Annotated in this window: 51 protein-coding genes (1 of these 51 only partly in view); 26 read left to right on the top strand and 25 right to left on the bottom strand. The window is 72.8% G+C overall.

The features are described from left to right. Positions 1–26: 26 nt before the first annotated feature. Positions 27–482, bottom strand: coding sequence for a nuclear transport factor 2 family protein (locus E8D34_RS15910; protein ID WP_136595630.1), 456 nt, complete (start codon positions 480–482; stop codon positions 27–29). 116 nt (positions 483–598) lie between these two features. Between E8D34_RS15910 and E8D34_RS15905 the strand changes: the two genes are divergently transcribed. Continuing rightward, on the top strand, positions 599–1267 hold the full coding sequence (locus E8D34_RS15905) for a hypothetical protein (RefSeq protein ID WP_136595629.1): 669 nt from the start codon (positions 599–601) through the stop codon (positions 1265–1267). A 9-nt stretch (positions 1268–1276) separates the two neighbouring features. On the opposite strand, the gene E8D34_RS15900 is transcribed toward E8D34_RS15905, so the two are convergent. Beyond that, a complete protein-coding gene (locus E8D34_RS15900; RefSeq protein WP_136595628.1) occupies positions 1277–1735 on the bottom strand; it encodes an Rrf2 family transcriptional regulator in 459 nt (152 codons plus the stop codon). A gap of 176 nt (positions 1736–1911) precedes the next feature. Here E8D34_RS15900 and E8D34_RS15895 point away from each other — a divergent pair, with 176 nt between their 5' ends. From E8D34_RS15895 to E8D34_RS15880, 4 genes are all read left to right on the top strand, one after another. Next, complete coding sequence (locus tag E8D34_RS15895) at positions 1912–3771, top strand: acyl-CoA dehydrogenase (protein WP_136595627.1); 1860 nt, start codon at positions 1912–1914, stop codon at positions 3769–3771. A gap of 122 nt (positions 3772–3893) precedes the next feature. Further along, entirely contained in the window at positions 3894–4709 is an 816-nt protein-coding gene (locus tag E8D34_RS15890) for a maleylpyruvate isomerase family mycothiol-dependent enzyme (RefSeq protein WP_136595626.1), read from the top strand. Between the two features lie 96 nt (positions 4710–4805). Continuing rightward, a complete protein-coding gene (locus E8D34_RS15885; protein ID WP_136595625.1) occupies positions 4806–5747 on the top strand; it encodes an oxidoreductase in 942 nt (313 codons plus the stop codon). A 29-nt stretch (positions 5748–5776) separates the two neighbouring features. After that, entirely contained in the window at positions 5777–6100 is a 324-nt protein-coding gene (locus E8D34_RS15880; RefSeq protein WP_136595624.1) for a hypothetical protein, read from the top strand. Here E8D34_RS15880 and E8D34_RS15875 read toward each other — a convergent pair. From E8D34_RS15875 to E8D34_RS15860, 4 genes are all read right to left on the bottom strand, one after another. After that, on the bottom strand, positions 6060–6854 hold the full coding sequence (locus E8D34_RS15875) for a crotonase/enoyl-CoA hydratase family protein (protein ID WP_136595623.1): 795 nt from the start codon (positions 6852–6854) through the stop codon (positions 6060–6062). The genes E8D34_RS15880 and E8D34_RS15875 overlap by 41 nt on opposite strands. A gap of 156 nt (positions 6855–7010) precedes the next feature. After that, positions 7011–7409 (bottom strand): hypothetical protein, encoded by a 399-nt coding sequence (locus E8D34_RS15870; RefSeq protein ID WP_136595622.1) that lies wholly within the window; start codon positions 7407–7409, stop codon positions 7011–7013. A gap of 481 nt (positions 7410–7890) precedes the next feature. Further along, positions 7891–9132, bottom strand: a complete 1242-nt coding sequence (locus E8D34_RS15865) for an acyl-CoA desaturase (RefSeq protein WP_136595621.1) — start codon at positions 9130–9132, stop codon at positions 7891–7893. Between the two features lie 36 nt (positions 9133–9168). Further along, complete coding sequence (locus E8D34_RS15860) at positions 9169–10287, bottom strand: ferredoxin reductase (protein WP_136595620.1); 1119 nt, start codon at positions 10285–10287, stop codon at positions 9169–9171. 91 nt (positions 10288–10378) lie between these two features. Between E8D34_RS15860 and E8D34_RS15855 the strand changes: the two genes are divergently transcribed. Beyond that, on the top strand, positions 10379–11572 hold the full coding sequence (locus tag E8D34_RS15855; RefSeq protein WP_136595619.1) for a PucR family transcriptional regulator: 1194 nt from the start codon (positions 10379–10381) through the stop codon (positions 11570–11572). A gap of 61 nt (positions 11573–11633) precedes the next feature. Next, entirely contained in the window at positions 11634–12506 is an 873-nt protein-coding gene (locus tag E8D34_RS15850; protein WP_136595618.1) for an SGNH/GDSL hydrolase family protein, read from the top strand. Between the two features lie 54 nt (positions 12507–12560). Here E8D34_RS15850 and E8D34_RS15845 read toward each other — a convergent pair whose 3' ends face one another. The 6 genes from E8D34_RS15845 to E8D34_RS15820 all read right to left on the bottom strand — a co-directional run bounded on the left by E8D34_RS15845 (position 12561) and on the right by E8D34_RS15820 (position 19451). Then, the gene (locus E8D34_RS15845; RefSeq protein ID WP_136595617.1) at positions 12561–14027 is read right to left on the bottom strand and encodes an amidohydrolase family protein; all 1467 of its coding nucleotides are present in this window, start codon (positions 14025–14027) and stop codon (positions 12561–12563) included. Positions 14028–14160: 133 nt separating this feature from the next. Next, a complete protein-coding gene (locus E8D34_RS15840) occupies positions 14161–15042 on the bottom strand; it encodes a CoA ester lyase (RefSeq protein WP_136595616.1) in 882 nt (293 codons plus the stop codon). Further along, complete coding sequence (locus tag E8D34_RS15835; protein ID WP_136595615.1) at positions 15042–16127, bottom strand: CoA ester lyase; 1086 nt, start codon at positions 16125–16127, stop codon at positions 15042–15044. Before E8D34_RS15835 ends, E8D34_RS15840 begins: the two co-directional genes overlap by 1 nt. Before the next feature lie 48 nt (positions 16128–16175). Next, a complete protein-coding gene (locus E8D34_RS15830) occupies positions 16176–16706 on the bottom strand; it encodes a DUF1992 domain-containing protein (protein WP_136595614.1) in 531 nt (176 codons plus the stop codon). 196 nt (positions 16707–16902) lie between these two features. Beyond that, on the bottom strand, positions 16903–17703 hold the full coding sequence (phaZ, locus tag E8D34_RS15825; protein ID WP_206056756.1) for a poly(3-hydroxyalkanoate) depolymerase: 801 nt from the start codon (positions 17701–17703) through the stop codon (positions 16903–16905). Between the two features lie 56 nt (positions 17704–17759). After that, positions 17760–19451, bottom strand: a complete 1692-nt coding sequence (locus E8D34_RS15820) for an alpha/beta fold hydrolase (protein ID WP_136595612.1) — start codon at positions 19449–19451, stop codon at positions 17760–17762. Positions 19452–19609: 158 nt separating this feature from the next. Here E8D34_RS15820 and E8D34_RS15815 point away from each other — a divergent pair, with 158 nt between their 5' ends. Beyond that, positions 19610–20791 (top strand): PucR family transcriptional regulator, encoded by a 1182-nt coding sequence (locus E8D34_RS15815; RefSeq protein ID WP_136595611.1) that lies wholly within the window; start codon positions 19610–19612, stop codon positions 20789–20791. Between the two features lie 182 nt (positions 20792–20973). Here the strand turns inward: E8D34_RS15815 and E8D34_RS15810 are convergent, their stop codons facing one another. Both E8D34_RS15810 and E8D34_RS15805 read right to left on the bottom strand, forming a co-directional pair. Then, positions 20974–22986 carry an ABC transporter ATP-binding protein gene (locus E8D34_RS15810; protein WP_136595610.1) on the bottom strand — a complete coding sequence of 671 codons (2013 nt, stop codon included), beginning with the start codon at positions 22984–22986 and terminating at the stop codon, positions 20974–20976. After that, a complete protein-coding gene (locus E8D34_RS15805; protein WP_136595609.1) occupies positions 22986–23672 on the bottom strand; it encodes a nitroreductase family protein in 687 nt (228 codons plus the stop codon). The genes E8D34_RS15810 and E8D34_RS15805 overlap by 1 nt, the downstream gene beginning before the upstream one ends. A 158-nt stretch (positions 23673–23830) precedes the next feature. On the opposite strand from E8D34_RS15805, the gene E8D34_RS20840 reads away from it, so the two are divergent. From E8D34_RS20840 to E8D34_RS15795, 3 genes are all read left to right on the top strand, one after another. Continuing rightward, complete coding sequence (locus E8D34_RS20840) at positions 23831–23992, top strand: hypothetical protein (RefSeq protein ID WP_168929472.1); 162 nt, start codon at positions 23831–23833, stop codon at positions 23990–23992. Positions 23993–24193: 201 nt separating this feature from the next. Continuing rightward, positions 24194–27163 (top strand): helix-turn-helix transcriptional regulator, encoded by a 2970-nt coding sequence (locus E8D34_RS21585; RefSeq protein ID WP_168929471.1) that lies wholly within the window; start codon positions 24194–24196, stop codon positions 27161–27163. Between the two features lie 91 nt (positions 27164–27254). Next, positions 27255–28706, top strand: coding sequence for a cytochrome P450 (locus tag E8D34_RS15795; protein WP_240771397.1), 1452 nt, complete (start codon positions 27255–27257; stop codon positions 28704–28706). Here the strand turns inward: E8D34_RS15795 and E8D34_RS15790 are convergent. Next, positions 28690–29166, bottom strand: coding sequence for a hypothetical protein (locus tag E8D34_RS15790; protein ID WP_136595607.1), 477 nt, complete (start codon positions 29164–29166; stop codon positions 28690–28692). The genes E8D34_RS15795 and E8D34_RS15790 overlap by 17 nt on opposite strands. A 156-nt stretch (positions 29167–29322) precedes the next feature. On the opposite strand from E8D34_RS15790, the gene E8D34_RS15785 reads away from it, so the two are divergent. Continuing rightward, entirely contained in the window at positions 29323–29688 is a 366-nt protein-coding gene (locus E8D34_RS15785) for a VOC family protein (RefSeq protein ID WP_136595606.1), read from the top strand. 18 nt (positions 29689–29706) lie between these two features. On the opposite strand, the gene E8D34_RS15780 is transcribed toward E8D34_RS15785, so the two are convergent. Together E8D34_RS15780 and E8D34_RS15775 are read right to left on the bottom strand one after the other, a co-directional pair. Next, positions 29707–30864, bottom strand: a complete 1158-nt coding sequence (locus E8D34_RS15780; protein ID WP_136595605.1) for a sulfotransferase — start codon at positions 30862–30864, stop codon at positions 29707–29709. A 19-nt stretch (positions 30865–30883) separates the two neighbouring features. Next, positions 30884–31681 (bottom strand): SDR family oxidoreductase, encoded by a 798-nt coding sequence (locus E8D34_RS15775; RefSeq protein WP_136595604.1) that lies wholly within the window; start codon positions 31679–31681, stop codon positions 30884–30886. Positions 31682–31967: 286 nt separating this feature from the next. On the opposite strand from E8D34_RS15775, the gene E8D34_RS15770 reads away from it, so the two are divergent. Then, positions 31968–32354 carry a hypothetical protein gene (locus E8D34_RS15770; protein ID WP_136595603.1) on the top strand — a complete coding sequence of 129 codons (387 nt, stop codon included), beginning with the start codon at positions 31968–31970 and terminating at the stop codon, positions 32352–32354. A 34-nt stretch (positions 32355–32388) separates the two neighbouring features. On the opposite strand, the gene E8D34_RS15765 is transcribed toward E8D34_RS15770, so the two are convergent. The 3 genes from E8D34_RS15765 to E8D34_RS15755 form a co-directional block, all read right to left on the bottom strand. Further along, positions 32389–33270, bottom strand: coding sequence for an alpha/beta fold hydrolase (locus E8D34_RS15765; RefSeq protein ID WP_136595602.1), 882 nt, complete (start codon positions 33268–33270; stop codon positions 32389–32391). Positions 33271–33289: 19 nt separating this feature from the next. After that, positions 33290–34450 carry a hypothetical protein gene (locus E8D34_RS15760; protein ID WP_136595601.1) on the bottom strand — a complete coding sequence of 387 codons (1161 nt, stop codon included), beginning with the start codon at positions 34448–34450 and terminating at the stop codon, positions 33290–33292. A 391-nt stretch (positions 34451–34841) separates the two neighbouring features. After that, positions 34842–35720 (bottom strand): TIGR03619 family F420-dependent LLM class oxidoreductase, encoded by an 879-nt coding sequence (locus E8D34_RS15755; RefSeq protein ID WP_136595600.1) that lies wholly within the window; start codon positions 35718–35720, stop codon positions 34842–34844. A gap of 46 nt (positions 35721–35766) precedes the next feature. On the opposite strand from E8D34_RS15755, the gene E8D34_RS15750 reads away from it, so the two are divergent. Genes E8D34_RS15750 through E8D34_RS15740 form a run of 3 tightly spaced genes read left to right on the top strand, consistent with a single transcriptional unit; the run spans position 35767 to position 37358 of the window. Next, entirely contained in the window at positions 35767–36252 is a 486-nt protein-coding gene (locus E8D34_RS15750) for a nitroreductase family deazaflavin-dependent oxidoreductase (RefSeq protein ID WP_136595599.1), read from the top strand. 17 nt (positions 36253–36269) lie between these two features. Next, positions 36270–36701 (top strand): nuclear transport factor 2 family protein, encoded by a 432-nt coding sequence (locus E8D34_RS15745; RefSeq protein WP_136595598.1) that lies wholly within the window; start codon positions 36270–36272, stop codon positions 36699–36701. Positions 36702–36761: 60 nt separating this feature from the next. After that, a complete protein-coding gene (locus E8D34_RS15740) occupies positions 36762–37358 on the top strand; it encodes a hypothetical protein (protein ID WP_136595597.1) in 597 nt (198 codons plus the stop codon). 89 nt (positions 37359–37447) lie between these two features. Here E8D34_RS15740 and E8D34_RS15735 read toward each other — a convergent pair whose 3' ends face one another. After that, complete coding sequence (locus tag E8D34_RS15735; RefSeq protein WP_136595596.1) at positions 37448–38317, bottom strand: aldo/keto reductase; 870 nt, start codon at positions 38315–38317, stop codon at positions 37448–37450. A gap of 206 nt (positions 38318–38523) precedes the next feature. On the opposite strand from E8D34_RS15735, the gene dnaK reads away from it, so the two are divergent. The 6 genes from dnaK to E8D34_RS21105 all read left to right on the top strand — a co-directional run bounded on the left by dnaK (position 38524) and on the right by E8D34_RS21105 (position 45139). Continuing rightward, positions 38524–40383: a molecular chaperone DnaK gene (gene dnaK, locus E8D34_RS15730; RefSeq protein WP_136595595.1), complete on the top strand. Its 1860-nt coding sequence runs from the start codon at positions 38524–38526 to the stop codon at positions 40381–40383. After that, positions 40380–40979: a nucleotide exchange factor GrpE gene (gene grpE / locus E8D34_RS15725; RefSeq protein ID WP_240771396.1), complete on the top strand. Its 600-nt coding sequence runs from the start codon at positions 40380–40382 to the stop codon at positions 40977–40979. The genes dnaK and grpE overlap by 4 nt, the downstream gene beginning before the upstream one ends. A gap of 143 nt (positions 40980–41122) precedes the next feature. Next, complete coding sequence (locus tag E8D34_RS15720; RefSeq protein ID WP_136595594.1) at positions 41123–42325, top strand: DnaJ C-terminal domain-containing protein; 1203 nt, start codon at positions 41123–41125, stop codon at positions 42323–42325. Then, positions 42322–42765, top strand: coding sequence for a MerR family transcriptional regulator (locus tag E8D34_RS15715; RefSeq protein ID WP_136595593.1), 444 nt, complete (start codon positions 42322–42324; stop codon positions 42763–42765). Before E8D34_RS15720 ends, E8D34_RS15715 begins: the two co-directional genes overlap by 4 nt. A gap of 131 nt (positions 42766–42896) precedes the next feature. Then, entirely contained in the window at positions 42897–44216 is a 1320-nt protein-coding gene (locus E8D34_RS15710; protein ID WP_136595592.1) for a hypothetical protein, read from the top strand. Beyond that, positions 44213–45139, top strand: a complete 927-nt coding sequence (locus tag E8D34_RS21105) for an Abi-alpha family protein (protein WP_206056755.1) — start codon at positions 44213–44215, stop codon at positions 45137–45139. The genes E8D34_RS15710 and E8D34_RS21105 overlap by 4 nt, the downstream gene beginning before the upstream one ends. Before the next feature lie 570 nt (positions 45140–45709). Here E8D34_RS21105 and E8D34_RS15700 read toward each other — a convergent pair. Beyond that, positions 45710–47986 carry a SpoIIE family protein phosphatase gene (locus E8D34_RS15700; protein ID WP_136595591.1) on the bottom strand — a complete coding sequence of 759 codons (2277 nt, stop codon included), beginning with the start codon at positions 47984–47986 and terminating at the stop codon, positions 45710–45712. A 245-nt stretch (positions 47987–48231) separates the two neighbouring features. Between E8D34_RS15700 and clpB the strand changes: the two genes are divergently transcribed. After that, complete coding sequence (gene clpB / locus E8D34_RS15695) at positions 48232–50823, top strand: ATP-dependent chaperone ClpB (RefSeq protein ID WP_136595590.1); 2592 nt, start codon at positions 48232–48234, stop codon at positions 50821–50823. A 147-nt stretch (positions 50824–50970) separates the two neighbouring features. Beyond that, positions 50971–52038 carry a hypothetical protein gene (locus E8D34_RS21100; protein ID WP_206056754.1) on the top strand — a complete coding sequence of 356 codons (1068 nt, stop codon included), beginning with the start codon at positions 50971–50973 and terminating at the stop codon, positions 52036–52038. Positions 52039–52081: 43 nt separating this feature from the next. Here E8D34_RS21100 and E8D34_RS15685 read toward each other — a convergent pair whose 3' ends face one another. After that, entirely contained in the window at positions 52082–53302 is a 1221-nt protein-coding gene (locus E8D34_RS15685; RefSeq protein ID WP_276606604.1) for a pyridoxal phosphate-dependent aminotransferase, read from the bottom strand. Between the two features lie 38 nt (positions 53303–53340). Here E8D34_RS15685 and pyrE point away from each other — a divergent pair, with 38 nt between their 5' ends. Beyond that, positions 53341–53883 carry an orotate phosphoribosyltransferase gene (gene pyrE / locus E8D34_RS15680; RefSeq protein ID WP_206056753.1) on the top strand — a complete coding sequence of 181 codons (543 nt, stop codon included), beginning with the start codon at positions 53341–53343 and terminating at the stop codon, positions 53881–53883. A gap of 83 nt (positions 53884–53966) precedes the next feature. Here the strand turns inward: pyrE and E8D34_RS15675 are convergent, their stop codons facing one another. After that, positions 53967–54725 (bottom strand): VTT domain-containing protein, encoded by a 759-nt coding sequence (locus E8D34_RS15675; RefSeq protein WP_240771395.1) that lies wholly within the window; start codon positions 54723–54725, stop codon positions 53967–53969. Between the two features lie 158 nt (positions 54726–54883). Between E8D34_RS15675 and E8D34_RS15670 the strand changes: the two genes are divergently transcribed. Further along, entirely contained in the window at positions 54884–55555 is a 672-nt protein-coding gene (locus tag E8D34_RS15670; RefSeq protein WP_136595652.1) for a TrmH family RNA methyltransferase, read from the top strand. A 13-nt stretch (positions 55556–55568) separates the two neighbouring features. Here E8D34_RS15670 and E8D34_RS15665 read toward each other — a convergent pair whose 3' ends face one another. Beyond that, positions 55569–57070: the 3' portion of a CARDB domain-containing protein gene (locus tag E8D34_RS15665; protein ID WP_136595588.1), read on the bottom strand. 610 nt of this gene lie beyond the right edge of the window; 1502 of the gene's 2112 nt are visible here — the last part of the coding sequence; its start codon lies off the right edge, out of view — the gene reads right to left on this strand; the stop codon is at positions 55569–55571.

The raw sequence follows: 57070 nt of genomic DNA, 5'->3' as shown, positions 1-57070 counted from the left end.
CGGTGCTGGCTGGCCGGCCGAGCCGGTCAGCCAGCAGCGGTGAAGCTGGCCATCGTCCGCTCGGGCTCCCAGTACGCCTTCATCGACTTCACCCGGCCGTCGTCGTCGACGACGTAGACCATGATCAGGTCGGTGACGGTGAACGAGCCGTCGGGGAACGAGGTCTTGATCCGCCCGATGTTGGCGCAGGTGTTGCTGCCGGGGTTGGCGAAGGAGTCGATGATCTCGAACTCGAACCGCTCGATCGGCGCGATCGCCTTCTCCCAGAACGCCGAGATCCCGGCGTGCCCGTGGTGGCCGGTGCCCTCGGGGTCGAACATCGACGGACCGACCGGGTCCTCGAGCACGGCGTCCTCGGCGTACACCGTGAGCCACTCGGCCAGGTCGCCGCGGGCCACCGCGGAGTAGGAGCGCTGCGAGGCGGTCCGCGCCGGGTGCAGGTCGTTCGGCGCGTTCCAGACGATGGCATCGGAGGTGATCATGGCGCCATCGTAGGCCGAAAGTAGAACAGGTTCTAGATCTGAGGTCCCGCGGGTCGATGCCGACCGGCCACGGCGGATTCACGTCGCGGTCACCGGGCGATGCCACCGTGCCTGGCATGGGCAAGAAGCGGAAGGCCTGGATCCATGTCGGCGCTCCCGGCGCCGGCGACCCCGTCGAGGCGGCGCTGGCGCACCACCACCGCGCTCTCGTCGAGCTCGGCTACGCCGCGGTGGCGCGCACCTCGTCGGAGAGCTTCCTGGCGGCGGTCGAGCTGCTGCGCAGTCACCGTGAGTGGGGCTTGCGCCGCGCCGACGTCGAGGGCAGGTGGGTGGGCATGGTCCGGCGCGCGGAGCAGGCGAAGGTGGATCTGGTCTTCTCCCAGACCATGCTCGCCGACGCGGCTCCGGAGCAGGTGGACCTCCTGGTCGACGCCCTCCATGCCTTCCGGGTGCAGGTCGTGGTCAGCGCCGGGCCCGGGGAGGAGGCGCGCCGTGATGCACTCGTCGCGCGCTGGCAGCGCGCCGTGCGCAAGCCGGAGCGGCTGCACGTGCTCGACCTCCCGGACGAGGACCCGGCCACGGTGTGGCGGGAGTTCGGCCGGCTGGTCGGCTTCGGCACGGCGTCGCTCGGGCTCGGATCCGTGCCGCCGGCGGTGCCGCCCTGTGCCACCCTCGCCGACGCGCGCCGGGAGATGGAGCGCCTGGTGCGCCGTACCGCCTCGCTCGAGCTGAGGCTCGGCGAACTGGACCGACGGCGCCGGCGCTTCCGGCGTACGGCGGCCTGAGCCTGGGGCTCAGTGTGGCTGCCAGGCGTCCTCGTCAGCCGTGAGCGCGGTGACGGTGGCTGGCAGGCTCCCGTCGGCGAGCTGCTGGATCGAGACCTCCTCGAAGACCTCCCGCAGCGAGCGCCGTGCGGCGATCCACACGTGCTGCAGGACATCGGCGGTCTCGTTGTAGCTGACCGCCTCGGGCCGCAGCCCGTAGACCGAGACCAGGGGGCCGTCGACCGCGCGGATCACGTCGGCGACCGAGACGTCGGCCGGGGGGCGGGCCATCCGCCACCCGCCGGACTGGCCGCGCTGGGAGAGCACGATGCCGGCGCGGCGCAGGTCCGCGAGGATCGCCTGCAGGAACCCGTGGGGGATCTCCTGCAGTCGCCCGAGCTCCTCGGCGCTGACGGCCCGACCGTCCGCGCGTCCCGCCATCTCGATCAGCGCCCGCAGCGCGTAGTCGGATTTGGCGGAGACTCGCATGTCTCCATCCTGTCACATATCTCGATCGGATCACTCGACCATGGGCCTCGGCGGGCCGCCGGCGGCGCCCCGATCCGAACGGTCGCTCGGGTTGCCTTGCCCACCTGCCTACTCGCCAGTATCATCTTGTTACCGACGAGTAGCCAAGACTCTTTTCTGAAGGAATCGGTGGGACTGTGAGCCACTACAAGAGCAACCTGCGCGACATCGAGTTCAACCTCTTCGAGCTCCTGGGGCGCGACGAGGTCCTCGGCGCCGGGCCGTTCGAGGAGTACGACGCGGACACCGCCCGCGAGATCCTTGCCGAGGTGGAGCGGATCTGCCGCGAGGACCTCGCGGCCTCCTACGTGGACAGCGACCGCAACCCGCCGGTCTTCGACCCCGCGACGAACACCGCGCCGGTGCCGGCCTCCTTCAAGGCCAGCTACGACGCCTGGATGGCCGCTGAGTTCTGGCGCCTGCAGATCTCCGAGGAGCTCGGCGGGCAGCCGGCCCCGTCCTCGCTGATCTGGGCGATGGGCGAGATGGTCCTCGGCGCGAACGCCCCGATCTGGATGTACGCCGCCGGCGCGCCGTTCGCGGGCGTCGTGCACCACAACGGCACGGACCGCGACAAGCGGATCGCCCAGATCATGGTCGAGCGCGGCTGGGCCGCGACGATGGTGCTCACCGAGCCGGACGCCGGCTCCGACGTGGGTGCGGGCCGCACCAAGGCCACCCCGAACGCCGACGGCTCGTGGAACATCAGCGGCGTCAAGCGCTTCATCACCAGCGCCGAGTCGGACCTGCAGGAGAACATCATCCACCTGGTCCTCGCCCGCCCCGAGGGCGTCGAGGGCGTCGGCGGACCCGGCACCAAGGGCCTCTCCCTCTTCATCGTGCCGAAGTACCACTTCGACCACGAGACCGGCGAGCTCACCGGCGAGCGCAACGGCGTCTACGTGACCAACGTCGAGCACAAGATGGGCATCAAGGTCTCCAACACCTGCGAGACCACCTTCGGCGACCCGCAGGTCGGCGGCGGCGAGCCCGCCCAGGGCTGGCTGCTCGGCGAGGTGCACGACGGCATCGCCCAGATGTTCCAGGTCATCGAGAACGCCCGGATGATGGTCGGCACCAAGGCGATCGCGACGCTCTCCACCGGCTACCTGAACGCGCTGGACTACGCCAAGGAGCGGGTGCAGGGCGCCGACCTGACCGAGTCCTCGAACAAGACCGCGCCGCGGGTGACCATCACCCACCACCCCGACGTGCGCCGGTCGCTGATGACCCAGAAGGCCTTCGCCGAGGCGATGCGCAGCCTGGTCCTCTACACCGCCTCCTTCCAGGACAAGGTGCAGGTCGCCACCGCCGCGGGCGAGCGCGACGAACTCGCCGAGGCCGTCAACGACCTGCTGCTCCCGATCGTCAAGGGCTACGGCTCCGAGCGCTCGTGGGTGCTGCTGGGCACCGAGTCGCTGCAGACCTTCGGCGGCTCGGGCTTCCTGCAGGAGTACCCGATCGAGCAGTACGTCCGGGACGCCAAGATCGACACCCTCTACGAGGGCACCACCGCCATCCAGGGCCAGGACTTCTTCTTCCGCAAGATCGTCAAGGACCAGGGCCGCGCCCTCGGCTACCTGGCCGGCGAGATCAAGGCGTTCATCGAGGCCGAGTCCGGCAACGGCCGCCTCAAGGTCGAGCGGGAGCTGCTCGCGACCGCGCTGGCCGACGCCGAGGCGATCGTCGGTCACATGATCAACGACCTGATGTCCGCTCAGGACGACATCCGCAACATCTACAAGGTCGGTCTCAACACCAGCCGGGTGCTGATGGTGCTGGGTGACGTGATCTGCTCCTGGCTGTTGCTGCGGGGCGCCGAGATCGCCCTGGCCAAGCTCGACGGCGAGCCGGGCGCGGACAAGGCCTTCTACGAGGGCAAGGTCGCGGCGGCGAGGTTCTTCGCGGCCACCAACCTGCCGAAGATCACCTCCGAGCGGGCCATCGCCGAGGCCACCGACCTCTCGCTGATGGACCTCGACGAGGCCGCCTTCTGAGGTCGCCGCGCTCCCTGTGAGCCGGCCGTCAGGCCGTGTGACGGGCCGTCCGGACATCGAGTCCGGGCGGCCCGTCGTCGCATTCCGGCCGGGCGCCCGCCGGGCTCCTCTACAGTCGACGCGTGACTGACGCAGAGCGCCTGGCTGGCTATGTCGACACCTGGCATGCCGCCGTCGCGGACTTCCTGACCCTGCTGGAGCAGCTGGACGACGCCGACTGGGCGCTGCCCACCGACCTGCCCGGATGGGACGTGAAGGCCGTTGCCTCGCACACCGCTCACCTGGAGAGCGTGCTGGCCGGCCGCGGCGAGGAGGCCGCCGAGATCGGGGAGCCCGCGCACGTCACCGGCCTGATGGGTGCCTACACCGAGATCGGCGTGGTCAACCGGCGCGACCGTGAGCCGGCCGCGATCATCGCCGAGATCCGGGAGGTCACCGCCGACCGGTTGCGGACCCTGCGTGTGGACCCGCCGACGGATGCGTCGGCCCACCCGGAGCTGGTCTTCGGCGGCGTCCCGTGGAACTGGGGCACGCTGCTGCGCAACCGTCCCCTCGACGTGTGGATGCACGAGCAGGACGTACGCCGCGCCGTCGGCCGCCCGGGCGGCATGGACACCGCCGCGGCCCAGCACACGGCCGACTACCTCGCCGAGGGATTCGGGTTCGTGGTCGGCAAGCGGGTCGGTCCGCCGGCCGGCACCACCGCGGTGCTGGACGTGGCCGGCAGCCCCGCGGTCGCGGTGGGCGTCGGCGAGGACGGTCGGGCACGACCGCTGGCCGAGGAGCCGTCCGAGCCGACCGTGCGGATCGCGATGGACCGCGAGCCGTTCATCCTCGCGGCCGGCGGACGGCGCGTCCCGGACCCGGCCCAGGTGACGATCACCGGCGACGCCGACCTCGGCGCCGCGATCGTGGCCGCGATGGCGACCACGCCCTGACCCAGCCGCTCCGGACGGACGGACCGACCGGATCCGTCGTACCGGCCTGATCGACGACCCGCTGCCGGACCCGCTCCCTCCACCGACAGGACCACCATGATCTGGGACCCCCGCGACATTCCCGACCAGTCGGGCCGGACGGTGGTGGTGACCGGCCCGACGGTGGGCGGTCTCGGCTACCACACGGCGCTGGAGCTGGCCCGCAACGGGGCCCGCGTCGTGCTGGCCGGGCGCAACAAGGAGAAGCGCAAGCAGGCCGCCGCGGCGATCTCCGAGGAGCTCCCGGCGGCGCAGGTCGAGACGTTGCCGCTGGACCTGGCACGGATGGAGTCGGTGCGCCACGCCGCCTCCGCGGCCCGGGACCTGGGGCCGATCCACCTGCTGGTCAACAACGCCGGCGTGATGGGCACGCCTCTCCGGCGCACCGTCGACGGGCTCGAGCTGCAGATGCAGACCAACCACTTCGCGCCGTTCCTGCTCACCGGTCTGCTGCTGCCGCAGCTGGTCGAGAGCGGGGAGGGCCGGGTGGTCACGGTCTCCTCGCTGTTCCACCGCTACGCCGGGCACCAGCCCGTCGACGACCCGCGGGAGGCCGAGGGGCGCTACCACCCGTGGCGCGTCTACGGCCGCTCCAAGCTGGCGAACCTGCACTTCACCAGCGAGCTCGAGCGGCGGCTCAGCGCCCGCGGGCTGCCCGTCAAGGCGCTGGCCGCGCACCCGGGGTTCGCCGGGACCCACCTGGCCGTCAACGGCCAGTACGGCGTGGCCGGGAGCGGCGCGGACCTCGGCAGCGCCCAGGCCCGTCGGCTGGACCGGATGATCGGCCTGGTCTCCCAGTCGGCCGCCGCCGGCGCGCGGCCGACGCTGATGGCGGCCACCGCCGATCTGGACGGCGACACCTTCGTCGGACCGACCAACTTCCTGCAGATGCAGGGTCCGCCGAAGGTGGTCGGCCGCTCGCGGCTGGCCCGGGACCGGAGCGCCGGGCAGCGGCTGTGGGAGATCAGCGAGGGAGTCGTGGGGATGTCCTACCCCTGATCGGGTTCAAGCGAGGGGTGGCGCTGCGGATGACGACGCACCTCGGCCGGGCCGGCCGCGACCCGACCCTCGAGATGGCGCCGGTCAGGCTGCGCGCCTTCCTCGCCGGCGAGCCGGCTCTCGACACCGGGGGCGCCGCGCTGGTCTGGGAGCCGCGCCGGATCGTGCCGGCGTACGCCGTACCGGAGCGCGACCTGCTGGTCGCGGTGGAGACCAGCGAGCCCCAGCCCGAGGCGACCGATCCCGTGGCGCAGCCGCTGATGCTGACGCCCCCTGGTGGCGCTGAGACCGGTGCGGAGCGCCCCGACGGGGTCAGCGGCCGCGCGGGCCGTAGACCGCCTCCTTCTTGCTGAACGCCGCCTCGCGCGCGGCCTTGGTGTTGCGTGCCGCGAGCAGGAAGAGCTGCTCGGCGCGCTCCCGGGCGAAGGTGCGTCGCGGGGACGAGTTCCACGTGCCGTCGTAGAGGCGCTTCGCCGCCGCCAGCGCGTCGGGCGACTTCTGCGCGAGCTCGGCCGCCAGCCGGTGCGCGCCGGCGAGCGGGTCGTTGTCGAGGCGGGTGACCAGGCCGAGCTCGAGCGCCCGGGTGCCGTCGAAGACCTCGGCGGTCATCGTCAGCAGCTTGGCCTGGTCGATGCCGATCACCTCCGAGAGGCTCTGCACGCCGGACATGTCGGGGATCAGCCCCCACTTGCCCTCGAGCACCGACCAGCGGGAGTCGGGGGTGGCGATCCGGAAGTCGGCGCCGAGCGCGATCTGCAGGCCGCCGCCGAGGCAGTGGCCGTGCACCGCGGCGATCACCGGCACCGGGATCCGGCGGAAGGCCCAGGGGGCCTCCTGGAAGGTGTTGGTGCCGCGCCACGGCCGGGGCGTGAACGCCTTGGCGATGCCGCCGGGGCTGCGCAGGACCGAGGCGAAGTCGAGTCCGGCGCAGAAGGCCTCGCCCTCGCCGGAGATGATCACCGCGCGCAGGCTCTTGTCGCGTCGCAGGTCACGGGCGGTGGCTACCAGGCCGTCGAGCACGTCGAGCGTGAGTGCGTTGAGCTTGTCCGGCCGGTTCAGACGGACGTGGGCGATGCCTTCGGCGACCTCACAGGTGACGGTGCTCATAGGCTGATCGTACTGGTTGGTAACGGGGGTGGCGCGGGGCGTTCGTGGGTCTCGGGATTCCCCGGTCGACCGGGGAATCCCGGGCGTGACGGGCATGGCAATGGCCGTCACGCACCAGAATCCCCGGTCGGCCGGGGATTCCTGGGGAGCGTGGGATCAGAGGTGGTCGGGGACGATGAAGGCGTCCGGGTCCTGGCGCGGCGGGATGCTGTCAAGCGCGAGCTGCACCAGGGCGACGCGGGCGGTGATCAGCGCCTTGCGGCGCAGTCCCTTCTCGTCGGCGCCGAGGCGCTCCTCGACCACCGCGGCGATCTCCGCCTTGGTGAACGACGGCCGCTCGCCGACGGGGACCTCGACATCGGGCAGGCCGACCAGGACCGGGAGCAACTGGTCGCCGAGGCCGTCGAGCAGCACGAAGCGCTCGTACCTGCTGAGCTCCTCCCAGGCGTCCTCGATCGTCCGGCGGCCCTTGCGCACGCTCTTGTCCTGGGCCGCGAGGACGGCCTTGGCGGCTCCGGTCAGCGCGGCGGTGAGCTCGTGCTCGGTCAGTCGCATGGCGCTAGTGTCCCCTGACCGCTCCGGGGATGCGAACGCCGGCCCCGGGGTTTCGAGGCTCGCTGCGCTCGCACCTCAACCGCCGGCACCGGGGGATGCGAACGCCGGCCCCGGGGTTTCGAGGCTCGCTGCGCTCGCACCTCAACCGCCGGCACCGGGGGATGCGAACGCCGGCCCCGGGGTTTCGAGGCTCGCTGCGCTCGCACCTCAACCGCCGGCACCGGGGGATGCGAACGCCGGCCCCGGGGTTTCGAGGCTCGCTGCGCTCGCACCTCAACCGCCGGCACCGGGGGATGCGAACGCCGGCCCCGGGGTTTCGAGGCTCGCTGCGCTCGCACCTCAACCGCCGGCACCGGGGGATGCGAACGCCGGCCCCGGGGTTTCGAGGCTCGCTGCGCTCGCACCTCAACCGCCGGCACCCGGGGGACGCGAACGCCGGCCCCGGTCGAGCCGGGGCCGGCGTACGCGATGAGCGGGGAGGTCAGGCCGCCTTGGCCGCCTTCATCTTCTTGACCTGGCGGTCCAGGTGCAGCTGCGCGACCCGGCGGGTGCGCTTGTCGGCGGTGGCCATGCCGTAGAGCAGCTTCAGCTGGCTGGGCAGGTTCTTGGCGTTGGTGGTGGCCAGCCAGCCGTTGGGCAGCGAGAGCCGGACGACCTTGTGCCAGGCGCTGCCGACCTGCTGGGGCAGCGGCGCGGCGTGGTAGTTCAGCCCGTACTTCTCGAAGACGGCCTTCACCTTCGGGGCCACCTCGGCGTACCGGTTGCTCGGCAGGTCCGGGTAGAGGTGGTGCTCGATCTGGTGCGACAGGTTGCCGGTCATGATGTGCATCGCCTTGGAGCCGGTGATGTTGCAGGAGCCGAGCATCTGGCGCAGGTACCACTCGCCGCGGGTCTCCTTCTCCGGGATCGCCTTGAGCTCGAAGGTCTCCACGCCCTCGGGGAAGTGGCCGCACATGATCACCGAGTGGGTCCACAGGTTGCGGACCAGGTTGGCCACGAAGTTCGCCGAGAGCGCGCCCAGCGCGGAGCCGGTCGGCAGCGCGAGCAGCGGGTTGACGACGTAGTCCTTGGTGGCCTGCTTGCGGATCTTGCGCAGCGTGTTCTTGGCGTTCGCCGCGAACGACGCCGGGCGCCGGTCCTTGGGCAGCCGGAGGTTGCGGCCCAGCTCCAGGTCGTACGCCGCGATGCCGTACTCGAAGAAGCAGGCGTTGATGAAGTTCCACAGCGGCTGGCCCAGGTACGCCGGGTGCCAGCGCTGGTCCTCGTCCACGCGCATGATGCCGTAGCCGAGGTCGTTGTCCTTGCCGATGATGTTCGTGTAGGTGTGGTGCACCTCGTTGTGGGAGTGCTTCCAGCCCTCGGCGGTGGAGGCGTTGTCCCACTCCCAGGTGGTGGAGTGGATCTTCGGGTCGCGCATCCAGTCCCACTGGCCGTGCATGACGTTGTGGCCGATCTCCATGTTCTCCAGGATCTTGGCCACGCTCAGCCCGATGGTGCCGGCGATCCAGGCCGGCGGGAGGGCGCTGAAGAGCAGTACGGCGCGGGAGCCGAGCTCGAGCTTGCGCTGCACGTCGACGACCTTGCGGATGTAGGCCGCGTCGGACTCCCCGCGCTGGTCGATGACCTCCTGGCGGATGGCGTCCAGCTCCGCCCCGAGCGCCTCGATGTCCTCGGGGGTGAGGTGCGCGGTCGGGTCGGCGTCCTTCTTGGTGATGGCAGTCATGGGAGCTCCTGGTGTGCAGTCGTGTGCGTCAGGTGGTCAGTGGTCGAGGTGGCAGTCGCCGGCGGCGGCGTTGATGCAGGTCTGGATGGAGACGCCGCCGGCGCCGGTCTCGCCCGGCACCGCGACGGTCAGCTCGCCGGTGCGCAGGTCGCGCACGGCGCCCGACTTCATCGGCAGCACGCAGCCCATGCAGATGCCCATCCGGCAGCCGCTGGGCATCAGCACGCCGGCGTTCTCCGCGGCGTCGAGGATCGGGGTGTCGCCCGCGGCGTCGACCACGGTGCCGCCGGCGAAGGTGACGGTGCCGCCGGCGTCGGCGTCGGCCTCGACGAGCAGGGGGCGGAACCGCTCGGTGTGCAGGGTGAGCCGGTGCTCGTCGTAGTAGGCCTCGAGGGCATCCAGCAGGCCGACCGGGCCGCACGCGTAGGCGATGCGCTCGTCCAGGTCGGGGACCAGGGCGGCGAGGTCGTCGGTGGTGAGCAGGCCGTCGGTGTCGGTGTGCCGCTCGATCAGGCGCAGGCGCCCGGTCGCGGCGTACTGGCGCATCTCGGCGCCGAAGATCACCTCGGGCTGGGCCATCGCCGAGTGCACCAGCACGATGTCGCTCTCCACCGGCGCGGCCTGGGAGAAGAGGTTGCGCAGCATGCCGATCACGGGGGTGATGCCGGAGCCGGCGGTGATCATCAGCATCTTGCGCGGCAGCGGGCGGGGCAGCACGAAGTCGCCCTCGGGCTGGCCGAGGTGCAGCATCGTCCCGGCGGTGACGCGGCGCGCGAGGAACTGCGAGACGGTGCCGTCCGGGATCGCCTTGACGGTGATGCTGATCCGGCCGTCGGGGCGCGGCCCGTGGGTCAGGGAGTAGCAGCGCCAGAGCCGTACGCCGTCGACTTCCACGCCGACCCGGACGTACTGCCCGGGCACGTGGCCGGCCCAGTCGCGGCCGGGCTTGATCACGATCGTGGTCGCGTCGGCGGTCTCGGGCCGGACCTCCACGATGCGGCCGCGCACCTGCTCGACCCCGGTGCCCCCGCGCAACGGGTGGAAGTGGTCCAGCAGGTCGTCCACGGTCAGCGGGTGGACGGCCGCATCGGCGATCTGTCGGAGCAGGCCGCGGGCCCGCGAGGCGGCGGGCTTGTCGGCATAGGTCGCGCTCATGGTCACATCCTGCCTGCCACGAGGAGTAAAGTCCTGTGTCGAGTCGGTGAATCGGGACTCGGTTATTGTTCGTAACGAACAAAGGAGCGCCATGGTCGACGACCAGGAGGACCGGGCGGCGCGCGAGGCCGTGCTCCTCGCCCCCGCGGTGGCCGCCGCGATCCGGGCCGAGCTGCCCCGGCTTGCCGAGGACGTGGTCGCCCGCATCATCGCCGAGGTGCCCGCCTACGACGACGCGTTCAGCGGGCCGATGGGCAGCCGGATCCGGACCGCCGTGCAGGTCGCGCTCGGCGGGTTCGTGTCGATCGCCTCCGGGCGCCGCGGCTCCGAGGTCCCGGCGCCGCGCGCCGACGCGATGGAGGGCGCCTACCAGCTGGGCCGGGGCGAGGCCCGGTCCGGGCGGACCTCCGACGCCCTGCTGGCGGCGTACCGGATCGGCGCGCGGGTGGCCTGGCAGCACCTCTCCGCGCAGGCGCTGGCGCAGGGGGTCGACGCGGCGACGGTCGCCTACTTCGCCCAGATGGTCTTCACCTACATCGACGAGCTCTCGGCGGCCTCGGCGGCCGGGCACGCGGACGAGTCGGCCACCAGCGGCCGGGTCCGCCAGCGCCTCCTCGACCGGCTCGCGCGCCACCTGCTCGCGGGGGCCGCGCCGGCGGTGGTGCTCGGTGCGGCCGAGCGCGCGGACTGGTCGCCGCCGTCGACGCTGACGGCCGTGATCGCTCCGGAGTCGCAGGTCGGTCCGCTGATGCACGCGCTGCCCGGCGCCACCCTGCAGGTCAACGAGCTGGCCGAGATCGAGGGCGCCACGCTGCTCCTGGTGCCGGACGCGCACGGTCGGCGCCGCGCCTCGCTGCTGCGCAGCCTGGAAGGCCGCGGGTGCCTCGCCGGGCCGGCCCGGGACTGGCTCGACGTGTCGGCGTCCTACGCCCGCGCGCTGCGGGCGCGCTCCCTGGGGCTGCCCGACGACACCGAGGCGCACCTGGCCGAGCTGGTGCTGACCGCTGACGGGGACGCCCTCGCCGACCTCCGGGCCCAGGTGCTCGCGCCGCTGCGGGACCTGCGCCCCGCGGCGGCGGCCAGGCTCACCGAGACCCTGCGCTCCTGGCTGCTGCACCACGGGCGCCGCGACGACATCGCCGCCGCGCTGTTCGTGCACCCGCAGACGGTCCGGTACCGGGTCGGCCAGCTCCGCGAGCTCTACGGCGACGCGCTGGAGGACCCCGCGACGGTGCTCGGGCTGACCCTGGCGCTCGGCGTCCCGGGGGCTGGACCGCCCGGCTGACGCGTCTCGCGCCGGGGCCGGCGCGGAGCCCGGGCGATGGCCCCGCCCGTACTCTCGGCGCATGCGACCTCGGGTCTCCTTCCTGGCGCTTCCCCTCGTGGCGCTCGTGGCCGCCTGCGGCGCGGGCGAGGGCGACGACGGGCCACCGCCGGCGGGTGGCGGCTACGTGGCGCTCGGCGACTCCTACACCTCCGCCCCCGACATCGGCAGGTCCGTGGACGACGCCTGCCGGCGCAGCGAGGGCAACTACCCGCGCCTGGTCGCCGCCGAGCTCGACCTCGACCTGACCGACGTCAGCTGCAGCGGCGCATCCACGCTCAACTACGCCGACCCGCAGTACCTCGGGGACGAGGACCGCCCGCCGCAGCGCGACGCGCTCGGCGCCGACACCGAACTGGTGACCGTCTCGCTCGGCGCGAACGACTACCGGCTCTACGCGCGGCTGGTCAGCTGCATCCCGCGGGCCACCGTCGACCCCGACGGCTCGCCGTGCCGGGACCTGTTCGCCGCCGAGGCGGGCCAGGCCGACGCGGCGGACCCGGTGGCAGGGGTGGTCGATGCGATCGCGTCGCGCCTCGGCAACGTCCTGGACCTCGTGCACCGCCGATCGCCCGACGCCCGGGTGCTCGTCGTCGGCTATCCGACGGCACTGCCGGTCACGAAGGCCTGCCGCCAGTTCCCGGTCGCCGACGGCGACGTGGCCTTCACCGCGGACGCGATGGACGCGCTGAACGAAGCGCTGGCCCGGGCCGCGGAGGAGTCCGACGCGGAGTACGTCGACCTGGCCACGCCCACGGAGGGGCACGACATGTGCGCCGAGGACCCGTGGGTCGCCGGGATGAACCCCACCGGCCCGGCCGCTCCGTACCATCCCTACGCGGCCGAGCAGCGGGCCGCGGCCGACGCGATCGTGGCCACGCTCCGCGGCGGCTGAGCGCCCGGTCGCCCGGGCGCCCGGCTGCCCGGTCGCGGTCGCCGGCGTACCGGCTCAGGCGCGGTGCACCACCCGGCCGGCGACCACGGTCAGCGCCACCGGCGGGCGGGTCTGCGTGAGCGGGTCCTCCTCGAGCACCACCAGGTCCGCCGGCGCCCCGACGCCGACCATCGGCCGGCCGTCGGTGGACGCCGCCAACGCCTCGGCGCGGGACAGCGCCTGCTCGGGGTGCCAGGGCGAGCGCTCGTCGCCGGTGCGGCGGACGGCGGCGTCGATCGCCAGCCACGGGTCCAGCGGCGCCACCGGCGCGTCCGAGCCCAGGTGCAGGGCGGCGCCGGCGTCGAGCAGCCACCGGAAGGCGTAGCTGCGCTCGGCCCGGTCCGCCCAGGCCACATCGATCAGGTCACGGTCGTCGATCAGGTGGGCCGGTTGGACGCTGGCCCGCAGCCTCAGGGCCGCGAGGGCTCCGGCCTGCTCGCGGCGCATCAGCTGGACGTGCTCGACCGAGCCGCGCGCCCCGGTGGTCCGGTACGAGGCCAGCGCCTGCTCCAGGGCAGCGTCGCCGATCGCATGGGTCGCGACCTCCAGGCCGTGCGCGTGGGCCCGGGCGAGCAGCCCGGTCAGCTCCGGACCGCTCAGGTTCGGTGCGCCCGCCGGGGCCTCGGCCGGGGCGCCGTGCAGGTAGTGGTCGTGGCACCAGGCGGTGCGGGTGTTCAGCGACCCGTCGCTGATGATCTTCAGCGGCCCCATCGTGAGCCGGTCGTCGCCGGGCAGCAGCGGGTCGCCGGTGCGCAGGCCCGCGCTCAGCACCGCCTCCAGCCCGTCGGCGTACGTCGCCGCGCGGACGCGGAGCAGGTCGCAGCCGTCGTGCCAGCGCCCGCGCCACGCGTCCAGGTCGCCGACGAACTCGAAGTCGACCAGCCCGACCACGCCGTGCGCGGCGGCGTGCCGGAGCGCCGAGCGGTAGTCCTCGGCGCCGGAGTCGGCGGTCAGCCGGGTCAGCAGCGCGTAGGCGGCGTACCACTCGGTCTCGGCGACGACGCCCTCGCGCGGGGCGAGGTCGAGGGCGGCCAGGGCCGCCGAGTTCAGCCAGGCGTGGTGGCCGTCGCCGGCGATCAGCACCACCGGCGTGATCCCGCTGACCGCGTCCAGGTCGGCGACGCTGCCCTCGCGCGGCCAGGTGGCCGGCCGGTGCCCCCAGCCGATCACCGGCATCCCGGGGCGCGCGGCGACCAGGTCGGCGACCAGCGCGGTCATCTCCTCGACGCTGCCGACGCTGCCGGTGTCGGTGCGGCTGGTGGCCAGGCTCCACTGGCCGAGGTGGACGTGGTGGTCCCACAGGCCGGGCATCAGCCAGCGGCCGTCGGCGTCGATCTCCTCGATCCCGGAGGGTCGGGTCACTCCCGCGCCGATCTCGGTCACGCGCCCGGCGCTGATCAGGACGTCGACCGGCCGCTCGGGCGCGACGTCCTCGGGGGTGACCGGCACCAGGCGGGCGCCGCGTATCAGCAGGTCAGGCACGCCCCAACCGTAGTCAGGAGGTCATGGGGCCTGTAGGCCGGTCTGGCCCACTCGCTGCGCGTCGTCACATGGATTCTGGCCCCCTCCACCGGCGTGTCGGGGGCCGAAATCCATGTGACGACGCGGTTGACGGTCAGGCCTGGAGCGCCCGGATCGCCGCGTCGATCTGCAGCGTGCGCTGCGCCGACTCGACGTGCAGGCTCTCCACCATCCGGCCGTTGTAGGTGACCACGCCGGATCCCTGGCCGTCCTCCCAGGCCTGGATGAGGCCGCGGGCGTCGGCGACGGCCTGCTCCGAGGGGGCGAAGGCGGTGTTGGCGCCCTCGACCTGGCCCGGGTGGATCAGCGTCTTGCCGTCGAAGCCCATCTGGCGGCCCTGCTCGCACTCGGCGAGGTAGCCCTCGATGTTCTTCACGTCGTTGTAGACGCCGTCGATGATCACGATGCCGGCGGCGCGGGCCGCGAGCAGCGCGAGGCCGAGGCCGGTGATCACGGGCTGGCGGCCGGGCACGTGCTCGGCGTACAGCTCCTTGACCAGGTCGTTGGTGCCCATCACGAAGCCGGTCAGGCGCGGCGAGGCCTGGGCGATCGAGAGCGCGTTGAGCATCCCGATCGGGGTCTCCACCATCGCCCACAAGGTCGTCTTCTCCGGGGCGCCGGCGGCCTCCAGGGCGGCGACCAGCTGGTGCACCTCCTCGGCGGAGTTCACCTTCGGCACCAGGACGACGTCCGGGCCGGCCGCAGCGGCCACCTCGATGTCGTCGGCGTGCCACTCGGTGCCGATCCCGTTGACCCGGATGATCAGGTGGCGCTCGCCGTACTCGCCCGAGGTGACCGCGGCGGCGGCGGCCTCGCGGGCGGCGGGCTTGGCGTCGGGGGCGACGGCGTCCTCGAGGTCGAAGATGATCGCGTCCGCGGCCAGCGTCTTGGCCTTCTCCAGCGCGCGGGCGTTGGAGCTGGGCATGTAGAGGACGGAGCGCAGCGGCTTGAACTCGCCGGTCGGGGAGGCGGACATCAGGCACCCACCTCGATCGCGTCGTAGGCGGCCTTGAGCTCGGGGTCGATCGAGGCCAGCTTCTCGGCCAGCTCGACCATCACCAGGCACTGCTTGAGGGAGGCGTCGTCCTCCATCTTGCCGTCGAGCATCACCGCGCCGGTGCCGTCACCCATCGCCGCGACCACCCGGCGGGCGTGCGCCACGTCCTCGACGCTGGGGGAGAAGACCCGGTTCGCGATCGCGATCTGCTTGGGGTGCAGGCTCCAGGTGCCCACGCAGCCGAGCAGGAAGGCGTTGCGGAACTGGTCCTCGCAGGCGACCACGTCGGCGATGTCGCCGAACGGGCCGTAATAGGGGTAGATCCCGTGGGTCGCGCAGGCGTCCACCATCTTCGCGATCGTGTAGTGCCACAGGTCCTGCTGGAACACGCTGCGCGGGGCGTCGATCACGGACGCGCCGGAGTCGTCGCGGGGCGGGTCCTGGCGGACCAGGTAGCCGGGGTGGCCGCCGCCGACGCGGGTGGTCTTCATCTTGCGGTCCGCGGCCAGGTCGGCCGGGCCCAGCGAGAGGCCCTGCATGCGCGGGCTGGCACCGCAGATCTCCTCGACGTTGGCCACGCCGCGCGCGGTCTCCAGGATCGCGTGGATCAGGATCGGGCGGGTCAGCCCGGCCTTCGCCTCGAGCTGGGCGAGCAGCCGGTCGACGTAGTGGATGTCCTCGGCGCCCTGCACCTTCGGCACCATGATCACGTCGAGCTTGTCGCCGATCGCCGGCACCAGCGTGGTCAGGTCGTCCAGCACCCAGGGGCTGTCCAGGGAGTTGATCCGGGTCCACAGCTGGGTGGGGCCGAAGTCGGTCTCCTGGGCGATCTTCACCAGGCCGTGGCGGGCGGCCTCCTTGTTGTCGGCCTTGACGGCGTCCTCGAGGTTGCCGAGCAGCACGTCGACCGTGCCGACCATGGCCGGGATCTTGGCGGCCATCTTCTCGTTGCTCGGGTCGAAGAAGTGGATCGCGCGGCTGGGTCGGGCGGGGATCTCGCGCAGCGGGGCCGGGGCGCCGACCGCCAGCGGGCGGAAGAAGTCCTTGGGGCTCTTGTGGGTCACGGGGGGTCACGCTACCGGCGGGTCACCTGAGTCGGTATGAGCGATCTCTCAGCGGACGCGGCGCCACCAGCGTCGCCGCCCCGACGACCTGCGCGGACCGTCCTCCGCGGTCGACACGGCGGCCGCCGTACGACGGGCGGCGCGGCGCTCCCGCCAGGCGGCGACCGTCTCCTCGACGTCGCGCGTCATCGTGATCAGCGGCGGTCCCTCGGGCAGCCCGTAGCGGGCTCGCAGCACCCGGGCGTTGAACTCCTCGACCTGCTCGCGCACCTCGCGCTCGGCGGAGAGGCCGTCCAGCCGGGCGTCGAGCTCGGCGTCGTCCTTGCGCAGCTGCAGCGAGGCCGGCAGCACGGTGATCCGCTCCCGCTCCACCAGCCGCTTGACCCACCACTCGGGGTCGTAGGTCTCGCCGAGGCCCTCGATCGGCTTGCCGGTGCCGGGGAGGTCGTCGAAGTCGCCGCGCTCCATCGCCCGACGCACCTGGAGGTCGACCCACGTCTGCTGGTGGGCGATCCGGGCGGCCGCGGCGGCCCGGGAGTCGTCCGGGTCGTCCCGCGGTGACTGCTCGGGCTCGGACATGCGATCACCTCGCCGACCAGGGTAGCCGTGGGGATGGTGGTTTCGAGGCTCGCTGCGCTCGCACCTCAACCACCGGGAGGCTCGCTTCGCTCGCACCTCAACCATCGGGAGGGCTGCTGCGCTCGCACCTCAACCACCGGGCGCCGCTGGTCGAGGTGCGAGGCGCCCCGGCGCCGAGCCTCGCAACCGAGGTGCCTCAGTCGCGCAGGAACTCCGCGACCACCGGTGCCAGCTTCTCGGCGCTGGTGACCAGGCCGAGGTGGCCGTCGGAGAAGACGTGGAGGTGGGCGTTGGGCAGCAGCCGGTGCATGATCCGGGCGTTGACCAGCGGGATGATCGGGTCGTCGTCGCCTGCCAGCACCAGCGTCGGCTGCTTGATCAGCGGCAGCGTCGGCAGGCTCGACCAGCCGGCGCCGGCCAGCAGCTGCAGCAGGTATCCGCGCTTCGAGCCGACCCGCGAGTGCTCGTGCATCACGTGCACGACCTCGTCGGGGCGGTTGCGCATCTGGCCGCCGTACAGCTCGGAGGCGACCTCGCGCATGTAGTTCGGGTCCCGGTAGCGCTGCGGGGTGATCATCTTGCGCAGCACCCGCGGCGAGCCCGGCACCATCAGCGAGCCGGTCGCGGTGCTGACCAGCACGGCGCGGCGCACCCGGCGCGGGTGCTGCAGCGCCAGCTGCTGGGCCAGGCCACCGCCCCAGGAGATGCCGAGCACGTCGTACTGGTGGTGGCCGAGCTCGGTCATCAGCTTGCCGACGCCGTGCGCGACCATCGCGAACCGGTAGGGCAGCCGCGGGTCCGGGGAGCCGCCGACCCCGGGCACGTCGAAGCGGACCACCGTGATCGCGGGGTCGAGCTGTTCGACGAACGGCTCCAGCAGGTCCAGGCTGGCGCCGATGCCGTTGCACAGCAGCAGCGGAGGCCCGTCCCCGGTGCCCTGCCGCACCGCCACCCGGATCGAGTGTCCGAGGACGCGGATCTGGCGGAGCTGGTTCACGGGGCGGGCCTCACTGCTGGTGTCGTCGGGGTGCCCGACAACCGGTGTGGCCGACCCTACTTGTCGAAGACGTAGGTTCCCGGTGCCTCGGCCAGCGGCTCGAGCCGAGCCGAGCCGAGATCCTTCGGAGCTGCCTTCAGGTCGCCGGAGCGCTGTGCGAGCCATGACGCCGCATCGTTCCACCATGATCCCTCGTGCGTCTCGGCGTTCTTCAGCCACGCCCGCGGATCAGGACCATGGTCCTGGCCGGTGTGGAAGGAGGACTTCGGGTTGCCCGGCGGGTTCACCATCGCCGCGATGTGGCCGCTGTTGGAGAGCACGAACCGGGTCTCGCCGCCGAACAGTTGGGTGGTCCGGTAGCAGCTCTCCCAGGGCGTGATGTGGTCGGCGATGCCGGCCACGACGTAGGAGTCGACGGTGATCGCGCCGAGGTCGATCGGGACGCCGAAGACGCTCAGGGCGCCCGGCCGGACCACCGTGTTGTCCATCGCCAGGTCGACGAAGTCGGCGTGCAGCCCGGCCGTCATCCGGGTGGTGTCGGCGTTCCAGAAGAGGATGTCGAAGGCCGGCGGCTTCTTGCCGAGCAGGTAGTTGTTGACCCAGTAGTTCCAGACCAGGTCGCTGGGCCGCAGCCAGGCGAAGATCTCGGCGAGGTACCTGCCGTCGAGGTAGCCCGTCTGGGCCGACCGCGCCTTGGCGACCTCCGCCATCGCCGGGTCGATCAGCGCGCCCGCGGTGCCGGCGTCGGCGTTGTCGAGAACGGTCACCGCCAGCAGGAAGGCCGCGATGCGGTCCTGGCGGCCGGTCGCGGCCAGGTACGCCGTCGCGATCGAGGCCAGGATGCCGCCCGAGCACATCGCGGCCAGCGCCGTCTGCTCGCTGCCCGAGACCTCCTCGACGGTCTCGAGGGCGTCGAGGATCGCCTGGACGTAGGTCTCCAGGTTCCACTCGGCGTGCCGGGCGTCGGGGTTGCGCCAGGAGATGACGAAGACCTGGCGGTTGTGCTGCAGGTGGAACTCGACCATGCTGCGGCCGGGGGCCAGGTCGAGCGCGTAGAACTTGTTGATCGTCGGCGGCACGATCAGCACCGGCACCTCGAAGACCTCATCGGTCTGCGGGGTGTACTGGATCAGCTCGAAGACCTCGGTGCGGAAGACCACCGCGCCCGGGGTGGCGCCGATGTTGTCGCCCAGCCGGAAGCCCGTGGAGTCGACCATCTCGGGCAGTCGCGGGGCCGAGGCGAGGTCGCGGACCAGTGCCGCGCCGCCGCGGGCCAGGCTGATGCCGCCGGTGTCGATGGCGCGCTTGGCCGACTCGGGGTTGACCAGCGGCACGTTGCTGGGCGAGACCGCCTCGGTGACGTTCTCCACCAGGAACCGGACCCGCTTGCGGTCGCGCTCGCTCAGGTTCGCGTCCTCGAGCAGCTGCTCAGCGGTGCGTCCGCCGGCGAGGTAGAGCTGGACCAGGCGGTGCAGGAACGGGTTGTCGGTCCAGGCGACGTCCTTGAACCGGCGGTCGCCGCGGCGCGGGGCCAGGTCGGAGGTCCCGGCCGCGATCCGGGCCGCCTCGCCCGCCAGGCTGCCGAACCGGCGAGCGGTGGTGCGCGGCTTCCGGGCCAGGCTGACCGCCCACTTCGCGGTCGAGGCGTCCGGCACGAACCGACGCAGGGGGCCCATGGCGGCATCGATCAGCAGGGCGTCGTACGGCGTCGCGTTCTCGGTCAGCGGGGTGGTGGCGAGGTCACTCATGGTGTCTCCGAGGAGTCCTTGTCTAGGGGGCGTCAGTTCGCTGGAGCCCTTCCAGGGTCGCCGAGCACAGGCAGGTAGCGCATCGGCTGATGGCACCGAGAACCCACATCGATTTGTGTGCGCGAGCACAAAACGGCCCGCGGCGCTAGGTTGGCAGGGTGCGGGAGGTGGAGGTCGCCCCGGAGGTCCGAGAGCTGTGCGCCCGGCTGCTGCCGGAGGTCGAGCCGCTGGCGCACCGGATGGCGGACCGGATCCGCGCCGAGGTCCCGTTCTACGGCGAGGAGACCGTGGTGCCGCGCGGGGAGCTCGACGGCTTCTGTGTGGCGAACATGCGTTACGTGCTGGGCAACATGGCCGGCGTCCCGCTCGCGGACCGCGGACCGCGGGTCACCGGCACCAGCAGCACCGGCGAGGCGGTGCCGTACGCGATCGTCCTCCAAGCCTTCCGGGTCGGCGCCCGGTTCATCTGGGAGGCGCTGGTCGAGCTTGCTGATCCGGACGCGCGCGACGTGCTGCTGCTCGCGGCCGCCGACGTGTGGGCGATCAGCGACGCCGTGGCCGCCGACGTCACCCGCGCCTACCGCGGCGCGCTGGAGGAGCGGGTGCGGCGCAACGAGCAGATGCGCTCGGTGATGGTCGGCGGACTGCTCGAGGGCGACGACACGGTCGCCGGGGACACCGGCGAGGTCTCCTCGGTCCTCGGGCTCGGGCGGACCGGCGAGTTCGTGGTGGTCAGCGCTGAGTCGCCGGCGCCGGGCAAGGAGGGGCTCCGGGGCGTCGAGCGGGCCCTGCGGCGCTCCAACGTCCGGTCCGCCTGGCGGCTGGACCACGACCGGCAGGAGGGGGTGGTAGCGCTGCGCTTCGGCTTCGGCGTGGACCAGCTCACCGCGGCCCTGCAGGAGCTGGCCACCGGCCGGGTCGGGATCAGCCGCCCGTTCGCGAGGCTGGAGGAGGCGCGGGACGGGCGCCGGGAGGCCCAGGTGGCCAGCGCGGGCGCGTCCCCCGGGGCCACGGCCGTGGTGCGGTTCGGGGACGACCCGCTCGCCGTGCTGCTGGCCAGCAGCCCCGACCACGCGCGGGCGATGGTGGACGCGGTGCTCGCCCCGGTGCTGGCGCTCCCGCCCGACGACCGCGCCGTCTACCTGGACACCGCCCGCGCGTGGCTGGAGGCGGCCGGCTCGACCGCGGCCGCCGCCGACGCCCTGGTCGTGCACCGCAACACCGTGCGGTACCGGATCCGGCGCCTGGAGGAGATGACCGGGCGCGACCTGACCCGCCCGGTCGACGGCGCCGCGCTGTACGTCGCGCTCGAGTGCGTGCGGATCCTCGGGCTCGATTGACCCCCCGCCGACTTGGGGTTTGTGGCGCGGCGACTTGGGGCTTGTGGTTGTCGAGTCGACGGGACTTCTCCCGACCACAGACCCCAAGTCGGCCGACCCCAAACCCCAAGTCGGCCGACTACAAACCCCAAGTCGGCCGACTACAAACCCCAAGTCGGCTGGCCACAAAACCCACGTCGCGGTCACAGGCTGATGTCGGCGCGGCGGGCCTCCTCCGACCAGCCGTCGCCGCCGCGCTCGGCCCGGGTGAACTGCTCGACCCACAGTCGCGCGTACAGACCCTCCGGATCGGCCAGCAGCTCCTCGTGGGTCCCGCGCTCGACCACCCGACCCTCGGCCATCGCGTAGATGACGTCCGCCGAGCGGATCGTGGAGAGGCGGTGTGCGATCGCGATCGTGGTCCGCGACCGGGTCGCCCGCTCCAGTGCCTCCTGCACCAGTCGCTCGGTCTCGTTGTCCAGTGCCGAGGTCGCCTCGTCCAGGATCAGCACCGGCGGGTCCTTGAGCAGCACCCGGGCGATCGCCAGGCGCTGCTTCTCCCCGCCCGAGAGCCGGTAGCCGCGCTCGCCCGTGATCGTGTCGTAGCCCTCGGGGAAGCTCATGATCCGGTCGTGGATGTTGGCGTCCCGGGCCGCCCGCTCGATCTGGTCCGCGGTGGCGTCCGGGCGGGCGTAGGCGATGTTGTCGCGGATGGTGCCGTGGAACAGGTACGGCTCCTGCGTCACCATGCCGACCGCATCGGCCAGCGAGTCCAGGGTGAGGTCGCGGACGTCGTACCCGTCGAGGAGGACGGCGCCGCCGTCGACGTCGTAGAAGCGCGGCACCAGGTACGTCGCGGTCGTCTTGCCGGCGCCCGAGGGGCCGACCAGGGCGACCAGCTGGCCGGGCTCGGCCACCAGCGAGACGTCGCGCAGCGCCCAGCCGGGCGAGCCGGGCTCCGCCGGGCGACCCGTGGGCTCGGCGTCGGTCTCGGGTGCACCCGTCGGCCCGGGTCCCGTCGGGTCCCCGAACCGGGACCGGTGCCGGGTCCCGCTCAGCGACCGGGGCTCGGGGTAGCGGAACGAGACCCCGCGCAGCTCCACCCGCCCGGCCACCTCCTCGGTCGGCAGCGCGAGTGCCCCGGGCCGCTCGGTGATCGCCGGCTCCAGGTCGAGGTACTCGAAGATCCGCCGGAACAGCGCCAGCGACGTCTGCACGTCCAGGGTCACCCGCATCAGCTGCAGCAACGGCATCTGCAGCCGGCTCTGCAGCGTGGTGAACGCGACGATCGTGCCGGCGGTCAGGGTGTCCGCGCCGACGCCCAGGTTGCCGGTGATGATGAAGCCGGCGGCCAGGTAGATCAGCGCCGGGGTGATCGCGAAGAACGTCTGCACCACCGCGAAGAACGCCCGGCCCGTCATCGCCTGCCGCACCTGCAGGCGGGTCTGCTCGCGGTTCGCCTCGCGGTACCGGTCGACCTCGGAGGCCGACCGGTTGAACACCTTGGCCAGCAGGATCCCCGAGACGCTCAGCGCCTCCTCGGTGATCGCGGTCATCTCCGAGAGCGACTCCTGCGTCTTGCGCGCCAGCCGCTGCCGGCGCCGGCCCACCCGCAGCTGCAGCACCACGAAGAGCGGCATCAGCACCAGCGTCAGCACCGTCAGCTGCCAGGAGAGGATCACCATCGCCACGAACGCCGCGGTCACCGTCACCGAGTTCTGCACGATCGTGGTCGCGGTGTCGGTCAGCACCGTCCGCACCCCGGCCACGTCGTTGGCCAGGCGGGACTGGATCGCCCCGGTCTTGGTGGCGGTGAAGAACGCCAGCTCCATCTTCTGCAGGTGCTCGAAGAGGTCGCCGCGCAGGTCGGCCATCGCCGAGTTGCCCACGGTGGAGGTCAGGTAGTTCTGGCCGATCCCGATCAGCGAGGCCAGCACGGGCAGGAGGCACATCACGGCCACCAGCCAGCCCAGCAGGTCCAGGTTCGGGGCGCCCCCGTCGACCGGGAACAGGGCGTGGTCGAAGATCGCGCGGGTCAGGAACGGCACCAGCGACTGCAGCCCGGCGGCGGCGACGACCGCGACCAGCACCAGCGCGATCGGGCGCCGGTAGGGGTGCAGCAGGCGGGCGACGCGGCGTACCACCGGGCGGGCGTCGGCCGCACTGGTGCGCTGGTCGGGCGGCAGGTCCGCGCTCACGCCGAAGGGGGAGGGCATCAGGACCAGCCCGCGCCCCAGGTGCCGCGGTGGGCCACCTCCTGCCACGGGGTACGACGGCGGGTGGCCGCCGAGCCGCGGGCGCCCTCGGCCCGGTCGGCCGGGTGGCCGATCGTGATAGCTCCGATCGGGTGCGGAGCGTCGGCGCCGACCAGGCCGAGCCGCTCCTTGACCGCCTCCACCCGCTGCGGCACGAGGCCGAAGAAGCAGCACCCCAGGCCGTCGTCGACCACCGACTGCTGCAGCAGCAGCGCTGCCATCGCGGTGTCCAGGTGCCAGTACGGCATCGCCCAGCGGCCGGCCGCGGCGTCCGCGTCGAAGGCGGGGTCAGCGGCGGGGTCGGCGTTCGGGGGGACCAGGGCCGCGCGGCGCTTGTCGGCGGCGGCGTACCGCTCCAGGTAGGCGTCGCGGCGGCTGCACGGCACCACCACCACGGGCGCGCTCATCATGCCGCGCAGCCATCGGTCCGGCGTGCCGCCGGGGAGGGCGTCGTCGGTCTGGGCCCGCCAGAACCCGGCGACCGCGTCCGGGGTGTCGAGCACGAGGAAGGCCCAGCCCTGGCTGAACCCGGCGCTCGGGGCGCGGGTGGCCCGGTCCAGGGCGCGCTCCAGGACGCCGGGGTCGACCGGGTCGGGCCGATAGGCACGGGTCATCCGGCGGCGACGTACGACCTCGGCGAACTCCACGCGCCGATGATCCCACCCCCACCCAGGCGCGGGCCGCCCCGACGGCCGTCTGAGGTAGCCCGGCGCGGGTGCCTCAGACGGCCGGGCGTCGTCGCGGGCGCCGTAGATAGGGCATTCCTCCGATGTGGACGGCTACCTCAGAGGCCGAGGGTTGAGGCATGAACAACGATGCCTTCTACCGATTCGAGGGAGCCGAGCTGGAGTACCGCCGTTCCCGTACCCGTCGCGAGTTCGCCGGCCACCGCGGCCAGAGCTCCCGCACCTCGTGGCTGCGCCGGCTCGCCGCCGCCGACCCCGACCTCGCCCGCAAGCAGGACTGACCCGCCCGTGTCCCTTCCCGTGATCGAGATCTGGCGAGCGGCCGGCCGTCGGGCGGCGCCACGGCGCTCGCCCGACGCACCACCGCCGGGCGCTCGTACGGCGCGGCCGGCGCGGCCGCGGCCCGCGCCTCGGTGAGCGCCGCCGCGGCGCTGGTGGTCCCGGGCGCGACAGCGTCGGTGCCGGCCACCATCATGGAGTCCGTGGCCACTCCGACCTCGCAGACCCTGGTGGGTCGCGAGACCGAGATCGACCGGCTCGTGGAGCTCCTGGAGAGCCCCGACGCCGGCTCCGCCGTACTGCTCTCCGGCGACGCGGGGGTCGGCAAGACCCGCCTGCTGATCGAGCTGCGCGACCGCGCCCAGGAGCGCGGCTGGCAGGTGCTCGCCGGCCACTGCCTCGACTTCGGCGAGAGCGCGCTGCCCTACCTGCCGTTCAGCGAGGTCGTCGGCCGCGTCGCCGCTGCCGACCCCGAGCTGCTCGCCCGCGTCGCCGCCGAGCACCCGGCGATCACCCGGCTCCAACCCGGTCGTCGCACCCGGGCCGGGGCCGACTCCGAGCCGGCCGCGGACATCGGCACCCCGACCGACCGGTCCGACCTCTTCGTCGCCGTCCAGGCGCTGCTCGAGGCGGCCGCCGAGTCGGCGCCGCTGCTGCTGGTTATCGAGGACATCCACTGGGCCGACCACTCGACCCGGGACATGCTCGGCTTCCTGTTCGCGCGGCCGTTCGCGCGCCCGGTGCGGGTGATCGCCTCCTACCGCTCCGACGACCTGCACCGTCGTCACCCGCTCCGGCGGCAGGCCGCCGAGTGGTCGCGGCTCCCCTCGCTCGAGCGGCTGGCGCTCGGCCCGCTGGCCGAGCCCGCGGTCCGCGACCTGGTCGGCCAGCTGGCCCCGAGCGGCCTGGCCGAGCAGCAGATCCGCGGCATCATCGACCGCGCCGAGGGCAACGCCTTCTTCGTCGAGGAGCTGGTCGCCTCCCAGGGCCGGGCCGCGGTCTCCGCCGACCTGGCCGACCTGCTCCTGGTCCGGCTGGACCCGCTCAGCGACCAGGCCCGCCAGGTGGTGCGCAGCATGAGTGCCGCCGGCCGCAGGGTCGGCCACGACCTGCTCGCCGCCGTCGCCGACCTGCCCGCCCCCGACCTCGAGGCCGCGATCCGTCAGGCGGTCGAGATGAACGTGCTCGAGGCCGGCCCCCGCCACTACTCCTTCCGGCACGCGCTGCTCGCCGAGGCCGTCTACGACGACCTGCTGCCCGGCGAGCGCGTCCGGCTGCACGGGCAGTACGTCGCGGCCCTCACCGCCGGCAGCGCCCCCGGCACGGCCGCCGAGCTCGCGCTGCACGCCCGCCGTGCCAACGACCTGGACCGTGCGGCGAGCGCCAGCATCGAGGCCGGCGACGAGGCGATGGCGGTCGGCGGCCCCGACGAGGCGGCCCGCCACTACGAGCAGGCCCTCGAGCTGCTGGCCGACCCCGCCCGTGCCGAGCGGCTGGGGGTCGACCTGGCCAAGCTGGCCACCCGCGCCGCCGACGCGCTGGGGCTCAGCGGGGGCACGCAGCGCGCCGCCGAGCTGCTGGCCGCGCACCTCGCCCGGCTGCCCGCGGCCGGCTCGTCGGCCGAGGCCGACCTGGCCCGCGCCCGGCTGCTCAGCCAGTACGCCGGCTGGCTGACCCTCATCGAGACCGACATCGACCCGTTGGCGCTCTCGCTCGAGGCCGCGGAGCTGGCGCCGACCGAGCAGGTGCCGCTGCGGGCGAAGGTGCTCGCCACCCACGCCCGGGTGCTGCACTGGGGCGGACGCGTCGAGGAGGCCGAGGCGGTGGCCGCCGAGGCGCTGGCGCTCGCCGAGCGACTGGCGATGCCCGCCCTCGCCTCCGCCGTGGCGACGACGCTGGGTCTGCTCAGTGGCGAGGGCGGCGACGTGCGGAGCGCGCTGGAGAAGGCCGCCGGGCGCGCCGACGCCGCCGAGGCGCCCTACGAGGGGCTCCGGGCGCGGTACCTGCTGGCCCGCTCCTACCAGGACGAGGGGGACTGGCCCCAGGCCATTCGCTGGTTCGAGTCCGCCACCCGGCTCGGCGCCGACTCGGGCCTGCCCTGGGCGCCCTACGCGATGGAGGCCCGCTGGCAGCTGGCGCTGATCTGCTGGTTGCTGGGCGACTGGGACCGCGCGCTGGAGGTGGCGGCCCCGGCGGCCTCGGCCCCCGCGATCCCCGCCGCGATCGTGGAGCCGGTGCGATTGGAGATCCTCGCTGCCCGGGGCGAGGACGTGAGCCCCCGGCTGAACCACCTGCGCGGTGTCTGGCCCGAGGAGGGCGGGGTCGCCGTCTACAGCGCCGGCGTCGAGCTGCTCCTCGCGACGGCCCACCGCGACGCCGCGGCGGCGATCGCGATCTACGACGACGTCGTGCGGGTCATGCGCACGATCTGGACCGAGCACTTCGGTGGCCGGGTCCGGCTGGCCGCGCAGGCCGCCGGCGCGATCGCCGCCGCGCTGGCCACCGCGCCGGCCTCCGAGCGCGAGCGCCTCGCCGCGGAGGCCGATCGGATGCTGGTCGACGGCGAGGCGGTGGAGCGCGCGTTCCGGGCGGGCGGCCGGGCCTGGGCGGCCGAGGGGCAGGCGTGGAGCGCCCGGCTGCGCGCCGAGGTGCTGCGGGCCCGGTGGCTGGCCGATGTCGGCCCGCCGGAGCGCGAGGAGCTGCTGGGCGCGTGGCGCGACGCGCTGGCGGCGTTCGAACGGCTGGGTCACGTCCCCGAGACCGCGCGGGTGCGGTCGTCGTACGCGCGGGTCCTGCGCGCCTGCGGCGACGCCGGCGCGGCCGAGGAGCAGGCCACGGCGGCCGCGGAGGTCGCGCGGCGGCTGGGGGACCGGCTGCTGCAGGCCGACCTGGACAGCCAGGGCGCGGGTCAGCGGGCCGCCGGGTCCGGCGGCGCAGGGCGGGTCTCCGCGGGGCCGGCCGCGTCCGCGCCGACACCGGCCCGGCTCACGGCACGCGAGCGGGAGATCCTCGACCTGGTCGCGGAGGGGCGCAGCAACGGCGAGATCGGCCGGCTGCTGTTCATCAGCACCAAGACGGTCAGCGTCCACGTCTCCAACATCCTCGGCAAGCTCGGCGCCTCCGGGCGGACCGAGGCGGCGGCGATCGCGCGCCGCGAGGGTCTGCTGGGCTGACCCGTGCGGCGGACGGCGGGCCTCGTCGGGCGGCGTCCGGCCGCCGGGCGAACCCGTGACATGGTGTCGCACGCGGCGTACCGTCGGCCGTGTGACCGCCGACCTCAGCGACCGCTCCGATCCCGGCGCCGACGCGACGCGGGAGCTCGCGCAGCGTCGCTTCCGCTACCTGGCGCCGGCGGGCGGCGGCCGGTCCGGCCAGCGGATCCCCACCGACGGCCTCCCGCCCGGGCCCCGGTGGCCGGCGCTGCTGCAGACGCTGGCGCTGATCCGGTTCCGGCACCAGCTGCACCCGCGGCTGCACCGTCGCTACGGCGAGGCGTTCACCCTGCGGCTGGTGCCGGGCGGCACCCCGCTGGTGCTGTTCACCTCCCCGGAGGTGACCAAGGAGATCTTCGCCGGCGATCCCGAGGTCTTCTACGCGGGGAAGGGCAACGCGATCCTCGGCCCGATCATGGGCGAGCACTCCCTGCTGCTGCAGGACTCCCAGGAGCACCACCGGGCCCGCAAGCTGCTGATGCCGGCGTTCCTCGGCCACGCGCTGCGCGGCTACCGCGATCTCGTCGTCGAGGTCGCCGCCGCCGAGGTCGACGGATGGCGCGAGGGCGAGGAGCTCCGGGCGCTCGAGCACATGAACCGCCTCACGCTGGAGGTGATCCTGCGGGTGGTCTTCGGGGTCAGTGACGAGGAGCGCCTCGCGGCCCTGCGGCCGCGGGTGACCCGGACCGTCGAGATCAGCCCGATCGTCCTGCTCGGCTGGGCCTACCCGCGGCTGCAGCGGTTCAAGCTGTGGCGCGACACCCTGGAGAACCAGGTCGAGCTCGACCGGCTGCTGTACGCCGAGATCGCCGAGCGACGCACCGCCGGCGACCTGCACGACCGCAACGACGTGCTCTCCCGGCTGCTCCGGGTCGGCGCCGGGGAGGACGGGGCGACGAACGAGGCGGGGCTGACGGACACCGAGCTGCGCGACCAGCTGGTGACGCTGCTGCTGGCCGGCCACGAGACCACCGCGAGCGCCCTCTCCTGGGCGCTCTACGAGCTCGGCCGGGACCCGGAGCTGCTGGCCCGCAGCCAGCGGGCGGCCGACGCCCGGGACGCCGAGGGCGACGCCTGGCTGGAGGCCGTGGTCAAGGAGTCGATGCGGTTGCACCCGATCATCCCGATGGTGGTCCGCACGCTGATGCGGCCGACCACCGTGGGCGGCTACGACCTGCCCGCCGGCGCGACGGTGGGGCCGTCGATCATCGTCAGCCACCAGCGATCCGAGGAGTTCGAGGCGCCCGAGGAGTTCCGTCCCCAGCGGTTCCTGGCCGAGCTCAACGGCGGTGAGGTTCCGCCGCTGAACGTCTGGATCCCGTTCGGCGGCGGCGTCCGCCGGTGCATCGGCGCCGGATTCTCGCTGATGGAGGGCACCGCCGTCCTCGGCGAGGTCCTGCGCCGCTACGACGTGGCCGCCGTCGGCTCCGACGTGCCGAAGGTCCGCAACATCACCAGCGTGCCGCGGCGCGGGGCGCGGATCCGGGTCACGGCCCGCCGCTGAGCCCGGTCGTCGCGTCGGCGGCCGGGGCGATCTCCACGGTCGCGGCGATGTCCTCGAACAGGTCGCAGTAGAGCGGGTAGTCCCCGCGCTCGAGCGAGCAGCTGAGGGTGACGCCCACGCTCGCGTCGAACCAGGCCCACTGCTCGGTGAGGACGTCCGCGAGTCCGACGCGGTGTGCGAACCGGTGGTAGCGCACGCGGCGGCCGCACAGGTCGTACTCGTCGTCGTCCTCGAGCGCGAGATCGATCGCGCGGGCGGCCAGCTCGTCGAGCGCGCGGGCCCGCCAGGCGGACAGGTCGGGCTCGGGCACCTCGACCGCGCGGAGCACGACCTCGGGGCCGACGGGGGCGAGGGCGCCGCCGGCCCGCACCGGTCGCGCGATCAGCAGCGTGCCGGGCGGCGGGTCGTGGCGGGTCGCCCACCGCGGTGGCAGGGACAGGGTGATCCGGTGACTCTCCATCGGCGCTCCTCGGGTCGGGTGCGGGATCCGGACCAGCGTGGGTGCTGGTCCCGACGTCCCGGGCGGCCCGCCGGCCCGCCTGTGGAGAGCCGCCGCCGGGAGGGCCGCTGTGGACGGCGAGGCGCGCTGTCGGTGGCCGCTCCTACCGTCGGGGGCATGGCGATCGCGACCAATCCCCAGTTCGTCCTCGACTGCCCGGACCCCGCGGCCCTGGCCCGGTTCTACGCAGCCCTGCTCGACTGGGAGGTGGCGCGGGTGGAGGAGGACGGTGGCTGGGCCTCGATCACCGACGGTCGCCACCCGCCGATCCACTTCCAGCGGGTCGACGGTTTCCGGCCTCCGGTGTGGCCGGGCCAGGAGCACCCGCAGCAGATCCACCTCGACGTCGACGTCCCCGACCTCGAGGTCGCCGAGGGGCCGACGCTCGCGCTGGGCGCGACCAAGCACCCGCACCAGCCGGGCGAGACGTTCCGGGTCTACCTCGACCCGGCCGGTCACCCGTTCTGCCTCTGCGTGGCCTGAGCCGAGCCGGGGGTTGGGTCAGCGTTCGAAGGAGGCGCGGACCTCGTCCTCGGTCAGCCCGTAGTCGGCCAGGTCGTAGCGGTGCGAGGGGCGGCGGGCGCCGCTGCGCGACTCCTCGTCGAGCTGCCGCACGGCCTCCTGTGCCGCCGGGCTCCAGGTCAGTCCGAACGCGTCGTAGATGCCCCCGACGGTGCCGACCGGGTCCTGCACGAACGCGCGGTAGTCGACGTCGACGAACTGGCTCTCGTCGTACTTCGGGCGGGCCTGCCAGAACGCGTGCCACTGGCGGGTGAGGTGGCCGAGCTGGTCGCGTCCGAGCGTCTCCCCGACGAAGGTCGTCGAGTGCCCGGCGGTGGCCTCCGCCGAGAGCGAGCAGGCCGACGCGACCGAGGTGACCGGGTCACGCTGGGTCATCACCACCAGCGCGTCGGGGTAGACCTCCATCAGTGCGTCGAGCGCGATCAGGTGCGAGGGGTTCTTGAGCACCCACCGCTTGTCGGTGTCGTTCAGCCCGATCAGCTGCAGGTTCTCCCGGTGCCGCAGGTAGGCGTCGGTCCAGTCCTGGGTGGCCAGCCAGTCCGAGTAGCGGGGCACGTGGGCCAGCGACTCGAAGCCGATCGACTTGCCGGTCTGGCGCAGCACCCGCCAGCACTCCTCCGGCTCGGCGGCGTCGGAGTAGTGGATCCCCATGAACTCGGGGTTGGTGACGTGGTGCTCGGCGAACGCGGCCTGCATCGCGAGGAAGATCGGGTCCTGGTCGCGGACGTCGCGGGGCGGGCGCGGCTGCGGGAACTCGGTCAGCCACATGTCGAGGCCCTGGTGCGCGGGGTCCGCGCAGAGCAGCCGGCTCAGTGCCGTCGTACCGGTCCGGGGCAGGCCGACGACGAAGATCGGCCGCTCGATCGCCACGTCGGCGTGCTCGGGGAACTCGGCGAACCGGGCCTGGGTGAGCAGCCGGGCCACCAGCGCGCTCTTCACCTGCGAGCGCATGAAGTAGTTGCCGATGCCGGTCAGGCCGGCCTCGGGCGAGGAGAGGTCGTCGACGAGGACCCGGAAGGCCTCCTCCGACCCGTCGGCTCCCATCGCGCCGAAGTCGGTCAGCCCGGTGGTCCGGGTCGCCGCCGCGCAGATGTCCTCGAAGCTGCCGATGTCCGCGCGCTCGCGGGGTTCGCTCATCTCGATGCTCCCGCGCGGCTCAGTTGTCGTGGAACTCGCCGCAGTCGACGTTGAGCATCACGCCGGTCACCGCGGAGGCCAGGTCGGAGGCGAGGAAGAGGGCCGCCTTGGCGACCTCGTCCGGCGTCGCCAGCCGCTTCAGGTCGGTCGGCGCCGCCTTCTCGGCGTACACCTCCTCGTGGGTGCGGCCGGACTCCGAGGCCAGCCAGTCGAAGTAGGCCTTGTTGACGTCCTCGTAGATGTAGGACGGCGCGACGCTGTTGACCCGGATGCCGCGCGGGCCGAGCTCGGTGGCCAGCGACGAGGCGAGGTGGGCCAGGGTGCCCTTGGAGAGCTTGTAGCCGGAGTACTCCGGCTGGCTGCTGTACACCACGCACGAGTTGAGCATGATGATCGAGCCGCCCGGCTTCTCCGGGGTCTCCGCCAGCGCGTCCGCGAAGAGCGAGGAGAGTCGCAGCGGCGCGAAGACGTTGGTCTCCTGCGCGGCGCGCAGCCCGTCGAGGCCCAGCGTGCCGACCGGGTCCATCGGCGGGATCGCGAAGGCGTTGTTGATCAGGCAGTCGACGCGGCCGAACTCCTCGAGCGCCTTGTCGACCAGTGCCTTGCGCTGGTCCTCGTCGGTGATGTCGGTCGGTACGACGAGGGCCCGGCGTCCGTGGCTGCGGACCACCTCGGCCATCTTCTCGAGCCGCTTCTCGGTGCGGCTGACCAGGACGAGGTCGGCGCCCATCCGGGCGGCCTCCTCGCCCAGGGCCCGGCCGAGGCCGGGTCCGACACCGGAGAGAACGACGACTTTGTCGGTCAGCAGGTCCACCATGGCGGACAGACTAGAACGTGTTTCAGTTTGAGTCGAGGGATTCGCCGTGCCCTTGGCGAGCCGGTGCCGCGAGGGAGACGATGCGGGCATGTCGACGTCGCCCCGGAGGGTCCATGCCGTCCGTGCCTCCCGTGCCGGCCTGATCGTGGGACTGACTGCGCTGGCTCTCGCCCTCGGCGTTGTCGTCGACGCCGCGCCGCGCGCGGGGGCCGCTGCGAGCAAGCTGCGTGTGACGGCGCGCGTCCTGGATCCCGCGGGGGACGGAACCGCCGGACCCTACGGGGACATGACCGCGCTGAGGGTGCGGCATCGTGGTGCCGAGGTGGCGGTGCGGCTGGTGGCACGCAGGTCCCCGGAGACGCTGCTGCTCTACCTGGACACGCCGAGGGACCGCGGATGGGACTTCGTCATGTCCTACAGCAACGAGATCGAGGACGCTGAGCAGGCGTGGGTCTACTCCCGGTCGGCCTGGAAGGGCGAGGGTGGCACCACCTGCGTCCCCAGGGACTTCGTCCGCACGCGGACCGTCACCCGTGTGCTGATCTCCCGGCACTGCCTCGGCGGGGCTCGCAAGATCCGGGTCAAGGCCCGGTCCTTCCCGAACGGTCAGGCCGAGCAGGTGTTGATCGACCGGACCGCGTGGACGCCCTTCGTGCGGCGTCCACGCCGCTGAGCCAACGGGGCAGGCGGCCGGGCGCGCTCGGCGGTCAGCGCGGCAGGTGCGGCACCAGCTCGTCGAGCATCCGGGCGAACGAGGCGACCACGATCGAGAGGTGGCCCTCACCCTGCTCCAGGTGCGGCACCACGCCGGGGATGTTCGCGGCCAGCCACTCGCCGTGGTGGAACGGGACCATCAGGTCCTCGCTGCCCTGCCACAGGTAGGTGGGTACGGCGATGTCGGAGAGCTCGAAGCCCCAGTGCTTCGTGAACGCCAGGTCGTCGTCCAGCCAGCCGTACAGCTCCTGCACGCCGCCCTGGAGGTTGCGGATCACGTCCTCGCCGACCTCGGCGGTCAGCACCTTGCGGTCCACCTCCGGCAGCAGGCTGTCCAGGGTCTTGATCACGCCGGCGGCGTCGGCCTCGATGATCCCCTCGCGGTCCTTCTGCAGGAACGGGAGCAGTGCCTCCTCGCCCTCGACGGCGAGGCCGAACTCCTCGACGTTGTCGGCGCCCATGCCCTCCAGGAAGCTGTCCTCCTGGCCCACGAACGGCTTCACGCAGCACACCGCGAGCACCGCCAGCACGCGGTCGGGCAGCCCGGCGCCGGTGGCCAGCGCGTGCGGCCCGCCGCCCGAGCCGCCGCCGGTGAGGATCTTCTCGGCGCCCAGGTGGTCGGCGATCGCCTCCACGTCGGCGGCGATGTCGGCCACCGTGCGGCCCTTGTTGCGGGTCGAGCCCGCGGCGCCGGCGCGGCTGTAGGAGACGTAGCGCAGGCCGCGCTCGGCCAGCTTCCGGGCCTTGTCGGCCGACTGGTAGCTGCAGCCCGGGGTGCCGTGGTGCCAGACGAACGGCACCCCGTCCTCGGGGCCGGACACCTGCACGTCCAGTACGCGTCCGTCGGGCAGGTCCAGGGCGATGCGCTCGGTCATGGACCGAGCATGCCAGACGTCAGGAGATCATCCGCCCGGCGATGGCCCGCTGCCGGGCGGCGATCCGACCGGCGTACTCCGCCGCGGTCAGCGCGGGCGTCCCGGGCAGCAGGCCGGGCACGTCGGCGACCTTGACCACCTCGACGCTCGGCCCGTCCGCGGCGGTGAGGTCCCGGGTCAGCTGCTGCCAGCGCAGCATGATCGGTCCGGTGCGGTGGCCGGTGGTCTCCAGCCAGTTCGCGATCGGCGCCCCGTCCGGGCCGGGCGGCCGCTCGGAGATCACGAACCGCATCAGCCCGTCGCCGTCGGCGACGGCCTGCGCCTTGGTCAGCGAGGTCTGGTGCGTCTCGTAGTCGGTGGAGGCGTACCAGTCCGAGCCGATCTGGATCGCCTGGTAGGTGCAGTCGTCGCAGCGCGGGACGGTGACGATCATCGCCTCGTCCTCGTCGAGCTCGTAGTGACCGATCGAGGAGAACTGCGACGACAGACCGCCCGGCGTCGAGGCCGGCGCGGTCAGCGTGTTGACCGGCTCCTTGTACTGGAAGAAGTGGGGGAAGGCGAACCAGGTCTGGATCGAGCCGACCAGCGAGCGGGCCGCCACGTCGTACTTCTTCGCCAGCGTCTCGCGGGTCAGTGGTCGGCGCGGCCGGCCGACGGTGTCGACCCGCTCGATCGTGATGGAGCCGCGCGACTCGCTCTCCCAGTCGTTGAAGACCTCGCGCACGATCAGGGTCTTCGCGCCCGGCTCGGCGGTGTAGCGGAACTCGAAGCTCCCGTCCTCGGCGACGTCGAGCTCGCGGTCGTCGAACGCCATCAGCGAGGTCGCCGCCGAGTCGGCGCTGTAGGTCCCGCCCATCACCTGGAACGACAGGTCCGCCGAGGTGCCGCGCACGCCGCGGACGACGTACTCCACGCCCTCGCGCAGGTAGGCGTGGAAGTAGACCGCGTCCGGGTTGTCCAGGCCCTGCCGGGAGAACTGGTGCGTCGGGTTGATGAAGACCGGCTGCTCGAGGTCGTAGTCGAACGCCGTCTGCATGGCCATCCGGATCCGCCCGGCGAGGTAGTCGTAGCCCTCGAGCCGGTCCGCCTCGGTGCGGATGAACGGCGCGTTCGCGATGAGCTCCTCGGCCTCCGCGATCGCCGCCTGGAGCGGCGCCGTCAGCCCGTACGACGCGCTCATCGCCGGCCGCCCGGGCATGGTGGTTTCGCGGCTCGCTTCGCTCGCACCTCAACCACCGGTAGGGCTCGCTTCGCTCGCACCTCAACCACCGGTAGGGCTCGCTTCGCTCGCACCTCAACCACCGGTAGGGCTCGCTTCGCTCGCACCTCAACCACCGGTAGGGCTCGCTTCGCTCGCACCTCAACCACCGGTAGGGCTCGCTTCGCTCGCACCTCAACCACCGGTAGGGCTCGCTTCGCTCGCACCTCAACCACCGGTAGGGCTCGCTTCGCTCGCACCTCAACCACCGGTAGGGCTCGCTTCGCTCGCACCTCAACCACCGGTAGGGCTCGCTTCGCTCGCACCTCAACCACCGGTAGGGCTCGCTTCGCTCGCACCTCAACCACCGGGCTCATCCGTTGACCTTGGCGATGATGTTCTCGGCGTACTGCTCGAGGTGCTTGACCTTGGTCTCCAGCGGCTCGGTGTCGGGGCCCTTGATGTAGGGGATCCGGAACCCGACGATGCAGTCGGTGACCCCCTTGTCCTCCAGGCGCTTGATGCCGTCGACGGTGTAGGCGTCGTAGGAGATCACGTGGACCTCGAAGTCGTCGCGGTCGTCGCCCTCCTCCTTCCGGATCTCGGCCAGCCGGGTGAGCAGCCGGTCGAGCTCCTCGCCGTCGCCGCCGGCGTGCATCCAGCCGTCGCCCTTGCGCACGGCGCGGCGCAGCGCGGCGTCGGAGTGGCCGCCGACCAGCAGCGGGATCTTCTCGGTGGGCGCCGGGCACTGCTGCAGCGGCTCGAAGTCGTAGAACTCGCCGGAGTAGCCGAAGAACTCACCGGAGGTGAGGCCGCGGAGGATGTCCATGCACTCGTCCATCCGCTTGCCGCGCCGCTCCCACGGCACGCCCATCGCGGCGAAGTCCTCGGGCCACGGGGAGAGGCCGACGCCGAGGCCGAGCCGGTTGCCGGAGAGGAAGGCCAGGGAGGAGGCCTGCTTGGCGACCAGTACCGGCGGCCGGACGGGGAGCTTGAGCACGAACGGGGTCAGCCGCAGCGTCTCGGTGACCGCGAACAGGTGGGCGCAGAGGATGAAGGTCTCGATGAACTCCTTGCCCTCGAGGAACTCCCGGTCGCCGGTGTCGGTGTAGGGGTACTTGGAGTCCGACTCCTTCGGGTAGATCAGGCTGTCGGCCACCGACATCGAGGTGTAGCCGTTCGCCTCGCAGGCCTGGGCCAGTGGGGCGTAGTACTTCGCCTGGGTCATGCCCTCCGCATAGGTGAATCGCATGCAGGCACAGTAGAACGTGTTCTAGATATCTGCCAGAGTGAGTCCCATGGCCGTCAAGGAGAAGCCCGAGGGGCTCGACAAGCCGATCGTCGGGAAGATCATCAAGTACGGCGCGAAGGCCAACGTCGCGGTCTTCCGGCTGACCAATGGTCGGATCGGCTCGAAGTGGCGGATCGGCGCGGGCTGGAAGAAGCCGGTGCCGGTGCTGCTGCTCGACCACGTCGGCCGCAGGAGCGGCACCGCGTTCACCACGCCGCTGCTCTACCTGCCCCACGGCGAGGACGTCGTGGTCGTCGCCTCCCAGGGTGGCCTGCCGACCAACCCGCAGTGGTACTACAACCTCGTCGCCCGACCGGAGGCCACGATCCACCTCAAGGGGGAGCGGGGCCGCAAGGTCCGGGCCCGCGTCGCCGACCCCGACGAGAAGGCGGCGCTGTGGCCGCTGCTGGTCGACCTCTACGCCGACTTCGACTCCTACCAGTCGTGGACGGACCGGGAGATCCCGGTCGTCGTCCTCGAGCCGCGCGGCTGAGGCGGCACACTGCCGTCATGGACCTCGCCGAGCTCATCGACCGCACCGAGATCACCGACGCCCTCCACCGCTACACCGTCGCGGTGGACACCGGCGAGTGGGATCGACTGGACACCGTCTTCACCCCCGACGCCCGGATCGACTACTCCGAGTCGGGCGGCATCGCCGCCGCCTACCCCGAGGTGAAGGCCTGGCTGGCCGAGGCGCTGCCGGCGTTCTCGACGAAGAGGATGCACACGCTCGGGCAGGTGGTGATCGCCTTCGGGAGCCCCCGGGAGGAGGCCAAGGTGACCGCCTACTTCCACAATCCGATGGTCATCTCGGACGGCCACGGAGGCACCCGGCTGGTCGAGGTCGGCGGCCTCTACCACCACTCCTTCGTGCGCACCGCCGATGGCTGGCGCTCGCGCCGGCTGCACGAGCAGGCGGTCTGGACGCGCGGCTTCTGACCGCTCGGCGACCTGCGCGATCGGTTTGTCCCCGACGTGCCGCTCGCACACAATGGCCACGTGAGCGACGACCAGCGCAAGCCCGGTGACCGCCATCGCCCCGTGCTCGAGGGTGTGGCGGCGCTCGTCGCGGTCGGGCTCGTGGTGGGCCTGATCCTGACCGGCGTCGCGCTCGCCGGCACCCGCCTCCTCGGACTCGGCGAGGCGGCCTCCGCGGGCGGCACGTCGACCGAGCGCGAGTCGATGTACGTGCCGCGGCCGAAGAAGACCACGGACCCCGACGGGCCGTTGATCACCCTGCACACCGAGTCCGCGCAGAAGAAGGGCAAGGCCGACTCCTCGGCGAACGCCAAGAAGGCGGAGAAGAAGCCCAAGAAGGCCGAGAAGGAGGTCATCACCCTCTCGGCGGGGCAGACCACCGTGGCGAGCTTCGGTCAGATCGACCTGACCGGGATCTACCCGGGCGGCGAGGGTGCGGTGCTGCAGGTGCAGCGCTTCGAGTCCGGCGCGTGGGCCGACTTCGAGGCGACCATCCCCGTCAGCGGGGAGACCTTCTCGACCTACGTCCAGACGGGCGTCTCCGGGGTCAACCGCTTCCGGGTGATCGACCGCTCGACCGGCAAGACCTCCAACGAGGTCCGGATCACCGTGCGGTGAGCGCCGCCGCTGGTTGAGGTGCGAGCGCCAGCGAGCCTCGAAACCGAGGCGCCTCGGTTTCGAGGCTCGTCGCTGGCGCTCCTCGCGCCTCAACCAGCGGCGGGGATCCAGTCGAAGGTGTCGGGGTTCGGGCCGGTGCGGCCCGACTCGCCCCGGTCCAGCGCCGAGATCTCCGCGACCTGGTCCGGGGTCAGCGTGAAGTCGAGGACCGCGAGGTTCTCGGCCATCCGCTCCGGGCGCGTGGTCTTCGGGAACACGATGTCCCCGCGCTCCAGGTGCCAGCGCAGCGTCACCTGCGACGGCGTGCGGCCGAGCTCCGCGGCGATCCGGCCGATCACCGCGTCGTCGAGGACCTGGCCGCGCGCGATCGGCGACCACGCCTCCACGCGCGCGCCGTGGGCCAGCGTCGCGGCTCGGGCGGCCTCGTTGGTGAAGTACGGGTGCACCTCGATCTGGTTGACCGCCGGCACCGCGCCGGTCGCGGAGACGATCCGCTCGAGGTGGTCGGGCTGGAAGTTGGAGACGCCGACCGAGCGGGTTCCTCCCTCGGCGAGCAGTCCCAGCATCGCCTCCCATGTGGAGACGTAGTCGCCGTCGTACCGGGTCGGCAGCGGCCAGTGGATGAGGAACAGGTCCACCCGGTCCAGGCCCAGCTTCTCCAGGGAGGCGGCGAAGCTGCTGCGCACGTCGGCGGGGCGGTGGAACGGGTTGTGCAGCTTGGTGGTCACGTAGAGCTCGTCGCGCGGGATGCCGGAGGCGGCGATCGCGGCGCCGACCCCGGACTCGTTGCCGTACATCTGCGCGGTGTCGAGGTGCCGGTAGCCGGCCTCGAGTGCATCGCCGACCACGCGGGGTGCGTCGTCGTCGGCGACCTTGAAGGTGCCGAACCCCAGTTGCGGGATCGACGAGCCGTCGTTGAGTGACAGGTGCGGGGTCGTGGTCTCGGAAGGGGTGCTCATGCGCACAGCCTTCCCGACCTGCGGTGATCGATGCCTCCGGACCCCGGGAAGGTCGCGGCGAGAATGCTGCCGGGTGGTGGGAACAACCCCGACGTGCACGCCGTTGGATCCTGTGTCAGACTTGAGTCGAATCGACGCAAGTTTCTTGATTCGACATCCGAAGCAGAGCCGCGGGGCCGGGAGGCCGTCGCGAAGGAGGAGCAGAAATGGCACGTGCTGTCGGCATCGACCTCGGTACGACGAACAGCGTCGTCGCGGTCCTCGAGGGTGGCGAGCCCACGGTCATCGCCAACGCGGAGGGCGCTCGCACCACCCCGTCCGTCGTCGCGTTCTCCAAGGGCGGCGAGGTTCTCGTCGGCGAGGTCGCGAAGCGTCAGGCGGTCACCAACGTGGACCGCACCATCCGATCCGTCAAGCGCCACATGGGTACCGACTGGACCCAGCACATCGGCGACCCGGTGGACAAGGACTTCACGCCGCAGCAGATCTCGGCGTTCATCCTGCAGAAGCTCAAGCGCGACGCCGAGGCCTACCTGGGCGAGACCGTCACCGACGCGGTGATCACCGTGCCGGCGTACTTCTCCGACGCGCAGCGCCAGGCCACCAAGGAGGCCGGCGAGATCGCGGGCCTGAAGGTCCAGCGGATCGTCAACGAGCCCACCGCGGCCGCGCTGGCCTACGGCCTGGACAAGGGCGACGACCAGACGATCCTCGTCTTCGACCTCGGTGGCGGCACGTTCGACGTGTCCCTGCTCGAGATCGGCGAGGGCGTCGTCGAGGTGAAGGCGACCTCGGGCGACAACCACCTCGGTGGCGACGACTGGGACAACGCGGTCGTCGGCTGGATGGTCTCCAAGTTCAAGAACGCCAACGGCGTGGACCTGTCCGCGGACAAGATCGCCGCGCAGCGCCTCCAGGAGGCCGCCGAGAAGGCCAAGATCGAGCTCTCCTCCTCGAGCGAGACCACGATCCACCTGCCCTACATCACCCACGGCGAGTCCGGCCCGCTGCACTTCGAGGAGCGGCTGACCCGCTCGGAGTTCCAGAAGCTCACCGCGGACCTGCTCGAGCGCACCAAGGTGCCGTTCCAGAACGTGCTCAAGGACGCCGGCGTCAAGGTCGCCGACATCGACCACGTGGTCCTGGTCGGCGGCTCGACCCGGATGCCCGCGGTCACCGAGGTCGTCAAGGAGCTGCTCGGCGGCAAGGAGCCCAACAAGGGCGTCAACCCCGACGAGGTCGTCGCGGTCGGTGCCGCGCTCCAGGCCGGCGTGCTCGCCGGTGAGGTCAAGGACGTGCTGCTCCTCGACGTCACCCCGCTGTCGCTCGGCATCGAGACCAAGGGTGGCGTGATGACCACCCTGATCGAGCGCAACACCACCATCCCGACCAAGCGCAGCGAGATCTTCACGACCGCGGACGACAACCAGCCGTCGGTGGAGATCAAGGTCGCGCAGGGCGAGCGGTCGATCTGGGCCGAGAACCAGTCGCTGGGCAACTTCGAGCTGACCGGCCTCCCGCCGGCCCCGCGCGGCGTGCCGAAGATCGAGGTCACCTTCGACATCGACGCCAACGGCATCGTGCACGTCTCCGCGAAGGACCAGGCCTCGGGCCGCGAGCAGTCGATGACCATCTCCGGCGGCAGCGCCCTGTCCAAGGACGACATCGACCGGATGGTCAAGGACGCCGAGAAGTTCGCCGAGGAGGACGCCAAGCGTCGCGAGGCCGTCGAGGTCCGCAACCAGGGCGACCAGCTGGTCTACACGACCGAGAAGTTCCTCGCCGACAACGGCGACAAGATCCCGGACGACGTGAAGACCGAGGTCACCGCCGACGTCGACGCGCTGAAGAAGGTGCTCGAGGACGCGGACGCCGACACCGACGCGCTGAACGGCGCGATCAGCAAGCTCGGCGAGTCGAGCCAGAAGATGGGCGCGGCGATGTACGCCGCCGCGGAGGCCGACGCCGCCGCGGCCGGTGGCACCACCGGCGCCACCGGTGAGGCGGACGACGACGTCGTCGAGGCGGAGATCATCGACGACGAGGGCGACGGGACCGAGAAGTGACCGCCGCCGGGGAGCAGCCCGACCCGACCCAGATGCCCACGGCCTCCGAGCACGACCCGGAGACCAGCGGGGTCGACAACTGGGTCGAGGAGGGCGGCCCTCTGGAGCCCCAGGACGTCGCCGAGGTCGAGGCCTCGGCGACGCCCGAGGAGGTCGACGAGCCGCTCGCGGTGGCCGAGCGTGCCCTCGCCGAGCGGACCCACGACCTCCAGCGGCTCCAGGCCGAGTACCTCAACTACAAGCGGAGGGTCGACCGCGACCGCGACCTGCTCAAGGAGAACGCGACGTACGCCGCGCTCGCCCCGATCGTCGAGGTGCTCGACACCATCGACCGGGCCCGTGAGCACGAGCCTCTCGACGGCGGCTTCAAGGCCGTCGCCGAGCAGCTCGAGCGGACCGTGGCAGGGCTCGGCCTGGTCAAGTTCGGCGAGGTCGGCGAGGCCTTCGACCCGACGGTGCACGAGGCGCTCTCGCACATGGGCACCGACGCCGAGGTCGAGGTGACCACGGTCAAGGTGGTCGCCCGGTGCGGCTACAAGATCGGCGAGCGCGTGGTCCGTGCCGCGCAGGTGCTCGTCGTCGATCCCGAGGCCTGAGCCTCGCGGATCTCCGCAGGACCCGGCCCTCGTGGCCGAACCAACCGGTAGTCCCGGCCCCCGGGCCGGGACTACCGGACGGCCCGCCCCGGGCGGGCCCCCACACGTCAGCAGCAGACCGGAGAGAGGGAGGGAGGGCAGCGATGAGTGACCCGACCGAGGGCATGCGCGCCGACTGGGCGAACAAGGACTTCTACGCCGAGCTCGGGGTCGCCAAGAGCGCGAGCGCCGACGAGATCAAGAAGGCGTACCGCAAGCTCGCCCGGGAGAACCACCCCGACTCCCACCCGGACCCGGCGCACCACGAGAAGTTCAAGCGCGTCGCCGAGGCCTACGACGTCGTCGGCGACGCCGAGAAGCGCAAGAAGTACGACCAGGCCCGCGAGCTCTTCGCCCACGGCGGCTACGGCGCCGGCTTCGGCGGCCGCGGCGGTGGCCCCGGCGGAGCAGGCGGCTTCAACCTCGACGACCTGCTCCGCGAGCGCGCCGGCGGTGCCGGTGGCGGGGGCGGCTTCGGCGACCTCTTCGGTGACCTCTTCGGCGGTGGCGGGGGCGGCTTCGGCGGCCGGCGCCAGCAGCGCGGCGTCCGCGGGCCCGACCTCGAGACCTCCGCGACGATCGGCTTCAGCGACGCCCTCGAGGGCGTCACCGTCTCGCTGCGGGTCTCCTCCGACGGCGCCTGCCCGACGTGCTCGGGCACCGGCGGCAAGCCCGGCACCCGCCCCCACACCTGCGCCACCTGCGAGGGCACGGGCTACGTGACCGCGTCGGTCGGCGGCGCCTTCTCGATGAACGAGACCTGCCCGGCGTGCGGCGGGCGCCAGCTCGTGTACGACGAGCCGTGCCCGACCTGCCACGGCTCCGGCACCGCCCGCAACGCCCGCACCATCCAGGCCAAGATCCCCGCCGGGGTGAAGGACGGCCAGCGGATCCGGCTGCGCGGCAAGGGCGGCGCCGGCCAGAACGGCGGCCCCGCCGGCGACCTCTACGTCACCGTCAAGGTCTCCGGCCACCGCGTCTTCGGCCGCAAGGGCGAGCACCTGACCATCGACGTACCGGTCTCCTTCCCCGAGCTGGCGCTCGGCGCGGAGGTGAAGGTGCCGACCCTGGGCGGCGCCCCGGTCACGCTCCGGATCCCCGCCGGCACCCCCGACGGGCGCACCTTCCGGATCCGCGGCAAGGGAGCGCCCACCAAGGACGGCACGCACGGCGACCTGCTGGCCACCGTGGCCGTCCAGGTGCCGGGCACCCTGACCGACGACGCCCGCGCAGCGCTCGAGGCGTACGCCGCGGCCACCTCGGGCACCCCGCTGCGCGCCAACCTGTTCCAGGACGGCGCGTCGTGACGACGCGACGCGGTCACCTCGGTGGCGAGCCGCTGTCCCCGGATGCGGCCGTCTACGTGATCAGCGTCGCCGCCGAGCTCAGCGGGCTGCACCCGCAGACCCTGCGCACCTACGAGCGGCTCGGCCTGATCAGCCCCGGCCGGACCGGGGGCGGCGGTCGCCGCTACTCCTCCGCCGACATCGAGCGGCTCCGCGAGATCGCGGACCTGACCGCCGCCGGCATCGGCATCGAGGGGGTGCGCCGGATCCTCGACCTCGAGCGGGCCGTGGTCGCGGTCCGGGCCGAGAACGCCGAGCTGCGGGCCGAGCTCGAGGCGACCCGCGAGGCGCTGCGCCAGGCGCTCGCCCAGCGGCCGCCGTCCGCGCCGCCGAGCCGACTGCCCGCGCTGCGCACGCCGCCGCCGGGGCAGTCCGTGGTGATCTGGCGGCGGGGGCGCTGACGCGACTGTGTGACCCGTTCGACCCGGTCCGCTCATCGGATCTCCGGGCCGCACCCGGCCGCACGCACTAGCCTCGGCCTCCTGGGGCAGGCCGCGACGGGGCGCGCCGCCGCGCGGACAGGGGTGGAGGCGTGGAGGCGGTGCTGGGCTGGCTCGGCGACTGGGCCGACCACGTCAACTGGGTCGCGTTCGTCTCGATCCCGATCTTCACCGGCGCGATCGGCTGGCTGATCAACTGGTCGGGCCTGTGGATGCTCTTCAACCCGCTGCGGTTCCGGGGGATCCGGGTGCCGGGCCTGCGTGAGCTGTCCGCGGTGCTGCCGCGGCGGTTGCAGGAGGTCCCCGGGCTGGCCGACGGCGGCCTCGGGTGGCAGGGCATCGTGCCGGCCCGGGCCGCGAAGATGGGCAGCATCGCCGTCGACAAGGTGATCGCCAAGCTCGGCACGCCGGCTGAGTTCTACGCCCAGCTCGAGCCCGACCAGATCGCCGCGCACATCGTCGAGGCCTTCCGTCCCGACCTGCCGGCGCTGGTCGACGAGGTGATGCGGCGCGAGCACCCGCGGCTGTGGCGCGACCTGCCCCGCCCGGTGCGGCAGGCGGTGGTGGACCGGGTCCAGGCGCAGCTGCCCACGCTGGTCGGACGGATGACCGACGAGATCGGCGTCCACATCGACCAGCTGCTCGACCCCAAGATCATGGTGATCGACCACTTCCGGGACAACCCCGACCTGGTGGTCCGGGTCTTCCGCGACGTGGGCGAGCGCGAGCTGCGACTGATGGTCGCCTTCGGCTTCGTGTTCGGCTTCCTGCTCGGCATCCCGGTCGCGATCGTCGACCAGACCTGGCACCTGTGGTGGCTGCTGCCGCTGATGGGCGTCGTGGTCGGGTGGACCACCAACCTGCTCGGCATGTGGCTGATCTTCGAGCCGACCGAGGAGCGGCGGATCCTCGGCGTCCGCGTCCAGGGGCTGTTCCTGCGCCGCCAGGACGAGTGCGCGGAGGAGTACGCACGGATCATCGCCGAGGACGTGGTGACCCTGGAGAGGATCGGGGACTTCCTGATGGACGGACCGCGTGGCGACCGGACCCGGCAGATGCTCGCGGACGCGCTACGACCCGCGATCGACCAGGCCGCGGGGCCGCTGCGCGGCGCCGTCCGGGTCGCGATCGGCGGCGAGAGGTTCGACAACATCCGGGACTCGGTGGCGCTGGAGGCGGTGGATCGGACCATCTCCCCGTTCCGGGACCCGGAGTTCAGCCGTCAGCAGTCGGACAAGATCCGGCTGCTGCTGGCCCGCCGCACCCGGGACCTGCCGCCGCGCGACTTCGTGGAGATGATGCGCGCCGCGATCCGCGAGGACGAGTGGATGCTCTACGCCCACGGCGCCGTGATGGGCGCCGCCGGCGGCTTCCTGCACCTGGCGGTGTTCGGCAGCGGGATGGTGAGGTGAGCGTGAGCGAACGGTTCGAGGACGAGGCGGCCCCGCCGACGCCGCGACTGCCCCAGCTGGTGGACCCGGTGGTCGACACGCTGCCCGGGCTGGCGCGGGTCGCCGGCACCGCCGCCGCGCACACCGCCGGCTGGGGTCTGCGGGCCTCGGCGCGGGGCTGGCTCCGGGTGGGCCGCGCGCTGGTCGACCGGGACGAGGCGGCCGCCCTGGCCCGCGACGTCGGCCAGTACGTCGGCGTCGCCGGCGACTTGGCCCGTCAGGTCGTCGACGGGCGGCCGGTGGGGGAGGCGCTGCTCCGCGCCGGCGAGGCGCTGGGGGCCAGCGAGCGGTCGCCGGCGCGCCCCCCGGCCGTCAACGGCCACGTCGTGGCCAGCCGCCCGACCTCGCTGCGCGAGCGCGGAGCGGACCTCCTGGCCCGCTCCCGCGACGTGTGGAGCACCGACGACCGGCACCCGGCCTACGACCGGATCCTGGACGACCTCGCGCCCGACGAGGCGCGGATCCTGGTGCTGCTGCTCGAGCACGGGCCGCAGCCCAGCGTCGACGTCCGCACCGGCGGCCCGATCGGCCTGGTCAACAGCCAGCTGCTCGCACCGGGCCTCAACATGCTCGGCCCGCGGGCCGGCGTGCGCTACCTCGACCACGTGCCGTCGTACCTGAACAACCTGTCGCGGCTGGGCCTGGTCTGGCTCTCGAAGGAGCCGGTGCGCGACCACGCCGAGTACCAGGTGCTCGAGGCGCAGCCGGACGTCACCGCGGCGCTGCGGTCGGTGAAGTTCGCCAAGGTGGTGCGGCGCAGCGTGCACCTGACGCCCTTCGGCGAGGAGTTCTGCCGGCTGGCGCTGGTCGACGAGGCGGTGGGCGCGCGCGAGGACCTGCCCGAGCACGCGGTGCCGCCGGAGGAGGCCCCGCCGCAGCCGTGACCCGGCCGCCGCGGTCAGCCGCCGCGGCAGCCGCCGCGTCAGCCGGTGCGGGTCAGCCGGTGCGGGTCAGCCGGTGCGGGTCAGCCGGTGCGGGTCAGCCGGTGCGGGTCAGCCGGTGCGGGTCAGCCGGTGCGGGTCAGCCGGTGCGGGTCAGCCGGTGCGGGTCAGCCGGTGCGGGTCAGCCGGTGCGGGTCAGCCGGTGCGGGTCAGCCGGTGCGGGTCAGCCGGTGCGGGTCAGCCGGTGCGGGTCAGCCGGTGCGGGTCAGCCGGTGCGGGTCAGCCGGTGCGGGTCAGCCGGTGCGGGTCAGCCGGTGCGGGTCAGCCGGTGCGGGTCAGCCGGTGCGGGTCAGCCGGTGCGGGTCAGCCGGTGCGGGTCAGCCGGTGCGGGTCAGCCGGTGCGGGTCAGCCGGTGCGGGTCAGCCGGTGCGGGTCAGCCGGTGCGGGTCAGCCGGTGCGGGTCAGCCGGTGCGGGTCAGCCGGTGCGGGTCAGCCGGTGCGGGTCAGCCGGTGCGGGTCAGCCGGTGCGGGTCAGCCGGTGCGGGTCAGCCGGTGCGGGTCAGCCGGTGCGGGTCAGCCGGTGCGTCGGATGGCGAGCACCGTCGTGTCGTCGTCCCGCATCCCGGGCACCGACTCGACGAGCGAGGCCACCCACATGGCGGCCGCGTCCGGGCTGTCGAGCGGCCCCGGCTCGCCGGTCTCGCGCAGCTGGTCGAGCGAGAGCACCAGGTCCTGGCCCCGACGCTCGATCAGGCCGTCGGTGAACAGCAGCAGCGTCGCTCCCGGCCCGAGGTTTCCGGTCACCGTGCGCGCCGTGCCCAGCCCGATGCCCAGGAGCGGACGGTGGGTTCCCTCGACGAGGCGGCCGCGGCCCTCGTCGTACAGGATCGGAGGCAGGTGTCCCGCGTTGACGAGCTCGAAGTCGCCGGTGCGCGGGTCCAGGACCAGCACCGCGGCCGAGGCGATCTGGTCCTCCATCAGCTCGTCCATCATCAGGTCGAGCTGGTCCAGGCTCTCCGCGGCCCGGTGGCCGGCGAAGAGCAGCGTGCGCAGGGCGGTGCGGATCTGGGTCATCGCCGCCACCGCGGAGACGCCGTGGCCGGCCACGTCGCCGATCGCGAACGCGACCCGGCCGTCCGCCAGCTGCAGCGCGTCCCACCAGTCGCCGCCGAGCTGGAACTCGGTCGCCGGCAGGTAGGTCGCCGCGACGTCCAGGCCCGCGACCGTGCGCGCCATGTCGGCGACCACGGTGCGCTGCAGCGACTCCGCGACGGCGACCTGCTCCCGCGAGCGGTGCAGCATGAGTCCCGCGACGTGGGTCCGCACGGAGTTGGCGATGTCGTGCTGCCACCCGGTCCACGGGCGGCTGTGTCCCCGGACGACCTCACGCCACTTGTCGAAGGACTTGCGCGGGGAGAGCCGCACGTTCGGCCCCTCGCGCTCGTACAGCTTGGCGTTGCTGGGGTCGCCGCCCCAGTCGACCACCCGCTCGAGCTCGGGGCGGAACCAGATGACCCAGCGATCCGCGGCCGTGCCGACGATCATCGCGCCGGCCGCCACGTCGGCGTACGCCGCGAGCTCGGGGTCCAGGTCGGCCAGGTGCGCGCTGGAGCGGGCCTCGCCGTCCTCGCCCCGCAGCAGGGCCGCGATCCGCCGGATCGCCGCCTCCGGGGGGACCGCCCCGCCGGTGGCGACCACGTCGTCGTAGCAGCGCGCGATGCCGGTCGCCGAGAGCAGGTCGCGCACGGTGGGCTCCTCGACCAGGGCCCCCAGGATGTCCGCATCGGGCCGGGCCAGCGATGCCGCGAGGCCGGCGAGGGTCGCCTGCGCTCGCAGCGCGTCCTCGCGCAGGTCGCTCCGCTCCCGCTCGGCCAACAGCTGGGAGGCGGTCTGACCGATCATCTCCGCCGCCGCTCGGGCGTCGTGGCTCGGGCGGTGCGGCCCCGAGTAGTGGTGGCAGGCGATGAGGCCCCAGAGCTGGCCGTCGACGACGAGGGAGACCGACATCGACGCCGTGACCCCCATGTTCGACAGGTACTCGACGTGGATCGGCGAGACGCTGCGCAGCGTGGAGAACGACAGGTCCAGCGGCGCCCCCGTGCCGGGGTCGTGCAGCGGCTGCAGCGGCACCGGACGGTAGGAGATGTCGGCGATCAGCCGGATCCAGTTCACGGTGTAGAGCCGGCGCGCCTGGGCGGGGATGTCGGTGGCGGGGTAGTGAAGTCCGAGGAACGGGTTGAGGTCCTCCCGCCGGGCCTCGGCGACCACCTCGCCGTTCCAGTCGGCGTCGAACCTGTAGACCATCGCCCGGTCGAACCCGGTGACGCCGCGGATCTCCGCGGCCAGCCGGTCGGCCAGCGACGCCACGGTCGTGGCGCCGACGAGGCGCGCCATGGTGCCGCGCACGCTCTGGAACGACGGCGCGGTCCGGCTGTCGGCGAGCTCCTCGAGCTCGGCGACCACCCGGTCGCCGGAGCGGTGCACCGCGATGTCGACGTACCGTCCGCGCAGGGTGCCGTCCCCCTCTGGGTCGGCGGGTGCCACGGGCAGTCGCACCGTCAGCGGCTCGCCGCGGTCACCGTGCGCACGCTCCCCGACGAGGGCCGCCACCTCGGGGCCGAGCAGGTCCTCGGCCGCGAGGCCGATCGCCGCCTCGCAGGCGACACCGAGCAGCTGCGCGCAGTTCGCCGAGGCGACCACGACGCCACCGTCGTCGTCCATCGCCAGCAGGACGCCGTGCGGCTGGATCGCCCCGGGGACGTGGATCGGCTCGCGGTCACAGGTCGAGAGGTCCACGGGGGCGTAGGCCGGTGTGTGGCTCAGGGGGCCCGAGGGGTGGGTGTCGGTCATTTCCGGCTGAAACTAGCGGAGCGAGGGCCGTCGCTGTAGTCCGCGCAGCAAACTCACCGGTTGGCGCGATGCCGGCAGGATCCGGTCGTGATAGTGCGGCGCCAGCCAAATGATCCTAAACTTGAGTGGAACAGACTCAACTTTCCTGATGTTGTGCATGATGCCTGGATCTGACTCGCCGTCCGCGGCGATGCTCTGGCGCCGGGCCAGTGAGGATCTTTCCATTCGTCCAGAGGAGGGCGTCCATGTCCCAGTTCGGTGCCGACAAGTTCACGACCCGCGCCCGTGAGGCGATCGAGGCCGCCTCGGTCTCGGCGACCTCCGCCGGCCACAGCACGCTCGAGCCCATCCACCTGCTCGTCGCCCTGCTCCTGCAGGAGGGCGGTACCGCGGCGACGGTCGTGGCCAAGGCCGGCGTCGACGCGCCCGCCCTGGTCCGCTCGGCCGTCGCCGAGCGCGACCGGCTGCCCTCGGCCACCGGCGCGACCGTCAAGCAGCCGGCCGCGTCGCCGGCGCTGACCCGGGTGCTGGCCGGATCGCTCGATCTCGCGGCGTCGATGAAGGACGACTACGTCGCCTCCGAGCACCTGCTGATCTCGCTGGCCACGGTCGACTCCTCCGCCAAGACCGTGCTCGCCGACGCCGGCCTGGGCGCCGACGTGCTGCAGGAGGCGGTCACCGCCATGCGCGGCACCCGCCGGGTGACCAGCCAGGATGCCGAGCAGACCTACGAGGCGCTGGACAAGTACTCCGTCGACCTCACGGGCGCCGCCGAGGAGGGCCGGCTGGACCCGGTGATCGGCCGCGACGCGGAGATCCGGCGGGTGGTGCAGGTGCTGAGCCGTCGTACCAAGAACAACCCGGTGCTGATCGGCGAGCCCGGCGTCGGCAAGACCGCCGTCGTCGAGGGGCTGGCCCAGCGGGTGGTCGCCGGCGACGTCCCCGACAGCCTCAAGGGGCGCCGGGTGCTCTCGCTGGACCTGGCCGCGATGGTGGCCGGCGCGAAGTACCGCGGCGAGTTCGAGGAGCGGCTCAAGGCCGTCCTGGAGGAGATCAAGCAGGCCGAGGGCCAGGTGATCACCTTCATCGACGAGCTGCACACAGTGGTCGGCGCGGGCGCCGGTGGCGACTCGCAGATGGACGCCGGCAACATGCTCAAGCCGATGCTGGCCCGCGGCGAGCTGCACATGATCGGCGCGACCACGCTCGACGAGTACCGCGAGTCCATCGAGAAGGACCCGGCCCTGGAGCGCCGCTTCCAGCAGGTCTTCGTCGGCGAGCCCAGCGTCGAGGACACCATCCAGATCCTGCGCGGCATCCAGGAGAAGTACGAGGCCCACCACGGCGTCCGGATCACCGACGCCGCGCTGGTTGCCGCGGCCACGCTCTCCGACCGCTACATCACCGGTCGCCAGCTGCCCGACAAGGCGATCGACCTCGTCGACGAGGCCGCCTCCCGGCTGCGGATGGAGATCGAGTCCTCCCCGGAGGAGATCGACCAGCTGCGCCGCCAGGTGGACCGGCTGAAGATGGAGGAGTTCGCGCTGGCCAAGGAGTCGGACGAGGCCTCCGTCGAGCGCCTCTCCGTGCTCCGCAAGGACCTCGCCGACAAGGAGGAGGAGCTGCGCGGCCTCGAGGCCCGCTGGGAGCGCGAGAAGGCGTCCCTGGAGGGCGAGGGCGAGCTGCGCCGCCAGCTCGACCAGCTGCGCAGCGAGGCCGACCGGTTCCAGCGCGAGGGCGACTTCGAGAAGGCCAGCGAGCTGCTCTACGGCCGGATCCCCGTGCTGGAGCAGCAGATCGCCGCGACCGAGAGCGCCGAGGCCGAGCTGGACCCGACCGAGAAGCTGGTCGGCGAGGAGGTCGGCGCGATCCAGGTCGCCGAGGTCGTCGAGGCCTGGACCGGCATCCCCACCGGCCGGATGCTGCAGGGCGAGACCGCCAAGCTGCTCGAGATGGAGCAGGTGATCGGCGAGCGGCTGATCGGCCAGAAGGCGGCCGTGGGCGCGGTCGCGGACGCCGTACGTCGGGCGCGGGCCGGCATCGCCGACCCCGACCGGCCGACCGGTTCGTTCCTGTTCCTCGGCCCGACCGGCGTCGGCAAGACCGAGCTGGCCAAGTCGCTGGCCGACTTCCTCTTCGACGACGAGCGGGCCATCGTCCGGATCGACATGAGCGAGTACTCCGAGAAGCACTCCGTCTCCCGACTGGTCGGCGCGCCTCCGGGCTACGTCGGGTACGACGAGGGCGGCCAGCTCACCGAGGCGGTCCGCCGGCGTCCGTACTCCGTGGTCCTGCTGGACGAGGTCGAGAAGGCGCACCCCGAGGTCTTCGACATCCTGCTGCAGGTGCTCGACGACGGCCGGCTCACCGACGGCCAGGGCCGCACCGTCGACTTCCGCAACACCATCCTGATCCTCACCTCCAACCTCGGCTCCCAGTACCAGGTCGACCCCGGCCTGGACGAGGAGAAGAAGAAGGAGCTGGTGATGACGGTGGTCCGGCAGTCCTTCAAGCCGGAGTTCCTCAACCGGCTCGACGAGATCGTCACCTTCGACGCCCTCGGCAAGGACGACCTGGCCCGGATCGTCGACCTGCAGCTGGAGCTGCTCGGCAAGCGGCTCTCCGCGCGCCGGATCACCATCGAGGTCACCGACGCCGCCAAGACCTGGCTGGCCGAGGTCGGCTACGACCCGGCGTACGGCGCCCGGCCGCTGCGCCGACTGGTGCAGAGCGCGATCGGCGACCCGCTGGCGCGGCTGCTGATCGGTGGCGAGGTGCCCGATGGCGGCTCGGTCACGGTCGACCGCGGCGAGGACGGGCTGGTGCTGACCGTCTGAGCACGAGCCGCTGGTTGAGGTGCGAGGCGCCCGGGCGCCGAGCCTCGAGACCGAGGCGCCTCGGTCTCGAGGCTCGCTTCGCTCGCACCTCGACCAGCGGCCAACGGCGAATCGAGTCGCTCAGGGGGCGTCTGGGAGAATGCGGTCATGCCGCAGGAACCGTCGCCGCGCCCGTCCCAGGCCACCCTCGCCGGGTGGCTGATCATCGGTGGGTCCGTCGTCCTGGTGCTGATGGCGTGGCAGCGGGTCTCCACCCTGCACACACTGGAGTTCCAGGAGCAGCTGCAGCAGGTCCTCTCCGAGCCGCCGGTGAGCGGCACCGGCCTCAGCGTCTCGACGCTGTCGACGATCGTGCGCGTGCTGTCGATGGTGGCCGCCGGCGCGGCCACCGCCTCGACGATCCTCGGGTTCCAGGCGCTCAAGCGCTCCACCGCGGCCCGGGTCGCGCTCACCTGCCTGGCGCCGCTGGTGCTGGTCGGCGGGTTCGCCATCGCCGGCTTCTTCGCGCCGATGGTGGTCGCCGGCATCGCGATGCTGTGGCTGCAGCCGACCCGCGACTGGTTCGCCGGACGCGCCGCGGCCCCGCGGCCACCGCGGGCCGAGTCGACCACTCCGCCGCCGGTGCGGCACCAGCCGGTGCAGCAGCCGCCGGTGCCGCAGTCTCCGGTGCAGCAGCCGTCGATGCAGCCCCCGGCGCAGCAGCCGTACGGCGCCCCGCCGCCGTACCCGGCCCCGGAGGGCGGGCCGCTGTTCCCGGCGTACTCCCACACCGTCCCGCAGCGGTCGGAGCGTCGTCCCGCGGCGCTGGTCGCGGCCTGCTCGATCGTCTGGGCGTGCACCGCCCTGGTCTCCGGCGTGCTGCTGCTGGTCAGCCTGGCCATCGCGGTCGGCGGCGAGCAGCTGTGGGCCGAGGTCGAGCGCCAGCAGGGCAAGGCGCTGGCGGACCTCGGTGTGAGCACCGACGAGCTCACGGTCGGCATCTACGCGCTGACCGCGATCGCCGTGCCGTGGTGCCTCGCGGCCGCCGGCCTCGCCGTCGGCGCCATCCTGGGCCGGCGGTGGGCGCGGATCGCCCTGGCCGTCTCCAGCACCATCACGGGCCTGGTGGTCCTGGTGATGGCGCTCGCCAGCCCGCTGCTGGTCGTGCTGGTGATGGCGTGCGCCGTCACCACCTGGCTGCTGCTGCGGCCCGACGTCGCCGCCTGGCGCCGCTAGCACCCCCGGCTCCGGGGGTGCCCGACTCCCGGTTCGGTGGTGCCTAACCCCCGGCTCGGGTGAGGTCGGCCGCCGCCAGCCGCGCGGCCGCCTCGGCCAGCACCTCCGGGCGCTTGCAGAACGCCCAGCGCACCAGGTGGCGCCCCGAGCCGGGCGCGTCCGGGTCGTCGTAGAAGACCTCCGAGGGCACCGCGACCACGCCCGCCCGCTCGGGCAGCGCCAGGCAGAACTCCCGGCCGGAGGCCCAGCCCAGGTGGCCGACGTCGGTGGTCACGAAGTACGTCCCCTCGCTCCGGTACGGCGTCAGCCCGGCGTCGGCCAACCCCGCGGAGAGCACGTCGCGCTGCTCGGCCAGCCGTGCCGCGACCTCCGCCGGGAAGTCCGGGTGCTCGTCGAGGGCCACCGCCACCGCGGGCTGCAGCGGCGCGCCGGAGGTGTAGGAGAGCCACTGCTTGGCGGCGGTCACCGCGCCGACGAGGTCGGCCGGCCCGGTCGCCCAGCCGACCTTCCAGCCGGTCACCGCGTAGGACTTGCCGGCGCTGGAGAGCGTCAGGGTGCGCTCGGCCATGCCGGGCAGCGTGGCCAGCCCGATGTGCGGGCGGTCGAAGGTGAGGTGCTCGTAGACCTCGTCGGTGACCACGACCAGGTCGTGCTCGATGGCCACCCGGGCGACCGCCGCCATCTCCTCGGCGTCCAGCACCCGGCCGGTCGGGTTGTGCGGGGTGTTGAGCAGGATCAGCCGGGTCCGCGGGGTCACCGCGGCCGCCAGCTCGTCCGGGTCGAGCCGGAAGTCGGGGGCCCGCAGTGTCACCGGGCGCCGTACGCCGCCGGCGAACTCCAGCATCGCGGTGTAGGAGTCGTAGTACGGCTCGAGCACCACCACCTCGTCGCCGGGGTCGACCAGGCCGAGGATCGCTGCGGCGATCGCCTCGGTGCACCCGGTGGTCACCGTGACCTGGGAGTCGGGGTCCAGGTCGAGGCCGTAGTGGCGGCGCTGGTGGCGCGCGATCGCGTGGCGCAGCGCCGGGACGCCGATGCCGGGGGCGTACTGGTTGTGGCCGGTCCGCAGTGCCCGCACCGCCGCGGCGATCACCTCCGGCGGCCCCTCGCTGTCGGGGAAGCCCTGGCCGAGGTTGACCGACCCGGTGCGCACGGCCAGCGCCGACATCTCGGCGAAGACGGTGGTGCCCATGCCGCGCACCCGGCGCGCTCGCCGGCTCCTCCCCGTTCCGGCGTGGGCGGGGGCTGCGGCGGATCGGGGCACGACGCCGACCCTACGCTCGCCGGCGATAGCCTGGGGCGGTGAGCACCACCGACACCGACCTCGCCGCCGACATCGACGCCACCTGCCGCCTGACCGGCGAGTTCACGCTGCGCTCGGGGCAGGTCAGCACCGAGTACTTCGACAAGTACCTGTTCGAGGCCGACCCGCTGCTGCTGGCGCGGGTGGCTCGCGAGGTCGCCCAGCTGCTGCCGCACGACACCGAGCTGCTCGGTGGCCTGGAGATGGGCGGCATCCCGATCGCCACCGCGGTCAGCCAGCTGGTCGGCATCCCGTGCCTCTTCGTGCGCAAGCAGGCCAAGGAGTACGGCACCGCCAAGCTCGCCGAGGGCCGCGACTTCGCCGGCAAGCGGATCACGCTGATCGAGGACGTGATCACCACCGGCGGCGCGGTCCGCGACGCCACCCACGCGCTGCGCGCGGCGGGCGGGATCGTGGAGACCGTGGTCTGCGCGATCGACCGCAGCCCCGAGGACGTCAACCCGCTGGCCGACGTCGAGCTGGAGATCCGTCCGGTGCTGACCAAGGCCGAGCTCGACCTGGCGCGCGCCGCGGCCGGCTGAGCGGCTGGCCTCGTCACGACGAACGAGCCCGCGTCGCCGATCGGCGACGCGGGCTCGTTCAGTGGTCGAGGTGGTGGTCGGGGTCAGTCGTGGTGCGTGGTGTCCAGGCCCATGATGTCCCGGTCGGGGATGCCGTCGTGGTCGTTGTCCTCGGCCTCCGGGCCGCTGGTCCGCTTGTGCCGCCACCACTCCCAGGCGACCGGGATCGCGGAGAAGAGCAGGATCACCAGGATCGCGTAGTCGATGTTGTCCGACAGGAACGGCCCGAGCACCGGCACCCGGCCCAGGAAGTAGCCCAGCGCGAGGATCGAGGTCACCCACAGCACCGCGCCGACCAGGCTCCACTTGAAGAAGCGCCGCCGGTCCATCCGGGTCACGCCCGCGACCACCGTGATGTAGGTCCGCACGAACGGCACGAACCGGCCGATCACCAGGGCCTTGTTGCCGTGCTTGTCGAAGAAGACCGCGGTCTGCTCCAGGTACTTGCGCTTGAGGATGCGCCCGTCGCGCTGGTAGAGCGGCTGCCCGATCTTGCGGCCTATCTCGTAGCCCACCACGTTCCCGAGGAACGCCCCGGCGGTGAGCAGCAGGATGGCGATGCCCATCTCGACGATCGGCGGCCCGGGGAACAGGTCGATCTTCTCCCCGGCGATGAAGATGCCCAGGGCGAACAGCAGCGTGTCGCCCGGCAGGAACGGGAAGAAGAGGCCGCACTCGACGAAGATGATCAGCAGGCTGAGCCAGAACAGCTCGGCGCCGAACTCGCTGAGGAGCCAGTCGGGCTCCATCCACTTCATGCCGAGCAGGAACGGTTCGGCAAGCAGTGCAAGGGCCGGGCTCACACGGTCACGCTACCGGGCCGCGCCCACTACCACACCCGGCGGGGGTTGGCTTGTGACGGTTGCCACCGCGTGGGGCCGTCCTGGCGCCGCCGGTCCGGCAGCGGGCCGCGGCTAGGGTCGACGCCGTGTCGGAGGAACAGCGCGCGCCGTACGACCCGATGCCGCACGGCCCGGCGGAGGTCGGTGTCGGGCCGTGGCAGGGCGAGTGGCCCACCGGTCCGGGCAGCGAGCGCTACGACCCCGAGCTGCTCGCCGGCGGTGATCGGCGCAACGTGGTCGACCGCTACCGCTACTGGTCGATGGAGGCGATCGTCGCCGACCTCGACAGCCGGCGGCACGGCTTCCACGTGGCCATCGAGAACTGGCAGCACGACTTCAACATCGGCACGATCGTCCGCTCCGCCAACGCCTTCCTGGCCGCCGAGGTGCACATCGTCGGCAACCGCCGGTGGAACCGGCGCGGTGCGATGGTCACCGACCGCTACCAGCACGTCCGGCACCACGCCACCGTCGACGACCTGCACGACTACCTCGCGTCGTACGACGGCGACGGTGGCGCCGGTGGCGGGGTGCCGCTGCTGGGCATCGACAACCTGCCCGGCTCGCTGCACCTGGAGACGATGAGCCTCCCGCCGCGGGTCTGCTTCCTGTTCGGGCAGGAGGGGCCGGGCCTCTCGGCGGCGGCGCGGGAGCGCTGCGACGGGACGTTCTCCATCGCCCAGTTCGGCTCGACCCGCTCGATCAACGCGTCGGCGGCGGCGGCGATCGCCATGCACACCTGGGTGGTGCAGCACGCCGACCTGAGCAGCGACGAGGCGTGGCGCGGCTGACCGGGGGCACTCCTCACGCGCCCGGCGTGTGGGTGAGCACCACGCGCAGGGTCGTGGTCTCCTCGCACTGCGCGTCGGCCTCGGCGATGCAGAGCGCGCGCGTGCGGGTCCACGTGCGGTCGAGGAGGGTCGCGCCGGCCTGGTCGCGGGCGCGGAGGACGACGGCAGGCCGTATGCCGGACTGCGGGAGCAGCGCGTAGGCGAGCTGCTCGACCGCGCTCACCCAGGTCTGCGTCTGGGTGGTGGTCGTGCCTGCCCCGCTGGTCCGGGTGTAGGTCTCGGTGAGCGGGTCGTTCACGGAGACGCCGTAGGCGAGGGCGCTGCTGCGCACGTCCAGCACGACCTGTCCCGCGATCACCGGCGGGAAGTACCTCCACCCGTCGGCCCAGATCGGGAGGTAGGCGTTGAAGTCGAAGTCCAACCGGGCGCTGGCCACGCCCGGGTCCCAGGTGGTGGCGCGGACACTGAAGGGCACGAGGTCCTTGCCATCGGCGTCGCGCCCGTCCTCGACGTGGCGGAACTCGGTGAGCAGGGTCTCGCCCTGGCCGTTGAGGCCGTAGCGCGGGTCCGGCCGCAGCGTCATCGTGGTGCCCCCGTCGAGGCGGGCCGACTTGTCGTAGGTGTAGTAGAAGCGGCCGCCGAGGCCGGCGGCAGCGCCGTCGAGCCAGTGCGTCTCCCCGGCGACGGTGGCGCGGACCTCCACCTGGAACGTCAGGCAGTCGCGGAGCATCGGCTCGAGGCGGTCGATCTCGTCCTGCTCACCGCGCAGCACGTACTGCCGCACCTCGCCCATCAGCAGGTGCGCGCTGCCGATGTGGTGGTCGTCGACGCAGGAGCGGTGGGCGCAGTCGGCCTGCGCGATCCGGACGTCGTGGATCAGCCGCCGCGTGAGGTCGCTGTACTCCGGGCCGGAGGTCAGGCCGACCAGCTGGCGCTGCTTGCCCAGCGTCGACGCCGCGGCCACCGCCGCGCGCGCCGCCTGCCACGCACCGCACCGGGTCCCGTCGCGCAGAGCCGGCTGGAGGACGTCTCGCTCGTACTCGCCGAGGAGCTGCTCCAGCTTCTCCTCGAGGTCGGCATCGCCGGCCGCGCCGTCCTCCTGGCGCTGGCGTTCGCGGGCCAGCAGGTCGGCCGCCGCCGCCTCGAGCTGGGACTGGGCGCGGCGCGGCCACCGCCCGCTGCCGGGCGCGACCTGACCGTCGGCGGGCGCCGCGATGCCGGGGGTCGAGAAGTGGAGGAGGCCGATGGTCGCGGAGCCGGGAGTCACCTCGGCCGGGTAGGCGTGGAAGTCGAGGCCGCCCTCGTCGAACAGGAAGCCGGTGCCGCCGGTTAGGTCGGCGCCGTCGGGTGGCGTGATGGTCAGGGTGGCCGGCTCGAGCAGCATCAGGCCGTGCGGTGTGATCTCGACGGCGCGGACCGGCCCGGTGACCGGCGCGCCCTCCACGGAGGCGACCGGGGCGAGCGTGATCGTCGCCGGCGAGAGCAGCGCGTCCCGCGGGATCGTCAGCCGGTAGC

The sequence above is a fragment of the Nocardioides sp. GY 10113 genome (assembly GCF_004919105.1).
Taxonomy (GTDB): domain Bacteria; phylum Actinomycetota; class Actinomycetes; order Propionibacteriales; family Nocardioidaceae; genus Nocardioides.
This window is presented reverse-complemented; position numbering and strand designations above follow the sequence as displayed.

Coding starts and splice junctions, on each gene's coding strand:
- E8D34_RS15880 (WP_136595624.1), top strand. CDS start 5,777: ATGACGACGCACCTCGGCCGGGCCGGCCGCGACCCGACCCTCGAGATG.
- E8D34_RS15720 (WP_136595594.1), top strand. CDS start 41,123: ATGAGTGACCCGACCGAGGGCATGCGCGCCGACTGGGCGAACAAGGAC.
- E8D34_RS15750 (WP_136595599.1), top strand. CDS start 35,767: ATGGCCGTCAAGGAGAAGCCCGAGGGGCTCGACAAGCCGATCGTCGGG.
- E8D34_RS20840 (WP_168929472.1), top strand. CDS start 23,831: ATGAACAACGATGCCTTCTACCGATTCGAGGGAGCCGAGCTGGAGTAC.
- E8D34_RS15910 (WP_136595630.1), bottom strand. CDS start 482: ATGATCACCTCCGATGCCATCGTCTGGAACGCGCCGAACGACCTGCAC.
- E8D34_RS15885 (WP_136595625.1), top strand. CDS start 4,806: ATGATCTGGGACCCCCGCGACATTCCCGACCAGTCGGGCCGGACGGTG.
- E8D34_RS15745 (WP_136595598.1), top strand. CDS start 36,270: ATGGACCTCGCCGAGCTCATCGACCGCACCGAGATCACCGACGCCCTC.
- E8D34_RS15735 (WP_136595596.1), bottom strand. CDS start 38,317: ATGAGCACCCCTTCCGAGACCACGACCCCGCACCTGTCACTCAACGAC.
- E8D34_RS15870 (WP_136595622.1), bottom strand. CDS start 7,409: ATGCGACTGACCGAGCACGAGCTCACCGCCGCGCTGACCGGAGCCGCC.
- E8D34_RS15755 (WP_136595600.1), bottom strand. CDS start 35,720: ATGCGATTCACCTATGCGGAGGGCATGACCCAGGCGAAGTACTACGCC.
- E8D34_RS15830 (WP_136595614.1), bottom strand. CDS start 16,706: ATGTCCGAGCCCGAGCAGTCACCGCGGGACGACCCGGACGACTCCCGG.
- E8D34_RS15765 (WP_136595602.1), bottom strand. CDS start 33,270: ATGACCGAGCGCATCGCCCTGGACCTGCCCGACGGACGCGTACTGGAC.
- E8D34_RS15840 (WP_136595616.1), bottom strand. CDS start 15,042: ATGTCCGCCTCCCCGACCGGCGAGTTCAAGCCGCTGCGCTCCGTCCTC.
- E8D34_RS15810 (WP_136595610.1), bottom strand. CDS start 22,986: ATGCCCTCCCCCTTCGGCGTGAGCGCGGACCTGCCGCCCGACCAGCGC.
- E8D34_RS15760 (WP_136595601.1), bottom strand. CDS start 34,450: ATGAGCGCGTCGTACGGGCTGACGGCGCCGCTCCAGGCGGCGATCGCG.
- E8D34_RS15900 (WP_136595628.1), bottom strand. CDS start 1,735: ATGCGAGTCTCCGCCAAATCCGACTACGCGCTGCGGGCGCTGATCGAG.
- clpB (WP_136595590.1), top strand. CDS start 48,232: ATGTCCCAGTTCGGTGCCGACAAGTTCACGACCCGCGCCCGTGAGGCG.
- E8D34_RS15820 (WP_136595612.1), bottom strand. CDS start 19,451: ATGAGTGACCTCGCCACCACCCCGCTGACCGAGAACGCGACGCCGTAC.
- E8D34_RS15790 (WP_136595607.1), bottom strand. CDS start 29,166: ATGGAGAGTCACCGGATCACCCTGTCCCTGCCACCGCGGTGGGCGACC.
- E8D34_RS15875 (WP_136595623.1), bottom strand. CDS start 6,854: ATGAGCACCGTCACCTGTGAGGTCGCCGAAGGCATCGCCCACGTCCGT.
- E8D34_RS15700 (WP_136595591.1), bottom strand. CDS start 47,986: ATGACCGACACCCACCCCTCGGGCCCCCTGAGCCACACACCGGCCTAC.
- E8D34_RS15865 (WP_136595621.1), bottom strand. CDS start 9,132: ATGACTGCCATCACCAAGAAGGACGCCGACCCGACCGCGCACCTCACC.
- E8D34_RS15855 (WP_136595619.1), top strand. CDS start 10,379: ATGGTCGACGACCAGGAGGACCGGGCGGCGCGCGAGGCCGTGCTCCTC.
- E8D34_RS15905 (WP_136595629.1), top strand. CDS start 599: ATGGGCAAGAAGCGGAAGGCCTGGATCCATGTCGGCGCTCCCGGCGCC.
- E8D34_RS15770 (WP_136595603.1), top strand. CDS start 31,968: ATGACCGCGCTGAGGGTGCGGCATCGTGGTGCCGAGGTGGCGGTGCGG.
- dnaK (WP_136595595.1), top strand. CDS start 38,524: ATGGCACGTGCTGTCGGCATCGACCTCGGTACGACGAACAGCGTCGTC.
- E8D34_RS15775 (WP_136595604.1), bottom strand. CDS start 31,681: ATGGTGGACCTGCTGACCGACAAAGTCGTCGTTCTCTCCGGTGTCGGA.
- E8D34_RS15785 (WP_136595606.1), top strand. CDS start 29,323: ATGGCGATCGCGACCAATCCCCAGTTCGTCCTCGACTGCCCGGACCCC.
- E8D34_RS15860 (WP_136595620.1), bottom strand. CDS start 10,287: ATGAGCGCGACCTATGCCGACAAGCCCGCCGCCTCGCGGGCCCGCGGC.
- E8D34_RS15780 (WP_136595605.1), bottom strand. CDS start 30,864: ATGAGCGAACCCCGCGAGCGCGCGGACATCGGCAGCTTCGAGGACATC.
- E8D34_RS15850 (WP_136595618.1), top strand. CDS start 11,634: ATGCGACCTCGGGTCTCCTTCCTGGCGCTTCCCCTCGTGGCGCTCGTG.
- E8D34_RS15670 (WP_136595652.1), top strand. CDS start 54,884: ATGCCGCACGGCCCGGCGGAGGTCGGTGTCGGGCCGTGGCAGGGCGAG.
- E8D34_RS21100 (WP_206056754.1), top strand. CDS start 50,971: ATGCCGCAGGAACCGTCGCCGCGCCCGTCCCAGGCCACCCTCGCCGGG.